Source organism: Allobosea sp. LC85 (assembly GCF_000735605.1).
In the GTDB taxonomy this organism is placed as follows: domain Bacteria; phylum Pseudomonadota; class Alphaproteobacteria; order Rhizobiales; family Beijerinckiaceae; genus Allobosea.
Genome location: NZ_JPKG01000029.1, coordinates 114,258 through 157,475, shown reverse-complemented (window position 1 = coordinate 157,475; position 43,218 = coordinate 114,258). Strand labels below are relative to the sequence as shown.

General features: G+C 63.0%; 36 protein-coding genes, 1 tRNA gene and 1 pseudogene (1 of these 38 cut by a window edge). 15 read left to right on the top strand and 23 right to left on the bottom strand.

What is annotated here, in order from left to right; all coding sequences use genetic code 11:
• From FG93_RS15620 to FG93_RS15610, 3 genes are all read right to left on the bottom strand, one after another.
• The coding region (locus FG93_RS15620; protein ID WP_043235859.1) for an aldehyde dehydrogenase family protein at window positions 1-589 on the bottom strand (589 nt) is incomplete at its 3' end.
• Between the two features lies 1 nt (window position 590).
• Window positions 591-1,844: a phosphonoacetate hydrolase gene (gene phnA, locus FG93_RS15615; protein ID WP_043235936.1), complete on the bottom strand. Its 1,254-nt coding sequence runs from the start codon at window positions 1,842-1,844 to the stop codon at window positions 591-593.
• An 11-nt stretch (window positions 1,845-1,855) separates the two neighbouring features.
• Window positions 1,856-3,001 carry a 2-aminoethylphosphonate--pyruvate transaminase gene (locus FG93_RS15610; RefSeq protein WP_052513817.1) on the bottom strand — a complete coding sequence of 382 codons (1,146 nt, stop codon included), beginning with the start codon at window positions 2,999-3,001 and terminating at the stop codon, window positions 1,856-1,858.
• 105 nt (window positions 3,002-3,106) lie between these two features.
• Between FG93_RS15610 and FG93_RS15605 the strand changes: the two genes are divergently transcribed.
• Window positions 3,107-3,985, top strand: a complete 879-nt coding sequence (locus FG93_RS15605; RefSeq protein WP_081881574.1) for a LysR substrate-binding domain-containing protein — start codon at window positions 3,107-3,109, stop codon at window positions 3,983-3,985.
• 89 nt (window positions 3,986-4,074) lie between these two features.
• On the opposite strand, the gene FG93_RS15600 is transcribed toward FG93_RS15605, so the two are convergent.
• The 3 genes from FG93_RS15600 to FG93_RS15590 form a co-directional block, all read right to left on the bottom strand.
• Window positions 4,075-4,836, bottom strand: coding sequence for a metallophosphoesterase family protein (locus FG93_RS15600; RefSeq protein ID WP_052513816.1), 762 nt, complete (start codon window positions 4,834-4,836; stop codon window positions 4,075-4,077).
• A gap of 304 nt (window positions 4,837-5,140) precedes the next feature.
• Complete coding sequence (locus FG93_RS15595) at window positions 5,141-6,151, bottom strand: 2-hydroxyacid dehydrogenase (RefSeq protein ID WP_043235857.1); 1,011 nt, start codon at window positions 6,149-6,151, stop codon at window positions 5,141-5,143.
• Window positions 6,152-6,184: 33 nt separating this feature from the next.
• Window positions 6,185-7,537 carry an aspartate aminotransferase family protein gene (locus FG93_RS15590; RefSeq protein WP_043235855.1) on the bottom strand — a complete coding sequence of 451 codons (1,353 nt, stop codon included), beginning with the start codon at window positions 7,535-7,537 and terminating at the stop codon, window positions 6,185-6,187.
• A gap of 202 nt (window positions 7,538-7,739) precedes the next feature.
• On the opposite strand from FG93_RS15590, the gene FG93_RS15585 reads away from it, so the two are divergent.
• Window positions 7,740-8,618, top strand: a complete 879-nt coding sequence (locus FG93_RS15585; RefSeq protein ID WP_043235853.1) for a LysR substrate-binding domain-containing protein — start codon at window positions 7,740-7,742, stop codon at window positions 8,616-8,618.
• Between the two features lie 444 nt (window positions 8,619-9,062).
• Here FG93_RS15585 and FG93_RS15580 read toward each other — a convergent pair whose 3' ends face one another.
• Window positions 9,063-9,500 (bottom strand): universal stress protein, encoded by a 438-nt coding sequence (locus tag FG93_RS15580; RefSeq protein ID WP_043235851.1) that lies wholly within the window; start codon window positions 9,498-9,500, stop codon window positions 9,063-9,065.
• Window positions 9,501-9,734: 234 nt separating this feature from the next.
• Window positions 9,735-12,521, bottom strand: coding sequence for a UPF0182 family protein (locus FG93_RS15575; RefSeq protein ID WP_052513815.1), 2,787 nt, complete (start codon window positions 12,519-12,521; stop codon window positions 9,735-9,737).
• 762 nt (window positions 12,522-13,283) lie between these two features.
• Here FG93_RS15575 and FG93_RS15570 point away from each other — a divergent pair.
• Window positions 13,284-14,489, top strand: coding sequence for an NAD-dependent formate dehydrogenase (locus FG93_RS15570; RefSeq protein ID WP_043235848.1), 1,206 nt, complete (start codon window positions 13,284-13,286; stop codon window positions 14,487-14,489).
• Between the two features lie 786 nt (window positions 14,490-15,275).
• Here the strand turns inward: FG93_RS15570 and FG93_RS15560 are convergent.
• A tRNA-Arg gene (locus FG93_RS15560) sits at window positions 15,276-15,352 on the bottom strand.
• 283 nt (window positions 15,353-15,635) lie between these two features.
• A complete protein-coding gene (locus FG93_RS15555) occupies window positions 15,636-16,550 on the bottom strand; it encodes an MBL fold metallo-hydrolase (protein ID WP_043235845.1) in 915 nt (304 codons plus the stop codon).
• A gap of 1,340 nt (window positions 16,551-17,890) precedes the next feature.
• Between FG93_RS15555 and FG93_RS15550 the strand changes: the two genes are divergently transcribed.
• Both FG93_RS15550 and FG93_RS15545 read left to right on the top strand, forming a co-directional pair.
• Window positions 17,891-18,166 carry a hypothetical protein gene (locus tag FG93_RS15550; protein ID WP_043235844.1) on the top strand — a complete coding sequence of 92 codons (276 nt, stop codon included), beginning with the start codon at window positions 17,891-17,893 and terminating at the stop codon, window positions 18,164-18,166.
• A 14-nt stretch (window positions 18,167-18,180) separates the two neighbouring features.
• A complete protein-coding gene (locus FG93_RS15545; protein WP_043235843.1) occupies window positions 18,181-18,555 on the top strand; it encodes a phasin family protein in 375 nt (124 codons plus the stop codon).
• A 681-nt stretch (window positions 18,556-19,236) separates the two neighbouring features.
• On the opposite strand, the gene raiA is transcribed toward FG93_RS15545, so the two are convergent.
• The 9 genes from raiA to FG93_RS15495 all read right to left on the bottom strand — a co-directional run bounded on the left by raiA (window position 19,237) and on the right by FG93_RS15495 (window position 29,448).
• A complete protein-coding gene (raiA, locus tag FG93_RS31245) occupies window positions 19,237-19,749 on the bottom strand; it encodes a ribosome-associated translation inhibitor RaiA (protein ID WP_081881573.1) in 513 nt (170 codons plus the stop codon).
• A gap of 796 nt (window positions 19,750-20,545) precedes the next feature.
• A complete protein-coding gene (locus tag FG93_RS15530) occupies window positions 20,546-21,568 on the bottom strand; it encodes an ABC transporter ATP-binding protein (protein ID WP_052513813.1) in 1,023 nt (340 codons plus the stop codon).
• Window positions 21,565-22,608 carry an ABC transporter ATP-binding protein gene (locus FG93_RS15525; protein ID WP_043235839.1) on the bottom strand — a complete coding sequence of 348 codons (1,044 nt, stop codon included), beginning with the start codon at window positions 22,606-22,608 and terminating at the stop codon, window positions 21,565-21,567. Before FG93_RS15525 ends, FG93_RS15530 begins: the two co-directional genes overlap by 4 nt.
• Complete coding sequence (locus FG93_RS15520) at window positions 22,605-23,492, bottom strand: ABC transporter permease (RefSeq protein ID WP_043235838.1); 888 nt, start codon at window positions 23,490-23,492, stop codon at window positions 22,605-22,607. The genes FG93_RS15525 and FG93_RS15520 overlap by 4 nt, the downstream gene beginning before the upstream one ends.
• Before the next feature lie 6 nt (window positions 23,493-23,498).
• The gene (locus FG93_RS15515; RefSeq protein WP_043235835.1) at window positions 23,499-24,452 is read right to left on the bottom strand and encodes an ABC transporter permease; all 954 of its coding nucleotides are present in this window, start codon (window positions 24,450-24,452) and stop codon (window positions 23,499-23,501) included.
• Between the two features lie 55 nt (window positions 24,453-24,507).
• Window positions 24,508-26,115 (bottom strand): ABC transporter substrate-binding protein, encoded by a 1,608-nt coding sequence (locus FG93_RS15510; protein WP_043235832.1) that lies wholly within the window; start codon window positions 26,113-26,115, stop codon window positions 24,508-24,510.
• A gap of 233 nt (window positions 26,116-26,348) precedes the next feature.
• Window positions 26,349-27,041: a PolC-type DNA polymerase III gene (locus tag FG93_RS15505; protein ID WP_152579451.1), complete on the bottom strand. Its 693-nt coding sequence runs from the start codon at window positions 27,039-27,041 to the stop codon at window positions 26,349-26,351.
• A gap of 635 nt (window positions 27,042-27,676) precedes the next feature.
• Window positions 27,677-28,561, bottom strand: coding sequence for a dihydrodipicolinate synthase family protein (locus FG93_RS15500; protein WP_043235831.1), 885 nt, complete (start codon window positions 28,559-28,561; stop codon window positions 27,677-27,679).
• Window positions 28,561-29,448, bottom strand: coding sequence for an IclR family transcriptional regulator (locus FG93_RS15495; RefSeq protein WP_081881572.1), 888 nt, complete (start codon window positions 29,446-29,448; stop codon window positions 28,561-28,563). The genes FG93_RS15500 and FG93_RS15495 overlap by 1 nt, the downstream gene beginning before the upstream one ends.
• A 247-nt stretch (window positions 29,449-29,695) precedes the next feature.
• Here FG93_RS15495 and FG93_RS15490 point away from each other — a divergent pair, with 247 nt between their 5' ends.
• From FG93_RS15490 to FG93_RS15450, 9 genes are all read left to right on the top strand, one after another.
• Window positions 29,696-30,634 carry a PfkB family carbohydrate kinase gene (locus FG93_RS15490; RefSeq protein WP_052513811.1) on the top strand — a complete coding sequence of 313 codons (939 nt, stop codon included), beginning with the start codon at window positions 29,696-29,698 and terminating at the stop codon, window positions 30,632-30,634.
• On the top strand, window positions 30,631-31,689 hold the full coding sequence (locus tag FG93_RS15485; RefSeq protein ID WP_043235827.1) for a tagatose 1,6-diphosphate aldolase: 1,059 nt from the start codon (window positions 30,631-30,633) through the stop codon (window positions 31,687-31,689). The genes FG93_RS15490 and FG93_RS15485 overlap by 4 nt, the downstream gene beginning before the upstream one ends.
• Before the next feature lie 23 nt (window positions 31,690-31,712).
• The gene (locus FG93_RS15480) at window positions 31,713-32,477 is read left to right on the top strand and encodes an SDR family NAD(P)-dependent oxidoreductase (protein ID WP_081881571.1); all 765 of its coding nucleotides are present in this window, start codon (window positions 31,713-31,715) and stop codon (window positions 32,475-32,477) included.
• 49 nt (window positions 32,478-32,526) lie between these two features.
• Entirely contained in the window at window positions 32,527-33,210 is a 684-nt protein-coding gene (locus FG93_RS15475) for an amino acid ABC transporter permease (protein WP_043235825.1), read from the top strand.
• Window positions 33,210-33,869, top strand: a complete 660-nt coding sequence (locus FG93_RS15470; RefSeq protein ID WP_043235823.1) for an amino acid ABC transporter permease — start codon at window positions 33,210-33,212, stop codon at window positions 33,867-33,869. The genes FG93_RS15475 and FG93_RS15470 overlap by 1 nt, the downstream gene beginning before the upstream one ends.
• The gene (locus FG93_RS15465; RefSeq protein ID WP_043235820.1) at window positions 33,853-34,581 is read left to right on the top strand and encodes an amino acid ABC transporter ATP-binding protein; all 729 of its coding nucleotides are present in this window, start codon (window positions 33,853-33,855) and stop codon (window positions 34,579-34,581) included. Before FG93_RS15470 ends, FG93_RS15465 begins: the two co-directional genes overlap by 17 nt.
• A gap of 78 nt (window positions 34,582-34,659) precedes the next feature.
• Window positions 34,660-35,478, top strand: coding sequence for a transporter substrate-binding domain-containing protein (locus FG93_RS15460; RefSeq protein WP_043235818.1), 819 nt, complete (start codon window positions 34,660-34,662; stop codon window positions 35,476-35,478).
• Between the two features lie 545 nt (window positions 35,479-36,023).
• Window positions 36,024-36,299 (top strand): YMGG-like glycine zipper-containing protein, encoded by a 276-nt coding sequence (locus tag FG93_RS15455; protein ID WP_043235816.1) that lies wholly within the window; start codon window positions 36,024-36,026, stop codon window positions 36,297-36,299.
• Window positions 36,300-36,621: 322 nt separating this feature from the next.
• Window positions 36,622-38,052: a patatin-like phospholipase family protein gene (locus FG93_RS15450; RefSeq protein WP_043235813.1), complete on the top strand. Its 1,431-nt coding sequence runs from the start codon at window positions 36,622-36,624 to the stop codon at window positions 38,050-38,052.
• Window positions 38,053-38,827: 775 nt separating this feature from the next.
• On the opposite strand, the gene hydA is transcribed toward FG93_RS15450, so the two are convergent.
• Window positions 38,828-40,270 (bottom strand): dihydropyrimidinase, encoded by a 1,443-nt coding sequence (gene hydA, locus FG93_RS15445; protein WP_043235812.1) that lies wholly within the window; start codon window positions 40,268-40,270, stop codon window positions 38,828-38,830.
• 71 nt (window positions 40,271-40,341) lie between these two features.
• Between hydA and FG93_RS34040 the strand changes: the two are divergent.
• Window positions 40,342-40,899, top strand: a pseudogene (locus FG93_RS34040) (hypothetical protein); the annotation flags it as partial.
• Window positions 40,900-41,218: 319 nt separating this feature from the next.
• Here the strand turns inward: FG93_RS34040 and FG93_RS33600 are convergent.
• The 3 genes in view from FG93_RS33600 to FG93_RS15425 are tightly spaced (at most 9 nt apart) and all read right to left on the bottom strand, a layout consistent with a single transcriptional unit that may run on beyond the window.
• On the bottom strand, window positions 41,219-41,893 hold the full coding sequence (locus tag FG93_RS33600) for an amino acid ABC transporter permease (RefSeq protein WP_043235807.1): 675 nt from the start codon (window positions 41,891-41,893) through the stop codon (window positions 41,219-41,221).
• Window positions 41,893-42,567, bottom strand: coding sequence for an amino acid ABC transporter permease (locus FG93_RS15430; protein WP_043235806.1), 675 nt, complete (start codon window positions 42,565-42,567; stop codon window positions 41,893-41,895). Before FG93_RS15430 ends, FG93_RS33600 begins: the two co-directional genes overlap by 1 nt.
• 9 nt (window positions 42,568-42,576) lie before the next feature.
• On the bottom strand, window positions 42,577-43,218 hold the 3' portion of the coding sequence (locus FG93_RS15425) for an amino acid ABC transporter ATP-binding protein (RefSeq protein WP_280114143.1). The gene runs 126 nt beyond the window's last position; the window shows 642 of its 768 coding nt (coding positions 127-768); the start codon falls outside the window, past its right edge; it ends in the stop codon at window positions 42,577-42,579.

Sequence of the window (43,218 nt, the reverse complement as noted above, 5' to 3'; positions counted from 1 at the left end):
GCACATCGGCGAGCGCCAGCGCGGTCAGCGGCGTCAGCTCGGTCGGCTTCAGCACGAGGCGGTTATTCGTCGCGATCGCCGGCGCCAGCTTGTGGCTGACCATGTTGAGCGGGTGGTTGAAGGGCGTGATCGCCGAGATAACGCCAAGCAGGGGTTGGCGCGTCGTGAAGATCTTGCGCGCCTTGCCGTTCGGCGAGATGTCGCAGGAGAACATCTCGCCATCGTCCTTGATGGTGAGCTGGGCCGCGAAGGACCAGACGTCATAGGCCCGGCTCGCCTCATAGAGCGAATCCTTCCAGCACAGCCCGGCTTCCGCCGTGATCAGCCGGGCGAACTGCTCCTTGCGGTCGCGCAGCAGCTCGGCTGTCTTCTGCAGGATCTGCTGGCGCTCGTAGCGGGTCAGCGTCGGCTTGAAGGCGCGCGCCTTGGCAAAGGCCTCGCGGACATGCTCGGGGCGGGCGGCCGGGATAAGGCCGACGACGCTGTCGTCGTAGGGATTGCGCACTTCCAGCATGTCGTCGGTGGTGACGAGCTTGCCGGCGATCCGCATCGCCTCGCGGCGCACGGGCGGATTCACATTCGCGTTCATCTCAGCTCACCAGGTTGAGGGCGACGTCGAAGACGTCGAAATTGCGGAGCGTGCGCCCCTCCGGCACGGAGATCGGCCGGTTGGCGATCATCGGCACGCGCTGCTCGGTGATGCCGCCATGCGAGCGCAGCGGCTCGGTCAGTCCCGAGAGATCGTGCCTCTCCGGCGAGGTGCCGATCACCTTCGAGCGCGTCGAGATCGCGACCACGTCGCCGATCCGGTCGGCCGGCAGCTCGAAACGCTCGCAGGCCTCCGCCGCGGTGACCGCGAGCGCGATGCCGTCGATGCCGGAGATGCGAGCCGCAACCTCGACCTGGTCGGCGCCCTTGGGCAGGTAGACCGTGGCGAAGGAACCGAGCGCGCCGTGATGGACGACGTAAGGGTCCGTGATCGGCAGGATCACGCGCATCGTGCCCTTGCCATACCATTCGTCCATCAGCGTTTGCAGATAGACCACGTCCGGCTCGCCATTCGGCAGGTGCTTGTCGTTCATGCCATGGTCGGCGGTGATGACGAGCGTGCAGCCGAGCGCATCGAGCCTGCCGACATAGCCGTCGAACATGGCGTAGAACGCATCCGCGACGCCTGAGCCCGGCGCCGCCTTGTGCTGCACATAGTCGGTCGTCGAGAGATACATCAGGTCCGGCTTGAAGCTGTCCAGCAGCTTGACGCCGGCCGCGAAGACGAACTCGGAGAGATCCGCCGAGTAGACCGACGGGACCGGCATGCCGACGAAGTCGAGCACCTCATCGATGCCGTTCTCAAGTGTGTTGGCCTTGTCCGCCTTCTCCGAGGAGAAGGCGATCGCCGTGCCGCTGGTGAAGTCGAGCCCCTTGCCCAGCAGGGTGCGCAGCTTGTCCTTGGCCGTCACCATCGCGACCTTGAAGCCGGCCTTCTGGAACTCCGCCAGGATGGTCGGCGCCCGCAGGAAGCGGGCATCGTTCATCATCACCTCTTCCTTCGCCTCGCGGTCGTAGAAGAAGTTGCCGGCGATGCCATGGACCGCCGGCGGTCGGCCGGTGATGATCGAGAGATTATTCGGATTGGTGAAGCTCGGGATCACGGAATAGGCATGGGTGCTGGTGCCGGCCCGCATGATCCGGTCGAGATTCGGCGTCAGTCCCTTGGCGCTGGCGGCCTCGATATAGGCCGGCTCCGAGCCGTCCATGCAGATCACGACCGTCGCACGCTGCGGCCGGGCATAGGCCCGCCCGTTTGCGACGACATCCGATCCGACCTTGGAATGCATGTTCATCATCTGCTCCTTCACGCCGCCGACTTCAGGCCGACGCCCATCTCGGCAAGGACGTCCGAGACCGTGGCGACGAAGGCCTTCATGTCCTGCGCACCGAGGGCGCCGATGCAGCCGATGCGGAAGCTGTCGGCGACGGTCAGCTTGCCCGGGTAGATCACGTAGCCGGCATCCTTCAGCGTGTCGTAGAAGCGCTGGAAGACGAAGTTCTTGTCCTGCGGCATGTGGAAGGTGACGATGATCGGCGCCTGGTGGTGCGCCGGCAGCAGCGTCCGGAAGCCGAGTTCCTGCATGCCCTCGATCAGGATGCGCGCATTGTCGGCATAGCGCTCGCCGCGCCCGGCGACGCCGCCTTCCACCCAGAATTCCTGCAGCGCCGCATGGAACGCGACGATGACATGGATCGGCGGGGTGAAGCGGTACTGCCCGGTGCGCTCGAAGGCGGCGTGCTGATCGTGGAGGTCGAGCACCAGCGTGGTGGCGTTGCCCTTGGTCTCCGCCAGCGCGCTGCGGCGCGCGATGACGAAACCGAGGCCGGGCACTCCCTGGATGCACTTGTTCGAAGAGGCGGCGACAGCGTCGAAATAGACCTCGCGGCTGTCGAGCGGCAGCGCCCCGAAGGCGCTCATCGAATCGATCAGCAAGCGTCGGCCATGGCGCTTGACCAGCGCCGCCACCGCCTCGATCGGGTTGCGGATGCCGCTCGTCGTTTCGCAATGGACCACGAAGACATGGCTGATCGCCGCATCGGCGACGAGCATCCGGTCGACCTCGGCGAGGTCGGGTGGCATGTCCTCGGCCGTCTCGTGGACGACGACATCGCGGCCCGCGATCTCGAGGATGCGCCTGGCGCGCTGGCCATAGGCGCCGTTGATCAGGATCAGAGCCTTGCCGCTACGCGGCACGAAGCTGGTCAGCATGGCCTCGACCGCGAAAGTGCCGGAGCCTTGCATCGGCACGGTCACGAAGGCGCCCTCGCCATAGATGATCTTCGGCAATTCCTCCATCACGGCTTTGTTGATGCCGACGAAGGCGGCATCGCGCGAGCCCCAGTCATGCACCATGGCTTCCTTGATCGCCTTGCTGGTCGTGAGCGGCCCGGGCGTCAGGAGAAGCGGGTCGCCGGTCTCGGAAGCGGCGGGGCGGCGGGCTTGTGCCATGGGCGGTCTCGCTTTGCGCTGGAGCAGATGTCGAACGCTAGGCCGCCGATTGACATAGCTCCAATACATCGTTTCCATAGAAACTATAGATAGGATCTATGCAAAATGGCGATCAGCTATTCCGGCCTTTGCGCCTTCCACGCGGTTGCCGAGGCGGAAAGCTTTACGCGCGCGGCACGGGCACGGAACGTCAGCCAGCCCACCCTGTCATCCCAGGTTCGCGGCCTTGAGGATGCCTATGGCGTGCGGCTATTCGACCGCGCCGGCCGCCAGGTTCGGCTGACGCCGCTCGGTCAGAGCCTGTTCGTGATCACGTCACGACTGTTCGCGGCGGAGGATGAGGCTCAGGCTCTGCTTGCCGGAACACGCACCTTGCAGCGCGGGCATCTGCGCATCGCAGCTGACAGCGCGACCCATGTCATGGCCGCGCTTGCGCGCATTCGGACGAAATATCCGGGCCTGACCTTCTCGTTGACGATCGGCAACTCCTCCGAGGTCATCGACCAGATCATGGACTTCGCCGCCGATGTCGCCATCACGGCGAGGCAGAATTCGGATCCTCATCTGCACGTCGTCAAACTGCGTTCCGACAGGCTGGTCGCTTTCGTCTCCGCCGAACACCATTTCGCCCAACACGGCCACATCCCGATCGAGGCTTTTGCCGGAGAGGACATCGTTCTGCGCGAGCGCGGCTCGATCACCCGCGAAGTCTTCGAGAGCCGCCTCTCCGAAGCGGGCGTCAAGCCGGCCAACCTTCTCGAAGTGCAGACCCGCGAGGCGGTTCGCGAGGCCGTGGCTGCCGGTTTCGGCATCGGCGTCACCTTCGATGCTGAATTTCGGGAGGACACTCAGCTTAGGAAGCTCGAGATCACGGGCGCCGACCTCGCCGTGGGCGAATACGCGGCCTGCCGTGCCGAGCGGCGGCGAATTCCACTGGTACGCAGCTTCTTCGAAACGGTTCAGGATCTGGCGCGCTCGGGCTGAGAGTGGCGTCAGACGGTACGCATCACGGCGACATCGGCCAGCCTGCATCGCGGCAGCAGTGAGCACTGCTGGGCAAACCGGGGCGTCCGTCAGGCACGTTCGTCCGCCGCCGGGCGCTTCAGCGTCGTGCCGGTGAGCAGGGCGTGGGCCCAATCGGGTCTGCCATTGTCGCAGGCGCGACGGGCAGCGCACGCCCAGTCATAGGTGATGGCATGATGTTCGACCGCCATAGTATCGTCCGCGATCGTCACCACGGCGAAGCGCGCATGCGGCGAGCCACTCTCCGAGACATGGGCCGGCGGCTCCGGATCCTCATAGGCGGGACAGCCGACACTGCCGGGATTGACAATGAGGGTGCCACTGTCGAGCCGCACCACACGCGGCTGATGGCTGTGGCCGCACAGAACGAGCCCTGGTGCCATGCTTTGAAGCCGCACCGCGATTTCTGCATGGCTTGCCGCGATCAGCTGGGCCGATGAAACTGTGTCGATCAGATAGGCCTCGTCGCTCGCAGGCGAAGCATGGATGCAGAGCGCGCCCGACAGCGTCAGACTGAAGGGCAGACCGGCGAGCCAGGCGCGATCGTCCGGGGTGAGTTCCTGCCAGGCGAAGCCATCGGACCGGCCGAGCCCGGCAGCACTGGTTGCGCCGAGGGCCCGATCGTGATTGCCCCGGACGTGTTGAAAGGCGCTCTCGCGCAGCAGCCGGGTCGTTTCGCGGGGCCAGAGCGGACCCGAGGCGCAATCGCCGAGGTTGACCACGAGATCGAGAGACAGCTCGGCGATGCGAGCCATGACGGCCTCGAGCGCAGGCAGATTCCCATGAATGTCCGCAATGACACCAAGACGCATAGGGTCTCTTCTTGAGGTTGGCGGTGGCGGGTGTTCAGGCAGGCTGCGCGCCCATCTGCGCGAACTTTGGCATCAGCGTCTACAGCTTGGGGTTCAGCACGTCGCTCAGGCCCTCGCCGACGAGGTTGCGGCGGAGGAAAGTCGCAAGCTTGCTCAAGCGCATGTCAGGTCATTTCATTGCAAGCCCCGGTGGTCGCCTTGCCTCATCGCGCCACGTGGCGCCACTCCGCGATGAATGCGATCCGCTGGTCGATCCCGACAAGGACAGGGCCAGGTCGGCATCTCACGGTTGAACGAACGCGCCTCACGCGAAGACGACGTTCTGCCGCTGCGCGCGAAGGCGGGGATCGTGCGAGCGCACCTGGACGGGGCGGCCATCGAGGATTTCGAAGCAGCGCGCAAGCGTGTCCTCCGAGAGCCGTCGCATCGCCTCGACCGTGAAGAATGTCAGGTGCGGGAAGAGAATGACGTCGTCACGACCAAAAAGCGGGCTCAGCATGTGGCCGGCTTTCGCGAGGGGCTCCATGGCATAGACATCGAGACCGACCCCGCCGAGGCGCGCCGCGAGAACGGCTTCGACCAGCGCCGACTCATCGATCAATGCCCCGCGCGAAACGTTCACCAGCACCGCAGAGGGCTTCAGGCAAGCGAGCTCGGCGCGTCCGATCAGCCCGCGCGTCGCCGCATTCAGCACACAATGGAGCGAGACGAAGTCGCATTCCCGCAGCATGGCATGAAGATCATCGACCTTCTCGATGCCGGCGGCCGCCATCGTCTGCGCATCGACGTTCGGGTCGAAGCCCAGCACCCGCGCCCGGAAGCCCTGGCCGGCCATCCGCGCCATGCTCCGGCCGATCTTGCCCGCCCCGACCAGTCCAAGCGTTGCGCCGGCGATATCGCGGCCGAGCCAGCGTTGCTCCGGCCAGATCCAGCCCCCGGCGGCCATGGCGCGTCCGATCTCCGGCATGCGCTTGGCAAGCGCGATCATCAGGGCGAAGGCGCCCTCGGCCACCGTCTCCTCGGCATATTCAGGAACGTTGACGACGGGGATGCTGCGCGCCACCGCCGCAGGAACATCGATCGCGTCGATTCCCACCCCGTATTTGACGATTCCCCTGAGCTTGCGCGCATTGGCGATGACCGAGCCGGTGACCGGCGTGTAGCACATCAGCAGCAGGTCGGCGTCGGCGACCTGCTCGACAAGATCGGCCTCGGAGATACCGTCCGGCAGCGTCACGAGTTCGACCCCGCGCGCCCGCAGCCCGGCATCGATCTCCGGGCATTCCAGTTCCCGATCCGTGCGAACAACCTTCATGTTTTTCCCTGTTGGCCAAGAGTTCGGTCGCGATCAACCGGCTGCGATCGCCGCCTCGACGGTCGACAGCGCCTGGTCGAGTTCGGCCCGGGAAATGACCAGAGGCGGCGACAGGGTCAGTACGTTGCCCTGGCTGATCTTGAAGCTCAGCCCGCCTTCCAGGCAGCGATAATAAACCCGCTCTGCCAACGCGTTGTCTGGCTGCATACCGGCCTTGTCGGTCACGATCTCGACACCGATCATCAGTCCGCGCCCCCGGACATCGCCGACATGGGCCGAGCCTGCGCCGAACTCGCGCAGGCGGTCCATCGCATACGCCCCAAGCTCCGCAGCGCGCTCGGCCAGCCCCTCCTCGCGGATGATCGCAATTGTGGTCAGCGCCGCTCGCGTCGTCACCGGGTTCTTCTCATGGGTGTAGTGGCCGATCGCGTAGTCGCCCGCGACATCGAGATCACGTCGGGCGATCACCGCCGCAATCGGCAAAATGCCTCCGCCGAGTGCCTTTCCGACCACAAGGATGTCGGGCGTGACGCCGTCATGCTCGCAGGTGAAAAAGCGACCCGTCTTCCCGAGACCAGTCGGGATTTCATCGAAGATCAGCAAGGTTCCGTGGCGATCGCAAGCCTCACGCACCAGCTTCCAGAAACCAGGTGCGGGCGGGTTCGGCGTGGCGCGCATCGGCTCGGCCACGACGGCGGCGAAATCTCCTTCGCGGCCCAGCACATAAGAGATCATGCTGGCGCAGGCGCGTGCCGAATCCTCCAGGCTGTTGCAGCCATAGGCGCAATGATGGCTCGCCCAGGGGGCGACATGCTCTGCGCCCGGCAACAGCGGCCCGGCGATGCCGGAGCGGAATGTCGCCTCGCCGCCGACGCTCGCGGCGCCGAAGCCGGCGCCGTGAAAAGCGTCCCAGAAGGATAGGGTCTTGAAGCGGCCGGTGGCGGCGCGCGCCAGCTTCAGTGCGACCTCGACGGCATCCGAGCCGCCTGTCGTGAACAGCACCTTGTTGAGATCGCCCGGCGCAAGCTGCCCGAGCGTCTCGGCCAGCTCCACGGCCGGCTCGCAGGTGAAGCGGCGCGGCGCAAAGCAGAGTTCATCGATCTGCGCCTTGATCGCCGCCTTCAGCCGCGGATGGCCGTAACCGATGTGATGGACGCTGTTTCCATGGAAATCCATGTAGCGCCGCCCGGCCGTGTCCTCGATCCAGATTCCCTCGGCCTTGGCGATCGCCGTGACGCAGGGGCTGGACAGGCTCTGATGCAGGAAGGCATCAGCGTCCCGCTGCAGCAGGCGGCGCGTCGCCGGGTCGTCGAGACGCGCGGACCAGGCGCTGCGCGCCGCTGAGGTGTTCGACTCGCCCTCGGTATGGACCAGCGTCCCGGACATTCAGTTCTCCCACGTGATGCGTGAAGCCAAGGCTGGCGAGCCAGGCAGTCAACTCGAAGCGTATCCCAGCGCCGACAGCATCGCCCAGGCGATTTCATCTGAAAAATCGCTAATCTTTATCGACATATCGATTTTGCTGATATTCTGGACCAACATTCCGCGACGAGCCTGTGTTGGCCCGCCTTACCGATCGGACGCTCCGATGCGCTATGTTCAGCTTCGCGCCTTCCATCATGTCGCGATCGCCGGCGGATTTTCGCGGGCGGCTGAGGAACTCCACCTCACTCAGCCCGCGATCTCGGACCAGGTTCGCAAGCTGGAGGCTGAGTATGACGTTCAGCTGTTCGACCGGCAGCGCAAGCAGGTTGCCCTGACCCCGATGGGAGAAAAGCTGCTTGCTGTGACGCATCGGTTGTTCGATGCCGAGGGGCAGGCGCTCGATCTCTTGTCCGAAACGCGCGCGCTACAGGCAGGGCAGCTTCGGCTGGTGGCCGATTCCATCCACCATGTGCTGCACGTGCTGAGCGCCTACCGCGAGCATTATCCGGGCATCCAGATGACGATCTGGTCCGGCAACACCGAAACAGGCCTGGCACAACTCGGGAACTATGAGGCCGACATCGCGGTGCTGGGCGACGTTGCTCCGAGCCGCGATTTCGAGATGATCACGCTGAATGCCACGCCGATTATCGCCTTCGCAGCGGCGGGACACCCCGTCGCGGCGCAGCGCTCGCTTTCATTCGCCGATCTCGCCGGTCTCCCTCTCGTCATGCGCGAGCGCGGCTCGCGGACGCGGCGGATGCTCGAACGGCGGGCAATCGAGCATGGCGTCACCCTGCGCTATGCGATCGAGGTGGAGGGGCGTGAAGCGGTGCGAGACATAGTCGCGACGGGCGCCGGTATCGGCTTTGTCTCCGACGCGGAATTCGTCCCCGGCAAGGATCTTATGCGGATTCCGCTCAGCGGCCCTCCAATCCTGATGGAGGAAGCCCTGATCTGCTTGCGCGAACGGCGGGAGAGCAAGACCATCAGGTCTTTCCTTGGCATCGCCCGCGCGCTGACGACCCGCGGAGGCGATTGATTCTCTGGCTCGCGGATGCTGACGGTGGGGCGCCACTCAGAACAAAACTGCGAACACCTATCCTATTGAAGTACCGATATAATTTCTGCGGTTGGATTTGGCCAGGCACCGCGCTCCGCTTCAGGTGGCGCGGCGGGCCGTTCATCAATGCCAATCCTTGATGTAGTCGGCGATGACGACCTCGTCCCAGGTGATGCCCGCGCCCCTGTTGGTGGCCGAATGGCTCAAGCATCGGACCGAAAAGCGGATTGCGGTTTTCGGGGCAAAGCCGATGCAAACACAGGAGGTTAGATCATCGGACCGGATACGATATCCGGTCCGATGATCTAAGGCCTGCATGCATGTTCGCTGCTCGCTCAGACAAGCAGTTAAGCGGAGACCCGACGCGGTTCTTGGCTGTCTCACCGATTTGCTGGTCGGGGTTCTCGACGGCGACCCGAGCGCTCAGCGATAAACGAGAACCGGAATCTTGGAATGGGTCAGAACCTTTACCGTCTCGCTGCCGAGCACAATCGCGGCGATGCCGCGGCGGCCATGCGATGCCATGGCGATCAGGTCGCAGCCTCGCGCAACAGCGGTGTCGATAATGGCCTGATAGGGGTGCTCGTTTTCGACCTGAATGGCGTCGCAGGGTATGTCCGCGGCCGCAACCTTCTCTTCGGCGGCAGCGAGATACTGCCGTGCTCGCGCTTCGGTGAACTCTTGGTGCTCCGCCAGCGTCGCGCTCAGCATGCTGGGCTCAGAGGCGAAGATGTGAAAGGGCTCCCTTACAGCGAGCAGCGTCAGTCGGGCCCCAAGGGACTTGGCAAGCTGCGTGGCCTGTTCGACGGCTGCGGCGGACAAGGGTGAACCGTCAGTGGGAACCAGAATGTGTTGATACATGGCGTCCTCCCCGCAGCAGCAAGGCGCGAGAGGCGTGCGCAGTACGCATGCTGCGCGAGGCTGCTTCCTGTGAACCTCATATCGGTGCGGCAGGGCATCAAAATAAGGGCGTCCGCCAACTGATATAGAGGGGGGTGAAGCCGCAACGTCTCAGCCAACGAGCATGATCAACACTTACTCGGTCAACGGCGGCCTGCTCCCGATCGGGTGGTCCGATTCAAATCCAATGAGGCACTAATGGCCGGAGGAGTCTCGGTTCATTTCCTTTAAAATCTCGCGCATTGCATCGAACTGTGTACCGAAGCCTTTCCAATCTCCGGACTTCAATCGCTCCACTGCTTGATTGTAGCGATCAAGCGCCTCCCGTGCCTGACTTGCCGTTGGGCTTGTCACGGGCGTCCCCTCTGTCGTGCGTGACGCTGTCGGCGCAGAGCCGGGCTCTAAGAACAGCGCTGACAAGGCCTCGGCGAGCGTTTCCTTCATCACCACATGTTCACCGTAGGCTGCGATCACGCGTTTCAGCTCCGGCAGATGTCCGTGCTCCGCTCGCAAATAGAGCGGCGATACATAAAGGATCGAGTTCTCGATCGGGATTGCAAGCAAGTTCGCACCGCGGATCACTCGTGAACCCATCTGGTTCCACAACGTGATTTGTTGGGAGATCTCGGTACTCTGATTGATCCGCGCTTCGATCTGGAACGGCCCGTAGACAAGCTTCTCCTTGGGAAATTCGTAAACGATCAGCTTGCCGTAGCCGGGCTCATCGCAGCGCGCGGCAAGCCACGCGATCATGTTGTCGCGGCGGCTAGGCACCATCGGGAGCATGAGGAAAAACTCGGCATGCGACTCCCCGGGCAGCCGCATGATGATGTAATAGGGCGCCATCATTGCGGTGCCGCCGCCACCCGGTTGGCGGGGGAATTGCCAAAGATCTTCGCGGTTATAGAAAACGTCGGCCGCCTCCATGTGGTAGGTTTGATACAGCCGCGCCTGAATCAGGAACAGGTCCTCCGGATAGCGAATGTGCTTCTGCAAGTCTGAAGGCATGGCCGCGAACGGCTTGAACAGGCTCGGAAAGATGCGCCGGTAGGTCGCGGCAATCGGATCGCCGGGATCCATCAGGTAGAAGTCGACGGTCCCGTTATAAGCATCGACGACAACCTTCACCGAATTGCGGATGTAGTTGAGATCGATATCTTGCGCGGGCTGCGCATAGGGGAAGTAGGAGCTCGTCGTGTAGGCATCCTGCATCCAGAACATCCGCCCATTGCTGATAACCGGATAGGGATCGTGATCGAGCCCGAGAAACGGAGCGATCGTTCGTACCCGTTCCCGGATATTGCGGCGGATCATGATCCGGCTGTCGGCAGTGATGTAGCTCGAGAGAAGCAGGTTCGGGTCGTTGAAGTAGTAGGCGAACAGCATTCTGCTCGCCATCGCTCCGATCGGAACGCCGCCGGTACCGCCATAGGCCGCATAGACGTTGTCTTTGCCCTTCGGATAATCGAACTCCGGCGTGCTTGCCTTGACGATAACGTAGCTGTCGCTCTCTTCGCCGTAGTAGATGCGCGGCTCGTGGATTTTGGGACCTCCGTCTGCAACGGGAGGAATATCCCGCAAATAGAGAAACGGCAGTCCTTCAGGACTCTTTCGGGTGACCGGGCTCATCACCGCGCCGTTGCCGTGAGTAAACAGCACGTGGCGGTTGACCCATGTCTGGGCATTCGGCGGCAGCAAGGAGGGCCGTAGTTCGCGAGCCGAGAGCATCACGCTTTGGTAGGAACCATCGAGCCAGTAGCGATCAACGTCAGGATCATGGAATTTGTAGTAGGTGCGAATCTCCTGCAGTTGCGCGTAGGTATCCGACAACGGCCGCCGGTCCCACAGCCTGATATTTTCGATTGTCGCCTTGTTGGCCTCTAGCGTGGCGAGAGAGAGCTTCTGTTCGGCGGCAAACGGCTTGGCTTCGATCTGATCGAGATTATAGGCCTGACGGGTGAGCGCGATGTTGCGCTCGATGTATGGCTTCTCCAGTTGTAACTCGCTTGGTCTGACGAAGAACTGCCGGAACAGCACAGGGGCTGCACCGGACAGCACGAAAGAGCCGAGGGCGACGAGCAGGAGCGCGGCGGCAGGAAGCCAGTAAGTGCGCACCCAGAGATTTACCCACGCGGCGAACGCCGCGATGATCGAAAACCCGATCAATAGCCACAGGCCCGGTAGCCCCACATGGATATCGGTGTAACTGGCGCCGACGACCACACCGTTGTCGCCATAGAGCAGCAGATAGCGGTCGAGACCATAGGACCAAGCCTTCACCGCGAAGAGAAGACCGAGCACTGCCGAGCCGTGAGCGATCACGGTCGGCGAGATTGATCGGTGCTGCACGTCGTATTCGATGTCGCCGTGCACCCAGTAGATCGTTCCGGCGAAAAACGCGCTCAAGACAAGCGTGAGCAACATCCAGTTCTTGATGTGGATATAGGCGGGCAGTGAGAAGAGGTAGAAGCCGATATCCTTGTTGAAGAGCGGATCGTCTGCGCCATATGGCACCTGATAGAGAAACCGCAGGAAGATGCCCCAGTTGCCGACCTCTGCCGCGGCGACGAGCAGCGCGAGCAAGCCCGCACCGCCCGCGATAACCCGGGGCCAGGGCAGTCGATCGCGCGCGAGCGAGAGCAGATCGAGCGGCGGCAGAGTGCCGGTAGGCTGCGACGTGAGGCCGGCGGCAGCTTGTATCGGCCGCGGCCGGGCAAAACGCACAGCGAGCCATCCGTTGAGCCAAAGAACGACGGCAGTCGCCGTCCAGACAGCAAGAAGGACGACGACTTCAGCGCCGGTTGTTGTCCAGAAAACCTGCAGATAACCGATCGAGGAAAACCACAGCCAATCGACCAGCAAGTCACTCGCGAGCCCGAGCAGGATCAGGCAAACTCCGACGGCGACGGCCGCAATAATCAGCCTCACCACGGCGTTTTGCCGTGGTGCCTTCCGTCCGGGTCCGGCGATCCCGATCGTCATCGTCCAATTATAGCGGAAATGAGGGACGCCTGCCGTTTGATTAGTGATCGCGATTGCGCGTCACGGCGGGAAGACGCGGGTGCTCGAAGCTCTGTCGCCTGGACCGTGGAACGAGTGGAGCTGTTTCGAACTCTTGGGGGCAGACCCGGATCAGCCGATCGCTTCCTCGCCAAGTCAACCTGGCCCGCACAAAGGGAGCAATCGAGCAAGGGTGCGGCTCTTCCCGGCATGGCCCCACGGATGGCTTATGCGCACGTTGGAACGCCAGCGCGTGTTCTATGCCAGCGTATGCACCGTCAGATACCGCGGCACTTTAAGTTGATGCCTTGGCCATGGCGGAAACACACCGACATTGGTGCCACCCGCGCCGTCATGGGTTCGCGGCCTTGTTCGGAGTGGTGGCAATTTGGCGCGCCTCCCCAGGCTTTTGAGAAGAAGCGCAAGCCTGAAGTGATCGTCGCGAAGCGACGATCACTTCAGCACTGTCTCTCTTTCTGGCCATTTCTTCAGTCTTCCGTCGGCTCAAAAGCCATACCTCAGGGAGGACCACTTTTCAGGGGGCAGGCCACTTTCCGCCGGTCTTGAAACCATGTCCGGCTTCTCCATCTTATTTGGACTAGCGCGCAACTTTCCGATCGAGGAAGCGCCAGGAGCAGTTGGCCTCCGACACTTCAGAGCGGGCCGCCCGTTGATCGTCGTCTTGGCGGGCAGCATTGACAATCAAGCGTCTTCCTCTTCGTGCCTGACGAAGGAAGATACAAAATGGCAAAGGTCGTTTGCGTCCTCTATGACGATCCAGCCGACGGTTACCCGGCAGGATATGCGCGGGACGGTCTGCCGAAACTCGACCGCTATCCCGGCGGCCAGACACTTCCCACGCCGAAGGCGATCGACTTTGAACCGGGGGTCTTGCTCGGCAGCGTCTCGGGCGAACTCGGCCTGAGGAAATTTCTCGAAAGCGCTGGGCACAGCCTGGTTGTGACCTCGGACAAAGACGGTCCCGGCAGCGTTTTCGAGCGCGAGCTCCCCGACGCCGAAATCGTGATCTCGCAGCCTTTCTGGCCGGCCTATCTGACCGAAGAGCGCATAGCCAAGGCGAGCAAACTGAAGCTTGCGATCACGGCCGGCATTGGATCAGACCATGTCGATCTTCAGGCCGCGATGGATCGTGGTGTAACGGTTGCCGAGGTGACCTACTGCAACTCGATCAGCGTGTCTGAACATGTGGTCATGATGATCCTGGCGCTCGTGCGAAACTACATCCCCTCCTATCAGTGGGTGCTCAAGGGGGGCTGGAACATCGCCGATTGCGTCGCGCGCTCTTACGATGTCGAGGGGATGCAGATCGGCACCGTCGGTGCCGGCCGGATCGGCAGCGCCGTGCTGCGCCGGTTGAAGCCCTTCGACGTGAAGCTGCACTACACCGACCGCCACCGTCTTCCGCTGGCGGTCGAGCAGGAACTTGGCGTTACCTTCCACGCGGACGCGGCGTCCATGGTTGGCCTTTGCGATGTGGTCACGATCAATGCGCCTCTGCATCCGGAGACAGAGAATCTCTTCGACGAGGCGATGATCGCCAGGATGAAACGCGGCGCCTATCTGGTGAACACGGCGCGCGGCAAGATCTGCAATCGTGACGCTGTGGCCCGCGCTCTGGAGGGCGGGCAGCTCGGAGGCTATGCTGGCGATGTCTGGTTCCCGCAGCCGGCCCCCACGGACCATCCTTGGCGATCAATGCCGCATCACGGCATGACGCCGCATATCTCGGGATCGTCGCTCTCCGCTCAGGCCCGCTACGCCGCAGGCACGCGCGAAATCCTGGAATGCTGGTTCGAAGGCCGGCCGATCCGGGAGGAATATCTGATCGTCGATGGCGGCAGGCTCGCCGGCGCTGGCGCGCATTCTTATAGCGCCGGCGACGCCACCCACGGTTCGGAAGAGGCGGCGCGCTTCAAGTCCAGGACGTGATCCAAGCGGGTTCTGTTCCGCAAGCGGCAAACCAGAGGCGGACAGCCGCTGGCTTCCGAGGCTCTGCTTGTGGCTGCGTTCCGGCATCCGAGGGATGTTCGCAGTCTTATCTGGAGTGGTAGAACTTTGGCGCGCCATTCAGGACAGAACTGCGAACACCTATGTCATTGAAATAGTCGTCCGTTCTTTAATCGCGTGGGGGAAGTCAACTCCTGATGATCTCGCCACTGCCGGGGTCATGGTTCTTTCCGCGGTCGAGGTTCGCCGCATGATGGCGTTCAGCGATGTGACGCCTCAGTGTGAAGATCGCAATGAGACGGAGTTTGAGTTCCGGTCTTGCAGGGACGAACTTCGAGGTCGCCGACACCATCGTCCTGGCAGGGACGACCAGGCCCGCCTATGCGGAGCTTTTTGATGCGGTTAATTCATGCCTTGGTCGGCTCCCACTCGAACTGCGTCCCGTCTGTCCAGATGCAGCGCATGATCGTTGCAAGCTTGCGGGCGACGGCAACCCTGGCTTTCTTCAGCCCGATCCGCTTGACGAGTTTCAGCCCCCAATTCCTGAGCGGTGAGCCACGACGCACAACCTTCAGGAAAACATTGGCCGCTTCATGGAGGTAAGCTCTGGTGACGGGAGGGCTACCCTCGCGCCTGACCTGTGCTTGCCAACAGGAACCCCTCCTGCGGATCGCAGCCATAAGAACCCCTGTGACAGCCGGGGTTTCTGATGGTCTCTAGGGAGGTGATCCAAAGCTGAAACCCGAGAGTTCTCAAGGGTTTCGGAAGTGGCGCGCCCGACACGATTCGAACGTGTGACCTTTGCCTTCGGAGGGCAACGCTCTATCCAGCTGAGCTACGGGCGCAATCCGTGGGAAGGTGGATAGCCGATCACGACTGCTTCGGCAACGAGGGATTTTGCGATCGAGCAAGACCCGAGGCGGCAAAGGTCACAGGCTCGAATCGTGTCGGGCGTGGCGCAATCCTCGACGGAGCAAATCAGCCGCTAGCGCCAACTCGACGGCGGAGGCGCGAGCTTAGCCGCGGCGGCTCGAAGAAGGCCGCCGTTCGGCTTCCGCAGCCTGCAATGCGACAGGCCGTGGCCGACTCTGGAATCGCGGCGTCCGGAAGGACAGGCCGACCGGTCGATCAGATGCCGCGGCCCCAATAGCCGCACCAGCGATGAACATTCCATTCGATATTCTGCTCGTAACCTTGAAGCGTCGCACGATTTGGCAGCCGCACATCCTTGGTCGCCGGATCAAAGCACTTGCCGGCGTCCGAGGCCTTCTTCACTTCGGCGGAAAGCTCGGTCATGAAAGCGAGTTGCTCCTCCATGTCCTTCTTGGTGCCGAGCCGGCCGCCGCCCGGGCCGGGATGTCCGGGGATCTGGCGGTCCCAGTTCAGCGCCAACGTCCGCTTCAAGGATTCTTCCCACTCGACCGGATAGGAATCGTTCACCGCGAGCCGCGATGGCACTGCGCCGAGCGCATTGAAGTCCACGGCGAAGATGAGCCTTTCCTTGGGCAGGAACATCACCAGCGAAGAGTCGGAATGGTTCCGCCCGGTGTAGATGAGCTCAAGCGTCGTGCCGCCGAGCTTGATCGTGCGTTTCTGGTCCACGATCTGATCCGGAACCACGACGTCGCGTCCCTTCAGCGCCGCGAGCCGCTCCTTGGCGCGGCGATGCGCGATCACGGTGGCGCCTGCATCCTTGAACGGCTTGCCGCCGGCGATGTGGTCGTAATGGTGGTGGCTGTAGATCAGATACTTGATGGGGGCCTTGGTGATCTTCTGGATTTCCGCGATGTAGGTTTGTGCTGTCTGCGGCCGCCCGTAGCTGATCGGATCGGTCGCGATCACGCCGGCGGGCGTGACGACGAACATCGCCTGGTGGTTCTGATAACGGAAGACGTAGACATTGTCCGTCCCGTCGACCTTGGTCGTCGCGAACGGCGGCGGACTCGGAGCCGGCGTCGGGGCGGGCGGCGCTTGCCCGAAAGCCGGCCCAATCGCGCCGATCATGGCAGCAACGGCGATCCCGATTGCTTGGATCCGTGGCATTTGCTTCTCCCTTGAAATCCCGGGCGTAGCCCCCGGCACGCTACTGTCATCTTCACGCACGAGACGAGAGGAATCGCATGTGTGAAGTCGATGTCAGCCTTGTTCCCGTGCGTCGGCCAGTCCTCGTCAATCTGCTGAGATTTGCATGCTTCCGCGCTGCGCAGGCGCGCCCTCGACGAGCGCTCCCGGCGCTCTCCCAGCATTCCGAAGCCGCTCTCGGACCTGCGGGTTTGCGGGCGCGATCATATAACCTGTCGCCCCAGGTCGCCAATCATGATCGTCTCCTCTCTCGGCCTCGCGCGTCACAGAAGGCCGATGAGGGCGCAGCTTGCAGCGTCCAACTTGTCTTTGAACCGCCAGATTGGCGCTGCATCGTCGAACATACCGATTTGCGATCAACTAGCAGGTCGGACCGTGCCGCCGAGCCACGAGATCAACGAAGCCGCGAGCCGATCGACAGGCCGCAGGCTCGTCATGTTTGGCACGATCACGGGTTGATCGACCGCCACAATGCAGACGTCGCAGCGGGTGCTCGCCCGCTCTGCGCTTGGGTGGGAATTCGCCGAAAGTCCGCGCTCCAGCCTCGCTCATCTTCTCGTGGCGATCGCGGATCATCGTTCCGATCCTCTTTTGGGTCCGCGCGCGAAGACGCTGGGCAAAGGCAGGCCGATAGGAAATGTGTCTACCCGCGGTGGTTGTTTCCGTTGTCTTGGATATTTAATTGCGATTGTGATTCCATATGCTGCATTAAATTTGCGGTTAACCGCCTATATATTGGTCAATAAAAATAATAACGCCAAATGCTAATATTTTGGGTTGTATCTCTCCTGCATCAGTGAATAATCCCCTCACGCGAAAGCAGATGACGACTACAAGTCGGCGTAAAGTTGCTGCCTGAAACAGTGAAAAGACGCCGGAAGAATCGTATTTGTCACGGCCAAGCAAAAAGGATCATTCAAATCCAGTCCTTGCGCCAAGTTTCCGAAAATGGACTGGGAAGAGCTGTCTGAAACTGCCGCCTATTCTGATGCGGGCGCCGGCGACCCTAATCACGCCCTGAAGAGGGCTCTGATCAAGGGTCATGCGATCAGGTTAGCGCCGATCCTTACGTAATGACGATGACGGCGCGGCTCATAGGCGCCCCGCACAATATCGTGTCCAATGTCTGGCGGCCTTTCCGGCCCCTGTTTTTCCCAGTTTTCTGCTGTGCTTGGCACGGCCCGCCCACCTGAAGCAGGCAGGGCGCGCGCTGAGCGGCGGCAGGCAACACGACCGATACCACAGGCTACTACCGGGGTGGTGGCCAAGGCGACCATGCGATCCTCAGACGGGAGCCCGCCATGATCAACGAGCAAACTTCCTCGCATCGCGCCAGCATGCGGCGCCGCAGCTTCATCCTCGGCCGGAGTCGTGACGGCAGTTGGATCGTCCGCGAGATCGGTGGCTTCGTCGCGGCCACCTTCGTCAACCGCAGCGAAGCGATCCGCTTTGCCCGGTCCGAGAGCGGCGAGCGACAGGGCGCGGTTGTCCTGGCACCCTTTGCCGGCGTCCATGCCGGGGAGCTTGAGGCTCTGCTTCAAAGCACCAACCGTCATGACCAGCCACAGTCACATTGAGAGGAGACACGACCATGCATGACCTGCCGAAAAACCTGTTGGAACCGTGGAAGCTGTCTCTGACCACAGTCGTCAAGGCAAACAGGCTCGCCATCGACAATTTGCAAAAGCTGAGCGTGTTGCAGATGGACATGCTGCGGACCTGCATGGACCTGGGCTTTGCGCGCCTGAGGGCCGCTGCGGACATTAAAGACGCGCAGGACTTCCTGGCTTTCCAGGCCGGCCAGATCGAGGCCACGATGAGCCTGTCCGAGAAGCTGGACGACGACGGCAAGGCGCTGGCTGACCTCGGCGACGGCATCATGGCCGAGTGCAGCAAGTTAACCGAAGACGTCGTCGGCCGGCCGCCACAGCCCCCGCACGCGCAGGCCCCGCGCAAGGCTGCTTGAGCGACGCCCGGCATCGCGCTGTCACCGCCCAGCCACTGGCAGGTTTCTGACCCGAAGGACGCGGAGCAGTGGCAGCAAAGGCGCGATTGGCGAAAGGGTCCGCTGAACCACGGCAGAGGCTCTGTTGGAAGAGACCCGAGGGAGATTCCCGCCGGCTGGCGATGACAACGGCCCAACGCGGGGATGATCGACGCCGAATTTCTGAGGAAGAGGAGGTGATCCATGCGACCGAGCTGCATCGCTGATATCCTCGAGACTGCTGGGGCGCGTGCAGCGTTCGACGTGGCATGGCCCCAGATCGAGAGCGGCGGATTGATTGTCGTGGGCGACGAGGTGAGCAGGAAAGAATGGCTCGCTCGCATCGTTCGGGGGCTTCACGAGTCGCTGCCAGGCCAGGACGTTGCGCCCCGCGCCCTCCAGCAATTCTTCGCCACCGTTCCAATGTGAGCCCGCCGATCGCTACCGTAGCCCTGTTGTGGGTAGACCGGCGGGCTCCCCTCCCCAAAGTGGCCCGGCTCTCCGAGAGGGGCGCTCGGCCGTCTTATGGCGGCGTCCTGCTGCGCCATGTTCCTCCGTTCAATGTCATAATATCGAGCAGGGAGGCTTCCAGCTGCCGCCCTCCGACGACCAGCGCGCCCTGATTGCCGCGCTCGATGTGCGATCCGCTCGTAGGGGCCGGCGTTACTCAACGGCGTCCCGGCGGGGATCTGTGTGGCGGGCTTCGATGTCGGCTTTGCTCGCCTGCATCAGTGCCTTTGCATAGGGATCGGTGGGCACGGCGGCGGGATTGTAGCTCTCCTCCTCGCCGAGATCGGAGGCCGGAAGCGGCGGTGCGCGCAGCCCTTCATTCACCATGGCGACCTTGTCGGGACGCTGCGCCTTGTCCTCGCGCAGTTGGCGCTTGGCGCGGCGAAGCTGTTTCGAGAGCTTTTCGAGGCAGATGTTGAAGGCAGCGTAGATTTCGACGTTCTCATGCTCGGCGGCGAGGTTTTGCAAGCCACGCGAGCGGAACCGGATTGCGCAGGCGTAGAAGGCTCCCGCCTTCTTGAATTGCACTGTCGTCTCGGTGATCCGCCCGAAGTATTTCCCGGCGGTCTCCTCGATCTTGCGCTCGACGAATTCGCGAAGCGCGTCCCCAAGCTCGACATTATGGCCCGAGACCATGATCGGCTTGTCCAATGCTGGTTGCCGCATCGGCTTCCTCCTTCAGGCGTTCCCCACCCAGCCGCAGCGCGAACGACCAGGATTTCAAGCTCTGACCCCGAATGCAAGAACATAAAATCTGCTGATTCCGTTGCGGACAACCAGGGACGCGCCAACATTCTCTGCATGCATCCACTTGGTCCGGGGGCCAACAGGATGCAGCCAGTCTGCCGGCCAGCTGGCCCAGCGAATGACTGGACGTGGCGGGGTTGTGCCGAGGATGCGTGTGATCAAACTCACAGTCGCTGACACACGCCTTACTGATTGAATCTATAAGAGAATTCAGGTCGCGCCGGCCGCGCATTTCCAGCTTCGGGGGCAACGCTCTATCCAGCTGAGCTACGCAGCAAAGCTGCAAATGCAGCGTGCGCAGGCCAGCCTGGACTCTTTCGAGAAGGTTGGCGCGCCTGCGGCACTCGTCGGCAGCTGTGCTGGGCAAGACCGGGTCGCGCTCACAGGCTGACTTCATCAGGCGGCTGGCGCCCTTGTCGGTGCCGGCTCGCCTGCGATCGCCGACATTGCGCCCACATCGATCGGGGGATTTCTACTCGTTGTGGCGCGATCGTGCCGATCGTCACTGGGATCAGTGTCCGGGCGGAATTCCTATGCCGAACCTGATGACGAATAAGGAAGATCCGAGAAGCGCTGGGCGCGCATTCCCAGCTTCGGAGGGCAACGCTCTATCCAGCTGAACTACGGGCGCAATCCGTGGGAAGGTGGATAGCCGATCACGACTGCTTCGGCGACGAGGGATTTTGCGATCGAGCAAGACCCGGGAAAGCGAAGGTCACGCGTTCGAACCGTGTCGGGCGCGCCGCGGGTGTGGCGGTGGCGATGAGCCAATCCGGAAACAGCGCGCGCTGTGCAGAGAATCGACCGGCACGTTGGGCGGGATGTCGGCGGCGCAGCTATCGATGAAGTGCTCGCAGCGCGGGCCGAAGGCGCAGCCGGGCGGAGGGGCCGAGAGGTCGGGCGGCGAGCCGGGAATCGCTTTCAGCCGTTCGTCCTTGCCCAGGGTGCCGTGCGCCCGCGAAGAGAGCAGGCCCCGCGTATAGGGGTGCGACGGGTTGCGGATGACGTCCCTGCACGTGCCGCTCTCGACGATGCAGCCCGCATACATCACCGCGATCCGGTCGGCGATCTCGACGGCGACGCCGATGTCATGCGTGACGAAGACGATGGCGAGGCCGAACTCGCGCTGCAATTCGCGCAGGAGCAGCAGGACCTGGATCTGCACGGTTGCGTCGAGCGCGGTCGTCGGCTCGTCGGCCAAAAGCACCTTGGGACGGCAGGCGAGCGCGAGCGCGATCATGGCGCGCTGGCGCATGCCGCCGGACATCTCGTGCGGGAAATTGTCGAGGCGGCGCTCCGGCGAGGGGATGCGGACGCGCTCGAACAGTTCGAGCGCGCGCTTGCGGCCTTCAGCCCGCGAGGCGCCCTCATGGCGCATCACCGTCTCGGCGATCTGGTCGCCGATGCGGTAGACCGGGTCGAAGGCGAGGCTCGGATCCTGGAAGATCATCGAGACGGTTTTGCCGCGATAGGCCCGCAGGGCCGAAGGCGCGAGCGCCAGCACGTCCGCGTCATCGACCTGGATCGTGCCGCCGATCTTCGCGGATTTCGGATGGAGCCGCATCAGCGCACGCAAGGTCACGCTTTTTCCGGAGCCGGATTCGCCGAGCAGCGCCAGAGTCTCGGCCGGCTTCAGCGAGAGGTCGACGCCGCGGACGGCGCGGATCATGCCGCGGCCCGCCGCAAAATCGACGGTCAGGTCCCTGGCCTCGACGATGGGGGGCAAGGTGCTGTTCATGCCGCGGCTAACCTCGGATGGCCGGATTGCGGACCGACGAGATGGCAGGCCGCGAGATGTTGCGGACTGGCCTCGGCCAGTTCGGGTTCGGCGTGGCTGCACAGAGTCGAGGCCATCCTGCAGCGGGGATGGAAGCGGCAGCCGCTCGGCGGGTTGATCGGGTTCGGCGGATCTCCGGTCAGCGGCGCCTCCTCGGTGAGGTTGTCGGGGTCCACCGACGGCATCGAGGAGAGCAGCGCCGCGGTATAGGGGTGGCCGGGCTTCTCGAAGATCGGCTCGGACGGCCCGACCTCGACGACCTTGCCGAGATACATCACCATGATCCGGTCCGACATGAAGCGCACGACGTTGAGGTCGTGGGTGATGAACATATAGGTCAGGCCAAAGTCGCGCTTGAGATCGAGCAGCAGGTTGAGCACCTGCGCCTCGACCGACTTGTCGAGGGCCGAGACCGCCTCGTCGAGGATGAGCAGGCGGGGATCGAGCGAAAGCGCGCGGGCGATGTTAACGCGCTGGCGCTGGCCGCCGGAGATCTCGTGCGGATAGCGCCCGGCGAAGCGGCGCGGCTCCAGCCCGACGCTGTGCAGCAGGTCATGCGCCTTGGCGATCGACGCTGCGGTCGAGGCACCATGGATGCGCGGTCCGAATGCGACGGTGTCCTCGACCGTCAGGCGCGGGTTCAGCGAGGCGTAGCTGTCCTGGAAGACCATCTGGACCTGGCGGCGGAAGGCCTTCAGGTCGAGCGCGGCCGAGCCGACCGCTTCGCCGTCGAACAGGATGTCGCCGGCGTCCGGCTTGATGATCTGCATGACCAGGCGAGCGGTGGTCGACTTGCCGCAGCCGGATTCGCCGACGATGCCGAGCGTCTCGCCCTTGGCGACGGAGAAGTCGATGCCGTCGACGGCGCGGACGACGCTGCCCGACCGGCCGAACAGCCCGCCCTTACCACCGAAATGCTTGACCAGCCCGCGCACATCGAGGAGCGGCGTGCCGGCACCGCCGCGATCGCGCGGGTCGTTCGCCACGGAAACCTTGCTCATTGCCGCACCTCCATCGCGCCGCGTAGCCCGTCGGAGAACAGGTTGAACGAGATCGAGGTGATGAAGATCATCGCGCCGGGCAACGCCGCGACCAGCGGCTGCGAGTAGATCGCAGTGCGCAGCGTGTTCAGCATCAGGCCCCATTCCGGCTCGGGCGGCTTCACGCCGAGGCCGAGGAAGGACAGGCCCGAGGAGAGGATCATCGAGACGCTGATCAAGCTGGTCGCATAGACGAAGATCGGCCCGAGCACATTGCCGAGCACATGCACGCGCACGATGGTCAGCGTGCGCGCCCCGGAGATGCGCGCAGCCTCGACAAAATCGCGGTTGCGGGTCTGGGTCGTGACCGATTCCGCGATGCGCGCGATCTGCGGCACGAAGACCACGGTGAGCGAGACGATCGAATTGAGGATGCCGGCGCCGAGCGCGCCGGAGAGCGCGATCGCCAGCAGCACCGAGGGGAAGGCGAAGAACACGTCGATGACCCGCATCACCACCGTGTTGACCCAGCCGCCGACATAGGCCGCGAAGATGCCGATCGACGAGCCGACCATGAAGGCGAGGAGGACCGGGGTCACGCCCATGAACAGCGAAAGCCGGCCGCCATAGATCAGGCGGCTGAGCAGGTCGCGGCCGAGCTCGTCGGTGCCGAGCGGATAGCCCGGCGTCCCGATCGGTCGCAGCCGCCGCACCATCGAGCCACGGAACGGGTCGGCGGGCGCGATATAGGGCGCGAAGATCGCGGCCAGCACGATCAGCAGGATCAGCGCGAGCGCGAGCATCGCGACGGGATCGCGCACCAGCCGGCGGCCGACGCTCGACCAGTATCCCTCGCTCCTGACGGGGTTGACGGTAACGATTGCTCCGGCGTCGATTGCGGACATTAAAGCTCAGCCTCGCTGGATGCGTGGATCGAGCGTGGTCTGGAGCACGTCGACGATAAGGTTGAGGCCCACGAAGAAGAGCGCGAGCACGAGGATCGCCCCCTGCAGCAGCGGCAGGTCGCGCTGGAAGATCGCGGTGTTGAGCAGGAAGCCGGTGCCGGGCCAGGCGAAGACGGTCTCGATCAGGATCGAGCCGCCGAGCAGGTAGCCGAGCTGCAGGCCCATGACGGCCAGCGCCGTCGGCGCAGCATTGCGCACGACATGCTTGAACACGTCCCATTCGCCCATGCCCTTGGCGCGCAGCGCCTGGACGAATTCCTGTGAGAGTATGTCGGCGACGAGCGCGCGGACGGTGCGCGAGATGATGCCCATCGGGATCGCCGACATCGTGATTGCGGGCAGGATGATGTAGCGCAGGTGCTCCCAGTCGGGCCGCCAGGCGGTCGAGCCGCCTGGCCCGGCGCCGGTCGAGGGCAGCCAGCCGAGCAGCGCCGAGAACACGATCACCATCACCATGCCGAGCCAATAATGCGGCACGCTGACGCCGAGGATCGAGACCAGCGAGGCCAGCCGGTCGAGCGTGCTGCCGCGGAAATAGCCGGCGACGAAGCCGAAGAAGGCGCCGAAGCCGAAGCCGATCAGCGTCGCGAGTGAGGCCAGGATCAGCGAATTGCCGACGGCACGGCCGACCTCAGATGCAACCGGGCGCCCGGACGCGATCGAACTGCCGAGATCCCCGTGGAAGATCTTCCACAGCCAGAGCCCGTATTGGACCGGCAGCGGCTTGTCGAAGCCGTAGGCCGCGCGCATCTCGGCCTGCTGCTGAGCCGTGGCGTCGATCGGCATGATCGCGGTCAGCGGATCGCCCGGCGCCAGGTGCACGAGCATGAAGCAGACGATGCTGACGCCGAATGCGACCGGCAGCACATAGACGAGTCGTTTCAGGGCATAGAGGAGCAACGGCAACCCTCCGGACGGATGGCGCGGCCACCGGGAGCGGCCATGCCGTCGGCCCTCACTTGTCCATCGTGATCGTCGAGAAGTCCTGGAACCAGTTCTGGGCCTGAACGAAGCCCTTCACCTTGGCCGTCATGGCGCGCGGGTTGACGTCGTGCGTGACCATCAGGAACAGCGCCTCGTCGACGTATTTCTCGTGAATCTTCTGCAGGATCGCGGTCTGATCCTTCGGATCGAAGGTGGTGCGAACCTGGTCGAAGAGTTTGTCCATCTCCGGGTCGCAGTAATAGCCCCAGTTGGTGCCGGCCGGTGGCACCAGGTTGCACTGCAGGTGGCGCATGAAGCCGGTGAACGGATCCTGGATGAAGTAGGTGTAGTTCATGCCGGTGCCGCCGCGCGAGCTCGGGTCCTTGGCGCCGGCGCGCCAGATGTTGATGAGCTGGTTCCACTCGACCACCTCGAAATCGACCTTGATGCCAATATCGGCAAGGTTCTGCTGCACCAGCTCGTTCATCGGCAGCGGCTGCATCTGGCCCGAGCCCGAGGGCGAGATCAGCATCTTGGTGACGAGCGGCTTCTCCGGCGTATAGCCGGCTTCCTTCATCAGCTTCTTGGCCTCTTCCGGCTTGTATTCGAGCTTGAAGGTCGGCTTGCCGAACCATTGGTGGCCCGGCGGGTAGAAGCCCTCGGCCGGGATCATCATGCCGGCGAGAAGCTCCTTCATGCCCTCACGATCGACCGCGAGATTGGCCGCCTTGCGCACGCGGATATCGTTCCAGGGCGAGGCCTCGGCGCGCGAGAGATGCCAGGTCCAGTTATGCGGATAGGCGTTGGTGACAATCTTGAAGCCGGCGCCGGTGAGCGATTTGGCGGCGTCGGGTGCCGGCGCCTCGATCCAGTCGACCTGGCCGGAGCGCAGCGCGGCGACGCGGGCATTCGGCTCCGGCAGCGGGATCAGCACGAGCTTATCGAGCTTGGGCACGCGCAGCTTGTCCCAATAGTCCGGGTTCGGCACCATCTCGGCGCGCTCGCGCGGCACGAAGCTGGCCAGCTTCCACGGGCCGGTGCCCGAGGGCGCCTTGGCGACGTTGTCCCAGCTCTTGCCCTGCTTCTCCCAGTTCGCCGGCGACGACATCAGGATCCAGGCGATCTGGTAGGGCAGCGTCGCATCGGGCGACTTGGTGACGATTTCGAGCGTCATCGGGTCGACGGCACGGTAGAATGCCACGGCCGGGATGCGCGACTTGCCTTGCGCCGACTGGCGCTGGTCGAACTGCGGAGCGTCGTTCTTCAGCAGCTTGTCGAGGTTCCAGACCACCGAGTCGGCCGTGAAGGCCGAGCCGTCATGGAATTTCACGCCGGGGCGCAGCTTGAAGAGCCATTTGGTCTTGGTCGCATCGGCCGCGTCGAGCCCCCAGCTCAGCGCCAGGCCGGGCACGAGATCGGAAGGCTTGGTCGCGCTCGACAGGTCCCAATTGATCAGCGCGTCATAGACCGTATAGCCCATGAAGCGCATGCCCTCGCCGCCATTATCGGCCTGGCCAGTGGTCAGAGGGATGTCGGACGCCGTCATTCCGATCCGCAATGTGCCTTGCGCCCAGGCGGCACCGTGCAGAGCGGGCAGGATGGCGAGCACGAAAGCAGTTTTCGGAAACGATCGGCGCATGGGAACCCTCCAGATGGCGTTGATCGCCACCAAGCAAACCTCATGCCGCGAGCTTCGCCGGACGGTCCTCCGACCTGCGGGAATTCGGTTCGAGGAGCCAGCTGCGGATCTGAGGACGAGCTCCGGCCCTGTGAGTCGGATCAAACTGCACAAACAGCACCAGGAGCCGCCGCGTTGTCCGTCCATGCGGCATCGAAGCCGACGATGGTCCAGGAGCAGGAACTCATTTTGGGTTAGTTCACCGAGCCGATGTTCTGCGCGACAGCACCGGCTGATCCAAATTTGCAGTGCGATTTTGCGTCAGGGCTACCCAACTCCGCCAGCCAGTCACGCGCTCCCGCAGCCGGGACACGCTGCAGCCGGTGCAGCACGTCATCATCGAAATGCTCGGGGCGACAATAAGAGCGTGCGTCTGCGCAGATGCGATCGAATAGGTGCGCGGTCACGAACGTATCTGCACTCGCTCGATGCAGCCGTCCAGGGGACGAAATGCCCATCTCTTCGATAAGGCCGCCCAGTCGATAGCTTTTCCGGCCCGGAAACATGCGCCGAGCCAACAGCAGAGTGCAAAGAGTGCGAACGGGCCGCCCCTCAAGGAATTCACTCGCCTCATGCTCGTAAAATTTTCGATCGAAACCCGCATTGTGGCAAACCACGGGCGATGATCCAATGAAGGACGTCAGCTGACGCATGACCATAGCCGAGGTCGGTGCGCCGCTCAGCATTGCAGTGGTTATGCCAGTGATTTGAGTGATCTCCGCAGGCACGCGAACGCCTGGGTCGACGAAGGTGAGGAACTCGTGGCCTGCTCGACCATCCAGCACTTCGCGGGCTGATACTTCAATCACACGAGCACCCATGGCCGGGCTGAGGCCGGTTGTCTCGAAGTCGAGCACGACAAAGCGTCCGCCGGGAATGCTGTTCAAGGTTGAGACTCCTGGCACCTGCTTCGTTGATTCGAAGACAGGATATCATTCAGGGATGGTCGGCCGCGCCTAGAGTCCTCGGGCATTCGGGCCGGGGGAAATAAACGCACGGGGCGGCTCGTTGACCGGCGATCGGCAGGCAGGCGGACTAAAGAGATGACGCTGTACGTGGGGTTCCATCGACAGCAATCGTCGCTTTTAGAAGTCCCGTCGATGACGAAGACAGTGGTTCTGGCGGCTCATTGGAACGACGTCCAGCGCGCGGGAGAATGAAGCTGAGCAGCGGCCATAAGCCGGGCGTGCCGTGGTCGATGATCCGCACGTCGTCATAGAGTGCGCGACAGTAGCAGGACGAGAGCTCCTGTGCTGAACAGGAGATTGACGCTCGTGAGGATCACGAGCCGGTCCACTTTCTCTCCAATCGAAAAAGCCTCTCGAGCATTGGACCTCAAATCCGAAAACCCGGCCGGTTTCTAATTTCATTGCCACTGCTTCATCGGATAACGTGGCAAATATCGACGCGAGCCTTCTTCACTCGAGAGTGGCATGTCTATACCGATCTCAGCAGGGCCTTTCCCCCAACGATGCTTTGGAGGGGTTGGGCAAAGCCCTTGCCTCCCCCGCCTCGTCAAGAGTTATAGAGCGTTAAGTCGGCCGATCGCCGCGCGGATCAACGCGATATCGTCGGACCCAACTTGAGCCATAGGCGCACGTGGACATCCCGACGCGCGCCCCTGGAGCGTCTGAGCGGCCTTGACCCGCGCTGGCAGATTTCCCGCCGCGAGGTGTCGCCAAAGATCGCAAAGACCGGTGTTGAGGGTTAGAGCTCTTACACGATCGCCGTCCTGAACCGCCCGAAACAGAGCGACATTGGCGCGGGGGGCCGCGCTGGCGATGGCGGCGATCGAGCCTGCGATCTGGAGGTCGTAGCAACTCATGAGCGAGCCATCGATCGCTCCGAACACTCGTTCCGGTCCCACCTCGCGCACGAGATCGGCGAAAGTGCCAAGATCCTTGTCGCTTTGCTTGACGGCGCTAACTGTCGCGACCGTGTCGATGATCCTGGCGGCAACCTCCGGGCGGACATTGGCCCAGGAGATGACGTTGTAGATGACAATCGGGAGCGGCGTCGCCGCGCCGACTTCGCCGTAGAACGAGATGAGCCCGTCGTCACTGGGCGCAAAGATATAGTGGGGCGGAGCAATCTGTAGACCCGAGATCGGAAGCTCCGCAAGCAGGCAAGCCCGCCGGACTGCTGACCTCGTGCTGTCGGCCATGATGCTGGTCATGACCGGCACGCGTCCTCGGGTCACATCGAGGGCGAGGCGCGAAAGGACGACTGCTTCCGCCTCATCCAGCGCAAAGCCTTCACCGGTGCTCCCACCAACGACCAACCCGTCGACACCCTCACCAATCATCCATTCGATCTGTTCGCAGAAGGCGTTTCGGTCGATCTCGCCATCATCAAGAAACGGAGTGGTAAGCGGAACGATGACGCCTCTGAGATCGTTCGGACCCATCACTTCGATCTCTCAACTTCGGAGGTTGCGATGGGCGGCTCGTAGCCGACCTGCCGCGACAGTTGCGCCGCTGTCGCGGTAACCAATTCAGCAAGCGCAGGCACTCGCTCACGCGTTACGCGATCCATCGGCCCAGTTACGCTGACTGCGGCAAAGACGTGACCGGACGCGTTTCGGATTGGCGCCGCGACACAGCGAACCGTCGGTTGATGCTCGCCCTCATCGATCGAGTAGCCACGAGCACGAGTCTCCGCGAGATCTTTCCGCAGAGCATCCGGGTCGGTGAGCGTGTTTGGCGTATAGGGCAGTAGACCCTGGCGGATCACTTTCTCAATCGTCGCTGGTTCCTGAAAGGCGAGGGCCGCCTTGCCGACGCCGGTGCAATAAGAAGGCGAGATCGACAAGGTGGTCGTCCAGTTGACGCTGTTCCCCCCTGGCTCGCGGTGCTCGATAATCACCATGTTGGTGCCGTCGAAGACGCACAAATGCGCCGACTCCCCGCTGATGTCGCCAAGCCGCTCGACGAGGGCGCGAGCCTCGCGATGCAGATCGAGATTGGCCAGCACTATGCTTCCAAGCTCAAACAAGCGAATGCCCATACGATAACGATCGCGGCCCTTATCCTGCTCGAGAAGTTTTGCCTCGCGCAGACTCGTGACCAGCCGATGCACCGTCGTTTTTGGCATTTTGCAGCGTTCCGAGATCTCGGCGAGACTCAGTGAACGGTCGTAACGTGAGAAGCAGTCGAGCACGGCCATCAATTTCTGCATCGATTTCAGCGACCCGCGCTGGTCTGCAGAATCAACGGATGCCCTCGTGGCTTCGGCGGGAACGGCGCTGCCTCCCGCCTTTTCGGGTCTAGACGCCGACTTGTTCTGTGCCTGCATCCATCTTCCCTCTGGGGGTCGTCAACGGTCCGCTCAGGTGACCTATAGACGTTTGTGCGACGGATGAGAATCGGAATTGACATCCACAATTCGGAACGGATAAGACGGATCAAATTCCGGAATACGGAATACAAATCCGATATTGGAAACGTTCTGAGCGGTGGATGATGAACAGCGAGATTGGCTTCTCGGCCCGTCCGCGCGCGCCATACAGGGCGCCGCGGAATCGGCATGGTGCTTGCCCGACATGACCTCCGTCCTGTGCGTCGGCGTAGCCGTCTATGACGAAATTTTTGCTTTGCCGGCTTTTCCAACCAGGCCGACCAAGATCTTCGCGTCCGACTTTGCCTCCGCTGCTGGCGGTCCGGCAGCAAATGCGGCGATCACCATTGCTCGACAGGGTGGCGCGGCAACGCTCTGGGCGCGCATTGGCAATGACATGCAGGGAGACCGGATTGTAGCCGATCTGCGTCGCAGCGAGGTTGATGTGTCGCGCGTTCGTCGCGTCGACGATGCGCGCTCGGGCATCTCTGCCGTTGGTGTTACGCAGGATGGTGAGCGCATGCTGCTCGTCTTCGCCGATCCGAATCTCGATACTGATGCCTCCTGGCTGCCGCTTGACGACATTGCCCGTTATGATGCCGTGCTCGCCGATGTCCGCTGGCCCGCAGCTTCGCGTGCGGTCATCGCTCAAGCGAATGCGCTCGGAAGGCCAACCATCCTCGACGCGGATCTGACCTCCGACCCGTCTGCGCTCGCCGGACTCGTGCCGCTCGCGAGCCATGTCGTCTTCTCCGAGCCGGCTCTTGCCCAGATGACGAGCACAGAAATCAAGACGGAGACCGGTCTGCGCCAGATCTACGATGCCGGCGGCCACGATTTGGTCGGCGTCACGCTCGGCGAAGGTGGAGCTTGCTGGGTCGACGCCTTGGGCTTCCATCGGGAACCAGGCATCCCAATCCGCGCGATCGACACGCTCGCCGCGGGCGATGTCTTTCACGGTGCCTTCGCACTTGCTGTTGCACGCCGCTTGCCGGCGCGCGAGGCGATGCGTTTCGCCAATCTCGTCGCAGCGGTGAAATGCACGCGATGGGGCGGTGGCGCCAGCATCCCAACTGCGGACGAAGTCTCGGATTTCGTCGCCAGGCAACCTTCTACCATCACCACGACCAAGGATTTCGCATGACCAATTTCCTGTCGGCCGGGAAGTATCGCTCGCTGCGCCGTCTTTCCGACGCTCAAGGTCGCTTCAAGATGATGGCGGCTGACCAGCGCCCTCCCATCATCAAGGCAATCGACCAGAAGCTCGGGGCGGGCTCCGCGAGCTATGAGCGCGTCGGTGGCGTCAAACGCGCCCTGGTCAAGGCGCTTGCGCCTGACAGCACCGCGGTGCTGATCGATCCGGACTATGGCTACAGCCATGTCTTCGACGCGCTGCCGGCCGAGCCGGGCCTGTTGCTGACACTCGAGGATTTTGCCTTCGAGGAGAGCACCGGCGGCCGCAAGACGCACGTCATGAAGGGCTGGGGCGTCGACAAGATCAAGCGTGCCGGAGCGGAGGGTGTGAAGCTGCTGCTCTGGTATCGTCCCGATTGCGCCGCCGACGTGCGTGAGCACCAGCACCGGCTGGTCCGCGAAGTTGGTGCCGCCTGCAAGGCTTATGATCTCGCCTTCCTGCTCGAATTGCTGGTGTTTCCCTTCGCCGGTGCGTCGGACCACACCACCGACTACATTGAGCACAAGGACAAACGCCCCGAACTCGTGCTGCAGAGTGTGCGCGACTTCGCCTCACCCGAATATGGCGTCGACATCTACAAGCTTGAGAGCCCGCTGGCGGCGAACCAGTTGCCTGACCCGGCCGGTGGCGGCGCCGATGTCGCCGAGGCGCAGGCCTGGTTCGACCAGATGGGCAAGCTAATCGACAAGCCTTGGGTGATGCTCTCAGCCGGCGCTGGCATGGAAGAGTTCCGCCGCGTGCTGCACTACGCCTTCAAGGCGGGCGCCAACGGCTTCCTCGCCGGGCGCGCGATCTGGTGGCAGGCCTTCCAGCAGCATTATCCCGATCTCGCGGCGATGGAGCACGCGCTCGCCACCGAGGGGGCGGGCTATCTCGCCGAGATCAACAAGATGACCGACGCCATGGCACGGCCGTGGACGCAGAGCCCGGCCTTCGCGGAGGGCGCAGCGCTGGACGCAGCCGGCCAGACCTTCCCCAGCCGCTACCCCGCCTTCGCAGCCTGAGCCTGCGGCAAAAGGAGCAACCAATGATCGACGACCTTAAGGGCAAGCGTATCCTGGTGACAGGATCCAGCACCGGAATCGGCGCGGCTGTCGCCAAAGCCTATGCCGAGCGCGGCGCAGCCGTGGCAGTCCACTACAACCAGAGCAAGGAGCCAGCACAGGCCCTGCTCGCCGAGATCAAGGCCGCGGGCGGAACCGCCATCCTGATCGGCGGCGACGTGTCGAAGTCGAAGGAAGCGGCACGCATCGTCGACGAAGCGGCGGCTGGGCTCGGTGGGCTCGACGTGCTCGTGAACAATGCCGGAGCGCTGGTGAAGCGCGTCCCGCTCGACGATATCGACGACGAGATCTACGACCGGGTGCTTGATCTCAACGTCCGTTCGGTCGTTGTCGCTTCGCAGGTGGCCGCGCGCCATATGCGCAAAGCCGGCCGGGGCAGCATCATCAACACGAGCTCGGTCGCCGCGCGCAATGGCGGCGGCCCCGGCGCGCTCCTGTATGCCGGCGCCAAGGCTTTCGTGCTGAACGCGACGCGCAACCTCGCCAAGGACCTCGCCGGCGCCAATATCCGCGTCAACGGCGTCTCGCCCGGCGTGATCTCGACGCCGTTCCATGAGCGCTATTCGACTCCCGAAATCCTCGAGGGCATGCGCAAAACGATCCCGATGGCCGTGATTGGCACGCCGGAGGATTGCGTCGGCGCTTATCTCTTCTTCGCCTCCGACAAGCTTAGCGGTTATGTCACCGGCCAGGTGCTCGAGGTCAACGGCGGGCAGTTCATGGCCTGATTCAAGACGCCTGAGGAAACCCAAGGAAAACGGGCAAAGCCCCACAGCCATGAACTACAGTTTCGACTTCTCCTTTCTAAGGGATTATTGGCCGATGCTGGCGGAGGGCCTCGTGCTCACCGTCCAGCTCGCACTGATGGCGACCGTACTGGGCTTTCTGCTCGGCACCGCCTGTGCAGTCGCTAGCACCAGCCGCTCGCGCATCCTGCGCGGGCTGGTTGGCCTCTATGTCGAGATCATCCGCAACACGCCGCTACTGGTGCAGCTCTTCGTGGTGTTCTTCGGCCTGTCCTCGCTCGGCTTGAAATTCTCCGCCACGACCTCGGCGGTGATTGGGCTGACGATCAATATCGGCGCCTATTCGAGCGAGATCATTCGCGCCGGCATCGAGTCGATCCATCGCGGACAGGTCGAGGCTGGCGATTGTCTTGCGCTCTCGCGCTGGCAGGTTCTCGCCGCGATCGTGCTCCCGACCGCGATTGAGAAGGTCTATCCGGCTCTGGCGAGCCAGTATGTGCTGCTGATGCTCGGCACCAGCATCGCTTCGCAGATCTCGGCCGAGGAACTGACGGCGGCGGCCAGCCGCATTCAGTCCGACACCTTTCGCCCTTTCGAAGTCTTCCTTGTCGTTGCCGCGCTTTATATCGCGCTCTCCTTCTTGATGCGCGGGATGTTCTGGGCCTTGGGGCAATTCGCGTTCACACGGCGCCGGCGCCTAGGGACACCACTGTGATGGCCGCGCTCCTCGGCCTTTCGCCCGCCCATTGGGCCGCTCTGTTGAGCGGACTAAGCTGGACGGTGTTCCTGTCATTGGTTGGCTTTCTCGCGGGCGGCCTTGTTGGCTTCGGCGTCGCGTTGGCGCGGATCTCGGAAAGCGCCATCGTCCGGCGCATTTCGCTCGCCTACGTCAACCTGATCCAGGGCACGCCACTGCTGATCTTGATGTTCGTGCTCTACTTCGGACTGCCAGTCCTTGGCTTGGAGATGCCGCCGCTGGCCGCGGCCTGCATTGCGATGACGCTGTTCTCGGCCGCCTATCTCGGCGAGATCTGGCGCGGCTGTCTGGAAGCAGTGCCACGCACTCAATGGGAGGCAGCCGATTGCCTGGCGCTGGCGCGCTGGGAGAGGATGCTGCTCGTCATCCTGCCGCAGGCGCTGCGTATCGCGACGCCGCCGACGGTCGGATTCATGGTGCAGATCGTCAAGAACACCTCGATCGCCTCGGTCATCGGCATGGCCGAAATGACCTACATCGGCAAGCTCATCAACAACGCCACGTTTCAGCCATTTCGGACCTACCTCGTGATCGCAGCGCTCTATTTCGCGCTTTGCTATCCGCTGTCCTGGTTGAGCCGGCGCCTCGAGAGAAAACTCAATGTCGCCCATCGTTAGTTTTCGCGACGTCCACAAGAGCTTCGGGGCCGTGCCGGTCCTGAAGGGCGTGTCGTTCGAGATCCCCAAGGGACAGGTTGTGGCGTTGATCGGCCGTAGTGGCTCAGGTAAGTCGACGGCACTGCGCTGCATCGATCGACTGGAAACGATCGACCGGGGCTCGATCACAGTCTGCGGTCACGCCGTCAGCGATCCAAATATTAACCTGCGGAAGCTGCGCCAGGATGTCGGCATCGTCTTCCAGAGCTACAATCTTTTCCCGCATCTGACAGTCGAGCAAAATATCACGCTTGCGCCGCGCTGGGTGAAGAAGGCTGATCGTCGCAAGGCCCATGAACTGGCCCGCGATGTCCTGGCGCAAGTTGGCCTGCTCGAAAAGATCGATGCTTATCCGGAGCAGCTTTCCGGCGGTCAGCAGCAGCGCGTTGCAATTGCTCGTTCACTGGCGATGCACCCGCAGGTCATGCTCTTCGACGAAGTCACCTCTGCGCTCGATCCTGAACTGACCGGCGAGGTGCTGAAGGTGATCGAGGAACTCGCCAAGCAGGGTATGACCATGCTGCTGGTGACCCATGAAATGGCATTCGCCGCGCGAATCGCGGACCGGATTATTTTCATGCACCAGGGCCTGATCCACGAGAGCGGATCCCGAGAGATTCTGCGCTCCCCCTCGACGCCAGAGCTGAAGAATTTCGTCGGAGCTGGCCTCTAGAACCGGCTTGACCGACCAAGGCCGCGACACGACGGCTCCAACAAGAATAGTTGCCATCTCACCTGAGGAAACGTCACCATGAACCGCCGCTCAGCTACCGTCCTGCTCTCCGGCCTTTTCGGGCTCAGCCTCGCCGGGCTCTCTGCCGTTCCTGCCTTCGCTGACACGCTCGATGCGATCATGCAGCGCAAGAAGCTCCTGGTTGCGATCGATCTTGGCAACCCGCCACACGGCATGATGGATTCCGAATTCAAGCCGACGGGCTCGGATGTCGAAACCGCCCGGCTACTCGCCAAGGATCTCGGCGTGGAGCTCGAGATCGTGCAGGTCTCGACCCCGAACCGGGTGCAGTTTCTGCTCGCGAACAAAGCCGACATGGTGATCTCCGCACTTTCGATCACGGAAGAGCGCAAGAAGGTCATCGACTTCTCGACCGCGTATGCTGAACTGCAATGTGTTGTTGCAGCACCGAAGGCGATGAAGATCGCGTCGTATGCTGACCTCGGAGACAAGGGCGGCATCGCTGTCACGCGCGGCACGGTCAACGACCAGGAACTGACCCGCGGCACGGCCAATGTGAAGGATGTCAAAATCACCCGGTTTGAGGACGATCCGACCTCAACGGTGGCCATCACCTCTGGCCAGTTGGGCATCTACGCAACTTCGCTACCCCTCCTGAACCAGCTTAGGAAAGACAACCCCAAGCTCGATCTCGACACGAAGTTCGTGATGAAGGGGTTTCCACTCGGCATTGCCTTCCGCAAAAACGAGCCGAAACTGGCCGCCAAGCTCAACGAATGGGTCACTACTAATCTCAAGAACGGCAAGCTCGTCGAGATTTACGATCGTTACCATGGCGTTAAGCTCGTTCCTGCAGAGCTCGCTGCGAAGTCTTGATCACCGAGCCGCCGCCATTGCTATTACGCTGGTGATGGCGGCGCCGCCTGCGATCTGGCTGATCGATCGCGTATCCGATCAAATCACTAGAAGTGGCGGGGTTGTGCCGTGGATTAGCGTGTTTGGCCTCAGAGGCGCTGACACACGCCTTACTGTTTGAATCTATAAGAGAATTCAGGTCGCGCCGGCCGCGCATTCCCAGCTTCGGAGGGCAACGCTCTATCCAGCTGAGCTACGGGCGTAATCGTGGGAAGGTGGATAGCCGATCACGACTGCTTCGGGATTTTGCGATCGAGGGAGACCCAGGAAAGCGAAGGTCACAGGCTCGAACCGTGTCAGGCGCGCCGCGGGCTTGGCGCGAGCTTCTGCCGGCGGGCGGGCAGCCGGCAAGCGTATGCGTGCCAAGCGGGCCGTTCAACCCTCGATTGGGAGAGGCAAGGAACGCCATGCACACAGTTTGGGACGCTCTGCGATGGCGCGTCCGACGGCTTGGCCTAGATTGAAGCGTTCGCAATCGCGCAAACCCTTGAACAAGGAGCCCCTTAATGATCCGTTCGATCACGTTCGCCGGCTTCGTCGGCCTCGGCCTTGTGTTGGCAGGCTGCAACCCTGAGTCTCAATCGCAACGCACGCTTGGCGGCGCCGCAATTGGCGCTGGCGGTGGTGCGCTCATCGGGGGGATTGCGGGCGGCGGACGTGGTGCCGCTATCGGAGCCCTTGCTGGTGGCGTGACCGGTGCGGTCGTCGGCCGGGCGACGACCCCGAACAACTGCATCTTCCAGGACAGGAGCGGTCGCCGTTTCACAGGTCCCTGCCCGTAAGGCGACTTAAGCGCACCTGTCGGGCCAATTGGCGAGGCCGCCGGGGCAGCATTCGGTTTTAGGCACAGCCGCTCCCAATGGGGCGGCTGTCACGCGTGAGGGCGCGGCAACCTGCTGGGGCTGCCCTCACATCGGCAATGGGGCGGGCATTCATGAATGAGCGAGGCTGTGCCTGTCACCGGCGCGGGCGAAGCCTGGATCGCGACGCCGGACGTCGCCGTAGCCGGCAATTTCGATCGAGCGGCTGGATCGAATCGGCTATCAGCCGGGATGTCAGATACGCAAGCAGACATCATGCGGCGGTGGCGGGGAGCGAATGAGGATGTTTGCCGCGAAGGGCGCAAGAGCCATCTGGCTGATGGCTGCGCTCATCCTCACCGCCTGTTCGGCTGCGGATGTTGGGCCCATCAATAGCCATGCCGAGAAGGCGCCGCCACCGTCGCCGGAATTCGTCCCCGATCCCGGCGATGACGGCTCGATGGTCATAGGCCTCGCCTTCTCGGGCGGCGGCGTCCGCGCTTCGGCGTTTTCCTATGGCGTCTTGCGTGCGCTTGACGACATCGTCGTCGATCAGAAGCCTTATCGACGCACGATGATCGACAACGTCCGCATGATTTCCGGGGTCTCCGGAGGCGCCATCACCGCGGCCTATTTCGGTTATCGTGGCCGCGACGACTACCGTGATTTCGATGCTCGCTTCTTGTTTCAGCATGCAGAAACGAGCATGCAAACATCGCTGGCGTCACCATTCAGCCTGTCTCGGGCATTGGCTGGCGGCGTGAATGACCGCAATACCTTTGCACGCTGGTTGAACGATAATCTGTTTGATGGGGCCGATTTTACGCGTTTCAAATGGACGAATGCGCCGTCCGTCTGGATCACCGCCTCGGATATCTACAATAGAACGCCATTTATATTCGATTACGATACTTTCGCGGCTCTCTGCAGCGATCTCGACAAGCTGAAGATTTCGGATGCCGTGGCGGCTTCGGCCGCCGCGCCGGTCGTCTTTGCGCCCGTCGTGCTGGCTGCCACCAAACAGGATTGCGGCTACCGCCGTCCCACTTGGTTGAAGGAGGCGCTGAGCGGTTCCAACCCATCCACGCGACTGACGGCATATGCTAACGCATTGCAGTCCTATCATGCCGAAGACGGCATCAAGTTTGTGCGGCTGATGGATGGCGGGCTGACGGACAATCTGGGTATCACGGGATTTGTACTCGAAAGAAGCGCATCCCAGACCCCGCACGGGCCAATTTCGGCGGAGCAGGCCGTGAAGCTGCGCCATTTCCTGTTCATCGTTGCCGATGCCGGCCGGGGCCAGACGGAGGATTGGGGCGCCTCGATCAATGGCCCCTGGCTGGGGCCCCTCGTCGAAGCAGCGATCGATACCGGCATGACCTCCTCGTCTCGCCATGGTCTCGACGCGTTGAAGTTTGCCGTCGACGGGTGGAAGGAGCGGGTGGTTCGCTATCGTTGCGGGTTGCCGCTGGAAACCGTGCGTCGGATTCGAGGCAGCACCGAAGGCTGGGATTGCCGCAAGGTCGATTTCAAGATCGAACACCTCGAATTCTCTGACCTGGAACCGAACGTCGCGTCCCACCTGAACCGGGTCGAAACGCGGCTCTCGCTGCCGCGCGAGCAGGTCGAACTGCTCGTTGAGGCCGGAAAGACGGTTGTTCGCCAGAACATGGCGGTGAAGCAGGTGGTCGGCGATATCCGCCGCGCTGCGGGCCTCATCGAGGGAGATTGACCACGAGAACGCGGCCCTTGCAGTCCGGACAGTGGTGCGTCCGGTTGCAACCCAGGCTCAGGCGATCGCCGTGCGATCACGCCAGGCGACTCGCGGCTCGCTTGGCAAAACGGATTCTTGCGATCGAGCAAAGCCGGCAAAGTAAAAATCAATATCCACGCTTTGAACCAGCGCAACATGCCGGAAGTGTAGGCTCGACCTTATGAATCTCGGGCGACATCCCCCGTGACCAGCAGACCGGGCGGTCTTCTCCAGCATTTGCGTTAGCGCCGACATGCAGGCTGATGCCTCGTCCGGCCTTCAGGGAGAGGTGTGCGAAGAAACCATGACAATCAAATTGTCTGGACATGATCAATGTGTGCGTGTTGCAGAATGCGACGTAATACCACCAGGGGGACGCCTTAGATGAAATTGGCTGCTGCTTTTGCCTTGTTTGCTGTCATCTTAACCGTAGATTCTGCAAATTCTCAAACAAATCCATATATTAAGAAGGGAATGATGTGTAAGTGCGCGAAAGAACTTGTTGGCGCGCAGGTCCTAAACGGAAGATGCAAGTGGAGCAGCCGAATGACGGATCGTATTTCGGCCTGTGCAATCGCCAGGTCCCGTTCATAGTGAAGCGGCTGTCCGAGCGCGGTGATCGATTTACGCTCGGACAGCGTTGACATTGCGCCCAAGTCTTATCCGGCGTTGAACTCACCCTGAATTGCGTGCCTGATATTGGGCGATCCGCGGAGGAAGCGACCCATGAGGTTCTGGCACACCAGAACCAGGTCTATTCGAACGGATTGAACGGCGTCGGGAAACGTCCCGTGGGGGCGATTTCCGCATAGGCCGGTCGCGCAATTTGCCGTCCGGCACCAGGCTGCGCCAGCACAGTGGTGCCGTCGAAGATCAACTGGCCGCGCTGGTAAGTCGCGGTGGGATATCCCTGAACCTCGAGCCCCTCATATGGCGTGTAGTCGCTGCCATGGTGCTGCAGCGCATTGGTCAGGCGCACGCGTTTGGTCGGATCGAAGAGGACGATATCGGCGTCGGCGCCGATCGCAATGGACCCTTTGCGCGGGGCAAGCCCGAAGCGGCGTGCCGGATTGGTCGCAACGAGGGAGACGAAGGTGCGCAGGTCGATTCGTCCCTTGGCGACACCCTCGGAATAGAGGATGGGCAAGCGCGCTGCCAGGCCGGGGACGCCGTTCGGGATCTTGTTGAAGGGGGCGGTTTCTCCGTGCTGCTTCTTGCCGCGCGGATCGTCGAAACGCAGCGGCGAATGATCGGATGAGACGATGTCGATGACGCCGTCGCGGATGAGCTGCCACAGGGCCTCGCGGTCGGCCGGCGGGCGCAGGGCCGGCGAGATCATGAACTTCGCCCCTTCGAAGCCCGGCCGGTCCATGTCGGATTCACCGAGCACGAGATACTGGGTGCAGGTTTCGGCCCAGGCCTTCTGGCCGCGGGCCCGGGCGCGCGCCACCTCCTCCCCGGATTGCGCGCCCGAGACGTGGAAGACCTGAACCGGAGTGTCGAGCGCCTCCGCCAGCGCCAGAATGCGGTGCGTCGCTTCGCGCTCGACCACCATGGGCTTCGCCCAGGCGAGATGCCTCGGCGCGCTCAGCCCTGCCGCCAGCAGCGCCTGCGTCAGCCAGCCGATCAGTTCATGATGTTCGGCATGCACGCAGACGAGCGCTCCGGCGCGCCGCGCCGCCGCGAGCGTCTGCAGGATCTGCGCATCGGCGAGACGGTTGCTCTCATAGGTCATGAACACCTTCACGGAGCGATGCCCCGCTTCCACCAGCGCCGGCAGTTCCCGCTCGAGCACCTCAGGGGTCGGGTCGTTGATCAGCAGGTGGAAGCCGTGATCGATGCGCGCCTGCTTTGCCTTCACGGCATAGGCCGCAACGGCCTCGGTGAGCGATCCGCCGCGCGTCTGGGGCGCGTGGCAGATGACCGTCGTCGTCCCACCCGCCGCAGCCGATGCTGTCCCGCTTGCAAAATCGTCGGCGATATCGGCGCCGGACGAGAAGGGCTGGTCGAGATGCACATGCGTGTCGACCCCGCCCGGAAGGACCAGCAATCCCTTCGCCTCGATATCGGTGTCGCCCCGAGGCAGGCCGGCGCCGATCGCGGCAATCAACCCATCCTTGACGCCGACATCGCAAACGGAGATGTCGGTCGCGGTCACCGTCGTTCCGCCACGGATGACGAGATCGAAATCGCTCATTGCAGTTCTCCGGTTCTGGCGGCTGGCTCGCCATTCACAAGCCGGCGCGGCTGCGCCGCAGTCTCGAGGGGATGATGAAGACGGAATTGCGCGTCCGGCTGGGCGAGCGGAGCTTTGGCGTCGAGCGGCCATGGGGCGACCTTGGCCAAACAGCCGGAAAGATCACCGACGTTACGAGCGATGCCGAAGGTCGCGTCTACGTGCTGCTGCGGTCCGACGTCGCGGTCGACGCTCCGGGCCCCTGCGTGGTGGTTCTCTCGGGCGAGGGGCACCGCATCGCGAGCTGGGGCGAAGGCCTCTGCTTCGATGCGCACAAGATCGCGGCAGGCCCCGATGGCGTGATCGCCATTGTCGATCGTGATGCCCACCGCATCCTGTTCTGCGATTGGAATGGCACCGTGCGGCGCCAGATCGGGGAGACGCATCAGCCCTGCGCGCCGTTCAATCATCCCAGCGACATCGCCTTTGCCCCGGACGGGGGCTTCTACGTGGCGGATGGCTACGGCCACGCGCTCGTGCATCGGTTCGATCGCGCTGGGCGGCATCTGTCGAGCTGGGGCTCCGTCGGCACGGCGCCGGGCGCGTTCCTGACGCCGCATGGCCTCTGCGTTCTCAGCGATGGCCGCGTGATCGTCGCCGATCGCGAGAACAGCCGTGTGCAGGCCTTCACGGCCAACGGTGATCTGCTTGCCGTCTGGGATGGGTTTCTGCGCCCGCAAGATGTCGTCGCCGATGCCGCCGATCGCATCCATGTCTGCGACTCGATTCCCACGCTCAGCCTGCTGACGCCGGATGGGGGCCTGCTCGGCCGCTGTCGTCCGGTCCTGAACGGTGCCCATGGCATGTGGCTCGCGCCGAACGGCGACATCCTCCTTGCGGAGACCAGCCCCAACCGCCTGACGCGGCTGTTCCCGATGCAAACACAGATGGCTGGACGCGGGTTGACGATCATCCGGCCTGCGCGACGGCCCTGTGCTGCAGGCGCGACACCATCCGGACGAACGGCCAGAACATCAGGAAATAGACGATCGCGACCGCAACCAGCGGTGTCGGGTTGTACAGAAGGCCCTGGGCGAGCTGCGCGGAACGCAGCAGTTCCTGCAGGGCAACGGCCGAGGCGATCGAGGTCTGTTTCACCAGCTCGACCGTGTTGCTGATCAGGTCGGGCAGGACATTGCGCGCACCTTGCGGCACCACGACATAGGTCATGCTCTGGCGCCAGGTGAGCCCGGTGGAGCGTGCCGCTTCGCGCTGCCCCTTCGGCACGGACTCGATGCCGGCACGGAAGATCTCGGCGAAATAGCTGGAGCCGTTGAGGGTCAGCGCCAGTACTGCGGCGGTGAACTCGTTGAGCTTCAGCCCGAGGAAGGGCAGGCCGAAGAAGATGAAGATCAGCAGCACCAGCGGCGGGATCGCCCGCATGACGTCGACATAGGCGACCAGCAGCATCCGCAGCGCTCTGTTCGACGAATCCTGCGCCATCGCGATGGCGACACCGCAGGCAACCGACAGTGGCACGGCGACTGCGGCGAGCGCGAGCGTCATCCAGAAGCCCTGCAGGAGCAGCGGCCAGACTTCCCGGAGGACGTCGATATTGAGGAATGTCGTGACGAGTTCGTCCATCACGACCTCGGATGAGCGTAGGCGCGTTCGAGCCAGCGCGTGAAGCGCACGAACGGCAGGAACAGGGCGAGGAACAGCAGCGCACCGACGGTGAGGGCTGTCGGATTGGCGACGTTCGACTGAATGCTCGATGTCACATTGAGCAGTTCGGGGACGGCGACGACCGAGCCGAGCGTCGTGCCCTTGCTGATGCCGATCGCGCGATTGGTCAGGGGTGGGATCGAGATGCGCACGACCTGCGGCAGGATGATATGGACCAGCGTCTGGTTGAAGCCGAGGCCGGTCGAGCGCCCGGCTTCCCACTGGCCTTTGGCGACCGCACTGATGCCGGCCCAGAAGATCTCCTCGGAGAAGGCTGAGAGCACGATCGCCAGCGCCAGGACAGTGGCGGTGAACGGACTCAGCATCAGCCCGAAAGAGGGCAGCGCGAAATAGGCCAGCACGATCAGCACCAGCTGCGGGATCGAGCGGAAGAAATCGATGTAGAGGATGATCAGCGCGTTCAGCGGCCTGAAGCCGTAGAGCCGCAGGATCGCGATGGCGAGGCCGAGCGGCACGCCGATCAGCACCGTCAGGATCGACATTTCGATGGTGATGAGGAAGCCGCGCAGGATATCCGGCCAATAGGCGGACATCAGCGAGAAATCGAAGAAATAGCGGACGATCTGGTCCATGACGTGCCGTCAGGCCCTGGAACGCGTGACGAAGTCGCGGATGCGCTGATGTTGCGGCGAGACCAGAATGTCTTCCGGCGTGCCTTCCGCCAGCACGGCGCCATGATCCATGAACACGACGCGATCAGCGACATCGCGCGCGAAATGCATCTCATGTGTCACGACGATCATGGTCATGCCCATCTCCTTGGTGCGGACCATGACGTTCAGAACTTCGCCCACGAGTTCAGGGTCCAGTGCCGAGGTCGGCTCGTCGAAGAGCATCACCTGCGGCTCCAGCGCCATGGCGCGGGCAATGCCGACGCGCTGCTGCTGGCCGCCCGACAATTGCGCCGGATAGGAGTCGGCCTTGTGCGCGAGCCCGACCAGTTCGAGATGGTGGCGCGCCTTCTGCTCGGCCTCGGCCTTTCCCAGGCCTGCGACCTTGCGCAGCGCCAGGGTCACGTTTCCCAGGGCGGTCTTGTGCGGATAGAGGTTGATGCCCTGGAACACCATGCCGATGCGCCGGCGCAGCAGGTTGAGATCGACCTTCGCACCGGTCACTTCCTCGCCGCCGACGCGGATGGTTCCCGCGGTCGGCTCTTCCAGCCGGTTGATGCAGCGCAGGCAGGTGCTCTTGCCCGAGCCGGACGAGCCGACGATCACGACGGC

What these genes read in the sequence shown, in the direction of transcription:
- FG93_RS15575 (WP_052513815.1), bottom strand. Translation starts at nt 12,521, where the DNA reads ATGACGATCGGGATCGCCGGACCCGGACGGAAGGCACCACGGCAAAAC.
- FG93_RS15455 (WP_043235816.1), top strand. Translation starts at nt 36,024, where the DNA reads ATGATCCGTTCGATCACGTTCGCCGGCTTCGTCGGCCTCGGCCTTGTG.
- FG93_RS15610 (WP_052513817.1), bottom strand. Translation starts at nt 3,001, where the DNA reads ATGGCACAAGCCCGCCGCCCCGCCGCTTCCGAGACCGGCGACCCGCTT.
- FG93_RS15525 (WP_043235839.1), bottom strand. Translation starts at nt 22,608, where the DNA reads ATGAGCAAGGTTTCCGTGGCGAACGACCCGCGCGATCGCGGCGGTGCC.
- FG93_RS15570 (WP_043235848.1), top strand. Translation starts at nt 13,284, where the DNA reads ATGGCAAAGGTCGTTTGCGTCCTCTATGACGATCCAGCCGACGGTTAC.
- FG93_RS15510 (WP_043235832.1), bottom strand. Translation starts at nt 26,115, where the DNA reads ATGCGCCGATCGTTTCCGAAAACTGCTTTCGTGCTCGCCATCCTGCCC.
- FG93_RS15585 (WP_043235853.1), top strand. Translation starts at nt 7,740, where the DNA reads ATGCGCTATGTTCAGCTTCGCGCCTTCCATCATGTCGCGATCGCCGGC.
- hydA (WP_043235812.1), bottom strand. Translation starts at nt 40,270, where the DNA reads ATGAGCGATTTCGATCTCGTCATCCGTGGCGGAACGACGGTGACCGCG.
- FG93_RS15460 (WP_043235818.1), top strand. Translation starts at nt 34,660, where the DNA reads ATGAACCGCCGCTCAGCTACCGTCCTGCTCTCCGGCCTTTTCGGGCTC.
- FG93_RS15580 (WP_043235851.1), bottom strand. Translation starts at nt 9,500, where the DNA reads ATGTATCAACACATTCTGGTTCCCACTGACGGTTCACCCTTGTCCGCC.
- FG93_RS15555 (WP_043235845.1), bottom strand. Translation starts at nt 16,550, where the DNA reads ATGCCACGGATCCAAGCAATCGGGATCGCCGTTGCTGCCATGATCGGC.
- FG93_RS15590 (WP_043235855.1), bottom strand. Translation starts at nt 7,537, where the DNA reads ATGTCCGGGACGCTGGTCCATACCGAGGGCGAGTCGAACACCTCAGCG.
- FG93_RS15485 (WP_043235827.1), top strand. Translation starts at nt 30,631, where the DNA reads ATGACCAATTTCCTGTCGGCCGGGAAGTATCGCTCGCTGCGCCGTCTT.
- FG93_RS15450 (WP_043235813.1), top strand. Translation starts at nt 36,622, where the DNA reads ATGTTTGCCGCGAAGGGCGCAAGAGCCATCTGGCTGATGGCTGCGCTC.
- FG93_RS15520 (WP_043235838.1), bottom strand. Translation starts at nt 23,492, where the DNA reads ATGTCCGCAATCGACGCCGGAGCAATCGTTACCGTCAACCCCGTCAGG.
- FG93_RS15430 (WP_043235806.1), bottom strand. Translation starts at nt 42,567, where the DNA reads ATGGACCAGATCGTCCGCTATTTCTTCGATTTCTCGCTGATGTCCGCC.
- FG93_RS15605 (WP_081881574.1), top strand. Translation starts at nt 3,107, where the DNA reads ATGGCGATCAGCTATTCCGGCCTTTGCGCCTTCCACGCGGTTGCCGAG.
- FG93_RS15470 (WP_043235823.1), top strand. Translation starts at nt 33,210, where the DNA reads ATGGCCGCGCTCCTCGGCCTTTCGCCCGCCCATTGGGCCGCTCTGTTG.
- FG93_RS15595 (WP_043235857.1), bottom strand. Translation starts at nt 6,151, where the DNA reads ATGAAGGTTGTTCGCACGGATCGGGAACTGGAATGCCCGGAGATCGAT.
- raiA (WP_081881573.1), bottom strand. Translation starts at nt 19,749, where the DNA reads ATGCGGCAACCAGCATTGGACAAGCCGATCATGGTCTCGGGCCATAAT.
- FG93_RS15490 (WP_052513811.1), top strand. Translation starts at nt 29,696, where the DNA reads ATGACCTCCGTCCTGTGCGTCGGCGTAGCCGTCTATGACGAAATTTTT.
- FG93_RS15550 (WP_043235844.1), top strand. Translation starts at nt 17,891, where the DNA reads ATGATCAACGAGCAAACTTCCTCGCATCGCGCCAGCATGCGGCGCCGC.
- phnA (WP_043235936.1), bottom strand. Translation starts at nt 1,844, where the DNA reads ATGAACATGCATTCCAAGGTCGGATCGGATGTCGTCGCAAACGGGCGG.
- FG93_RS15475 (WP_043235825.1), top strand. Translation starts at nt 32,527, where the DNA reads ATGAACTACAGTTTCGACTTCTCCTTTCTAAGGGATTATTGGCCGATG.
- FG93_RS15545 (WP_043235843.1), top strand. Translation starts at nt 18,181, where the DNA reads ATGCATGACCTGCCGAAAAACCTGTTGGAACCGTGGAAGCTGTCTCTG.
- FG93_RS15495 (WP_081881572.1), bottom strand. Translation starts at nt 29,448, where the DNA reads ATGCAGGCACAGAACAAGTCGGCGTCTAGACCCGAAAAGGCGGGAGGC.
- FG93_RS15530 (WP_052513813.1), bottom strand. Translation starts at nt 21,568, where the DNA reads ATGAACAGCACCTTGCCCCCCATCGTCGAGGCCAGGGACCTGACCGTC.
- FG93_RS15500 (WP_043235831.1), bottom strand. Translation starts at nt 28,561, where the DNA reads ATGGGTCCGAACGATCTCAGAGGCGTCATCGTTCCGCTTACCACTCCG.
- FG93_RS33600 (WP_043235807.1), bottom strand. Translation starts at nt 41,893, where the DNA reads ATGGACGAACTCGTCACGACATTCCTCAATATCGACGTCCTCCGGGAA.
- FG93_RS15600 (WP_052513816.1), bottom strand. Translation starts at nt 4,836, where the DNA reads ATGCGTCTTGGTGTCATTGCGGACATTCATGGGAATCTGCCTGCGCTC.
- FG93_RS15480 (WP_081881571.1), top strand. Translation starts at nt 31,713, where the DNA reads ATGATCGACGACCTTAAGGGCAAGCGTATCCTGGTGACAGGATCCAGC.
- FG93_RS15465 (WP_043235820.1), top strand. Translation starts at nt 33,853, where the DNA reads ATGTCGCCCATCGTTAGTTTTCGCGACGTCCACAAGAGCTTCGGGGCC.